This is a genomic window from Corynebacterium canis, assembly GCF_030408595.1.
Taxonomy (GTDB): domain Bacteria; phylum Actinomycetota; class Actinomycetes; order Mycobacteriales; family Mycobacteriaceae; genus Corynebacterium; species Corynebacterium canis.
Genome location: NZ_CP047080.1, coordinates 2,819,349 through 2,877,019, shown reverse-complemented (window position 1 = coordinate 2,877,019; position 57,671 = coordinate 2,819,349). Strand labels below are relative to the sequence as shown.

The 57,671-nt window shown below is 59.6% G+C and carries 48 protein-coding genes and 1 tRNA gene (2 of these 49 cut by a window edge); 32 read left to right on the top strand and 17 right to left on the bottom strand.

Annotated elements, in window-relative coordinates; translation table 11 throughout:
- Positions 1 to 306 carry the end of a glycosyltransferase family 4 protein gene (locus CCANI_RS12765; RefSeq protein ID WP_146324070.1) on the top strand. It extends 747 nt beyond the left edge of the window, so the window shows 306 of its 1,053 coding nt (coding positions 748-1,053); its start codon lies beyond the left edge, outside the window; it ends in the stop codon at positions 304 to 306.
- Here the strand turns inward: CCANI_RS12765 and CCANI_RS12760 are convergent.
- Positions 203 to 1,606 carry an MmpA family trehalose lipid delivery protein gene (locus CCANI_RS12760; protein ID WP_186750192.1) on the bottom strand — a complete coding sequence of 468 codons (1,404 nt, stop codon included), beginning with the start codon at positions 1,604 to 1,606 and terminating at the stop codon, positions 203 to 205. The two genes, CCANI_RS12765 and CCANI_RS12760, sit on opposite strands and share 104 nt — an antisense overlap.
- Positions 1,603 to 2,199, bottom strand: a complete 597-nt coding sequence (locus CCANI_RS12755) for a porin PorA family protein (protein ID WP_146324069.1) — start codon at positions 2,197 to 2,199, stop codon at positions 1,603 to 1,605. The genes CCANI_RS12760 and CCANI_RS12755 overlap by 4 nt, the downstream gene beginning before the upstream one ends.
- A gap of 23 nt (positions 2,200 to 2,222) precedes the next feature.
- Between CCANI_RS12755 and CCANI_RS12750 the strand changes: the two genes are divergently transcribed.
- The 4 genes from CCANI_RS12750 (at position 2,223) to CCANI_RS12735 (ending at position 5,880) form a co-directional block, all read left to right on the top strand.
- On the top strand, positions 2,223 to 3,266 hold the full coding sequence (locus tag CCANI_RS12750) for an acyltransferase family protein (protein WP_146324068.1): 1,044 nt from the start codon (positions 2,223 to 2,225) through the stop codon (positions 3,264 to 3,266).
- Positions 3,267 to 3,283: 17 nt separating this feature from the next.
- The gene (locus CCANI_RS12745; protein ID WP_146324067.1) at positions 3,284 to 3,874 is read left to right on the top strand and encodes an ABC transporter ATP-binding protein; all 591 of its coding nucleotides are present in this window, start codon (positions 3,284 to 3,286) and stop codon (positions 3,872 to 3,874) included.
- A complete protein-coding gene (locus CCANI_RS12740; protein ID WP_146324066.1) occupies positions 3,871 to 4,896 on the top strand; it encodes a hypothetical protein in 1,026 nt (341 codons plus the stop codon). The genes CCANI_RS12745 and CCANI_RS12740 overlap by 4 nt, the downstream gene beginning before the upstream one ends.
- Before the next feature lie 138 nt (positions 4,897 to 5,034).
- Positions 5,035 to 5,880: a hypothetical protein gene (locus CCANI_RS12735; RefSeq protein ID WP_146324065.1), complete on the top strand. Its 846-nt coding sequence runs from the start codon at positions 5,035 to 5,037 to the stop codon at positions 5,878 to 5,880.
- On the opposite strand, the gene CCANI_RS12730 is transcribed toward CCANI_RS12735, so the two are convergent.
- Together CCANI_RS12730 and CCANI_RS12725 are read right to left on the bottom strand one after the other, a co-directional pair.
- Positions 5,877 to 8,750: an alpha-(1->3)-arabinofuranosyltransferase domain-containing protein gene (locus CCANI_RS12730; protein WP_146324064.1), complete on the bottom strand. Its 2,874-nt coding sequence runs from the start codon at positions 8,748 to 8,750 to the stop codon at positions 5,877 to 5,879. The genes CCANI_RS12735 and CCANI_RS12730 overlap by 4 nt on opposite strands.
- A 5-nt stretch (positions 8,751 to 8,755) precedes the next feature.
- The gene (locus tag CCANI_RS12725) at positions 8,756 to 8,953 is read right to left on the bottom strand and encodes a DUF2613 domain-containing protein (RefSeq protein ID WP_146324063.1); all 198 of its coding nucleotides are present in this window, start codon (positions 8,951 to 8,953) and stop codon (positions 8,756 to 8,758) included.
- A gap of 300 nt (positions 8,954 to 9,253) precedes the next feature.
- Between CCANI_RS12725 and CCANI_RS12720 the strand changes: the two genes are divergently transcribed.
- Positions 9,254 to 10,879 carry a VanW family protein gene (locus CCANI_RS12720; RefSeq protein WP_246118193.1) on the top strand — a complete coding sequence of 542 codons (1,626 nt, stop codon included), beginning with the start codon at positions 9,254 to 9,256 and terminating at the stop codon, positions 10,877 to 10,879.
- 467 nt (positions 10,880 to 11,346) lie between these two features.
- Here the strand turns inward: CCANI_RS12720 and CCANI_RS12715 are convergent, their stop codons facing one another.
- Complete coding sequence (locus CCANI_RS12715) at positions 11,347 to 12,786, bottom strand: HAD hydrolase family protein (RefSeq protein WP_246118192.1); 1,440 nt, start codon at positions 12,784 to 12,786, stop codon at positions 11,347 to 11,349.
- 205 nt (positions 12,787 to 12,991) lie between these two features.
- Between CCANI_RS12715 and CCANI_RS12710 the strand changes: the two genes are divergently transcribed.
- The 5 genes from CCANI_RS12710 (at position 12,992) to CCANI_RS12690 (ending at position 21,951) form a co-directional block, all read left to right on the top strand.
- Positions 12,992 to 14,722: a glycerol-3-phosphate dehydrogenase/oxidase gene (locus CCANI_RS12710; protein WP_246118191.1), complete on the top strand. Its 1,731-nt coding sequence runs from the start codon at positions 12,992 to 12,994 to the stop codon at positions 14,720 to 14,722.
- Positions 14,722 to 15,459 (top strand): MIP/aquaporin family protein, encoded by a 738-nt coding sequence (locus tag CCANI_RS12705; RefSeq protein ID WP_146324093.1) that lies wholly within the window; start codon positions 14,722 to 14,724, stop codon positions 15,457 to 15,459. The genes CCANI_RS12710 and CCANI_RS12705 overlap by 1 nt, the downstream gene beginning before the upstream one ends.
- 24 nt (positions 15,460 to 15,483) lie before the next feature.
- The gene (glpK, locus tag CCANI_RS12700; protein ID WP_146324060.1) at positions 15,484 to 17,019 is read left to right on the top strand and encodes a glycerol kinase GlpK; all 1,536 of its coding nucleotides are present in this window, start codon (positions 15,484 to 15,486) and stop codon (positions 17,017 to 17,019) included.
- A gap of 705 nt (positions 17,020 to 17,724) precedes the next feature.
- Entirely contained in the window at positions 17,725 to 19,512 is a 1,788-nt protein-coding gene (locus CCANI_RS12695) for a VaFE repeat-containing surface-anchored protein (RefSeq protein ID WP_146324059.1), read from the top strand.
- A gap of 828 nt (positions 19,513 to 20,340) precedes the next feature.
- Positions 20,341 to 21,951 carry a VaFE repeat-containing surface-anchored protein gene (locus CCANI_RS12690; protein ID WP_146324058.1) on the top strand — a complete coding sequence of 537 codons (1,611 nt, stop codon included), beginning with the start codon at positions 20,341 to 20,343 and terminating at the stop codon, positions 21,949 to 21,951.
- Between the two features lie 57 nt (positions 21,952 to 22,008).
- Here CCANI_RS12690 and CCANI_RS12685 read toward each other — a convergent pair.
- The 3 genes from CCANI_RS12685 to CCANI_RS12675 form a co-directional block, all read right to left on the bottom strand.
- Positions 22,009 to 22,082: transfer RNA gene (locus CCANI_RS12685), tRNA-Gly, on the bottom strand.
- 41 nt (positions 22,083 to 22,123) lie between these two features.
- Positions 22,124 to 24,127 (bottom strand): YhgE/Pip domain-containing protein, encoded by a 2,004-nt coding sequence (locus CCANI_RS12680; RefSeq protein WP_146324057.1) that lies wholly within the window; start codon positions 24,125 to 24,127, stop codon positions 22,124 to 22,126.
- A complete protein-coding gene (locus CCANI_RS12675; RefSeq protein ID WP_146324056.1) occupies positions 24,124 to 24,810 on the bottom strand; it encodes an ATP-binding cassette domain-containing protein in 687 nt (228 codons plus the stop codon). The genes CCANI_RS12680 and CCANI_RS12675 overlap by 4 nt, the downstream gene beginning before the upstream one ends.
- A gap of 211 nt (positions 24,811 to 25,021) precedes the next feature.
- On the opposite strand from CCANI_RS12675, the gene dcd reads away from it, so the two are divergent.
- Genes dcd through CCANI_RS12650 form a run of 5 tightly spaced genes read left to right on the top strand, consistent with a single transcriptional unit; the run spans position 25,022 to position 28,536 of the window.
- A complete protein-coding gene (dcd, locus tag CCANI_RS12670; RefSeq protein ID WP_146324055.1) occupies positions 25,022 to 25,585 on the top strand; it encodes a dCTP deaminase in 564 nt (187 codons plus the stop codon).
- 6 nt (positions 25,586 to 25,591) lie between these two features.
- Entirely contained in the window at positions 25,592 to 26,389 is a 798-nt protein-coding gene (locus tag CCANI_RS12665; RefSeq protein ID WP_146324054.1) for an ABC transporter ATP-binding protein, read from the top strand.
- Complete coding sequence (locus tag CCANI_RS12660; protein WP_146324053.1) at positions 26,386 to 27,033, top strand: ABC transporter permease; 648 nt, start codon at positions 26,386 to 26,388, stop codon at positions 27,031 to 27,033. Before CCANI_RS12665 ends, CCANI_RS12660 begins: the two co-directional genes overlap by 4 nt.
- Positions 27,026 to 27,616: an ABC transporter permease gene (locus tag CCANI_RS12655; RefSeq protein WP_146324052.1), complete on the top strand. Its 591-nt coding sequence runs from the start codon at positions 27,026 to 27,028 to the stop codon at positions 27,614 to 27,616. The genes CCANI_RS12660 and CCANI_RS12655 overlap by 8 nt, the downstream gene beginning before the upstream one ends.
- Complete coding sequence (locus CCANI_RS12650) at positions 27,613 to 28,536, top strand: ABC transporter substrate-binding protein (protein WP_146324051.1); 924 nt, start codon at positions 27,613 to 27,615, stop codon at positions 28,534 to 28,536. Before CCANI_RS12655 ends, CCANI_RS12650 begins: the two co-directional genes overlap by 4 nt.
- A 43-nt stretch (positions 28,537 to 28,579) precedes the next feature.
- Here the strand turns inward: CCANI_RS12650 and CCANI_RS12645 are convergent, their stop codons facing one another.
- The gene (locus tag CCANI_RS12645) at positions 28,580 to 28,888 is read right to left on the bottom strand and encodes a transposase (protein WP_186750190.1); all 309 of its coding nucleotides are present in this window, start codon (positions 28,886 to 28,888) and stop codon (positions 28,580 to 28,582) included.
- 93 nt (positions 28,889 to 28,981) lie between these two features.
- Here CCANI_RS12645 and CCANI_RS12640 point away from each other — a divergent pair, with 93 nt between their 5' ends.
- Complete coding sequence (locus CCANI_RS12640; protein ID WP_186750188.1) at positions 28,982 to 29,590, top strand: metallophosphoesterase; 609 nt, start codon at positions 28,982 to 28,984, stop codon at positions 29,588 to 29,590.
- On the opposite strand, the gene CCANI_RS12635 is transcribed toward CCANI_RS12640, so the two are convergent.
- From CCANI_RS12635 to CCANI_RS12625, 3 genes are all read right to left on the bottom strand, one after another.
- Positions 29,556 to 30,842 carry a YibE/F family protein gene (locus CCANI_RS12635; protein ID WP_146324048.1) on the bottom strand — a complete coding sequence of 429 codons (1,287 nt, stop codon included), beginning with the start codon at positions 30,840 to 30,842 and terminating at the stop codon, positions 29,556 to 29,558. The genes CCANI_RS12640 and CCANI_RS12635 overlap by 35 nt on opposite strands.
- A 3-nt stretch (positions 30,843 to 30,845) precedes the next feature.
- Positions 30,846 to 32,090 (bottom strand): pyridoxal phosphate-dependent aminotransferase, encoded by a 1,245-nt coding sequence (locus CCANI_RS12630; RefSeq protein WP_146324047.1) that lies wholly within the window; start codon positions 32,088 to 32,090, stop codon positions 30,846 to 30,848.
- 64 nt (positions 32,091 to 32,154) lie between these two features.
- Positions 32,155 to 32,712 carry a DUF1707 SHOCT-like domain-containing protein gene (locus tag CCANI_RS12625; protein ID WP_146324046.1) on the bottom strand — a complete coding sequence of 186 codons (558 nt, stop codon included), beginning with the start codon at positions 32,710 to 32,712 and terminating at the stop codon, positions 32,155 to 32,157.
- A 67-nt stretch (positions 32,713 to 32,779) separates the two neighbouring features.
- Between CCANI_RS12625 and CCANI_RS12620 the strand changes: the two genes are divergently transcribed.
- Together CCANI_RS12620 and CCANI_RS12615 are read left to right on the top strand one after the other, a co-directional pair.
- The gene (locus CCANI_RS12620) at positions 32,780 to 33,400 is read left to right on the top strand and encodes a hypothetical protein (protein WP_146324045.1); all 621 of its coding nucleotides are present in this window, start codon (positions 32,780 to 32,782) and stop codon (positions 33,398 to 33,400) included.
- Positions 33,397 to 34,335 carry a permease gene (locus CCANI_RS12615; RefSeq protein WP_146324044.1) on the top strand — a complete coding sequence of 313 codons (939 nt, stop codon included), beginning with the start codon at positions 33,397 to 33,399 and terminating at the stop codon, positions 34,333 to 34,335. The genes CCANI_RS12620 and CCANI_RS12615 overlap by 4 nt, the downstream gene beginning before the upstream one ends.
- A 19-nt stretch (positions 34,336 to 34,354) precedes the next feature.
- Here the strand turns inward: CCANI_RS12615 and CCANI_RS12610 are convergent, their stop codons facing one another.
- The 3 genes from CCANI_RS12610 to CCANI_RS12600 form a co-directional block, all read right to left on the bottom strand.
- Entirely contained in the window at positions 34,355 to 35,932 is a 1,578-nt protein-coding gene (locus tag CCANI_RS12610) for an HNH endonuclease signature motif containing protein (protein WP_146324043.1), read from the bottom strand.
- A gap of 454 nt (positions 35,933 to 36,386) precedes the next feature.
- Positions 36,387 to 39,689, bottom strand: coding sequence for a (Fe-S)-binding protein (locus CCANI_RS12605; RefSeq protein ID WP_290211554.1), 3,303 nt, complete (start codon positions 39,687 to 39,689; stop codon positions 36,387 to 36,389).
- 80 nt (positions 39,690 to 39,769) lie between these two features.
- Positions 39,770 to 41,422 carry an alkaline phosphatase D family protein gene (locus tag CCANI_RS12600; protein WP_246118190.1) on the bottom strand — a complete coding sequence of 551 codons (1,653 nt, stop codon included), beginning with the start codon at positions 41,420 to 41,422 and terminating at the stop codon, positions 39,770 to 39,772.
- Positions 41,423 to 42,454: 1,032 nt separating this feature from the next.
- On the opposite strand from CCANI_RS12600, the gene CCANI_RS12595 reads away from it, so the two are divergent.
- Positions 42,455 to 43,303 carry a glycerophosphodiester phosphodiesterase family protein gene (locus tag CCANI_RS12595; RefSeq protein ID WP_146324041.1) on the top strand — a complete coding sequence of 283 codons (849 nt, stop codon included), beginning with the start codon at positions 42,455 to 42,457 and terminating at the stop codon, positions 43,301 to 43,303.
- Here CCANI_RS12595 and CCANI_RS12590 read toward each other — a convergent pair.
- Positions 43,271 to 44,407 (bottom strand): ABC transporter ATP-binding protein, encoded by a 1,137-nt coding sequence (locus CCANI_RS12590; protein WP_146324040.1) that lies wholly within the window; start codon positions 44,405 to 44,407, stop codon positions 43,271 to 43,273. The two genes, CCANI_RS12595 and CCANI_RS12590, sit on opposite strands and share 33 nt — an antisense overlap.
- A gap of 268 nt (positions 44,408 to 44,675) precedes the next feature.
- Here CCANI_RS12590 and CCANI_RS12585 point away from each other — a divergent pair, with 268 nt between their 5' ends.
- From CCANI_RS12585 to CCANI_RS12535, 11 genes are all read left to right on the top strand, one after another.
- Positions 44,676 to 46,007 carry an ABC transporter substrate-binding protein gene (locus CCANI_RS12585; protein ID WP_146324039.1) on the top strand — a complete coding sequence of 444 codons (1,332 nt, stop codon included), beginning with the start codon at positions 44,676 to 44,678 and terminating at the stop codon, positions 46,005 to 46,007.
- 60 nt (positions 46,008 to 46,067) lie between these two features.
- A complete protein-coding gene (locus tag CCANI_RS12580; RefSeq protein WP_146324038.1) occupies positions 46,068 to 46,913 on the top strand; it encodes a carbohydrate ABC transporter permease in 846 nt (281 codons plus the stop codon).
- On the top strand, positions 46,913 to 47,758 hold the full coding sequence (locus tag CCANI_RS12575) for a carbohydrate ABC transporter permease (RefSeq protein WP_146324037.1): 846 nt from the start codon (positions 46,913 to 46,915) through the stop codon (positions 47,756 to 47,758). The genes CCANI_RS12580 and CCANI_RS12575 overlap by 1 nt, the downstream gene beginning before the upstream one ends.
- Position 47,759: 1 nt before the next feature.
- On the top strand, positions 47,760 to 48,335 hold the full coding sequence (locus tag CCANI_RS12570; protein ID WP_146324036.1) for a hypothetical protein: 576 nt from the start codon (positions 47,760 to 47,762) through the stop codon (positions 48,333 to 48,335).
- A 605-nt stretch (positions 48,336 to 48,940) separates the two neighbouring features.
- Entirely contained in the window at positions 48,941 to 49,630 is a 690-nt protein-coding gene (locus CCANI_RS12565; RefSeq protein ID WP_146324035.1) for a glycosyltransferase family 2 protein, read from the top strand.
- Positions 49,617 to 51,221, top strand: coding sequence for a glycosyltransferase (locus CCANI_RS12560; protein ID WP_186750184.1), 1,605 nt, complete (start codon positions 49,617 to 49,619; stop codon positions 51,219 to 51,221). Before CCANI_RS12565 ends, CCANI_RS12560 begins: the two co-directional genes overlap by 14 nt.
- Positions 51,222 to 51,259: 38 nt before the next feature.
- A complete protein-coding gene (locus CCANI_RS12555; RefSeq protein WP_186750182.1) occupies positions 51,260 to 53,083 on the top strand; it encodes a hypothetical protein in 1,824 nt (607 codons plus the stop codon).
- A complete protein-coding gene (locus CCANI_RS12550; protein WP_186750180.1) occupies positions 53,080 to 53,247 on the top strand; it encodes a hypothetical protein in 168 nt (55 codons plus the stop codon). The genes CCANI_RS12555 and CCANI_RS12550 overlap by 4 nt, the downstream gene beginning before the upstream one ends.
- Positions 53,244 to 54,062 (top strand): serine hydrolase, encoded by an 819-nt coding sequence (locus CCANI_RS12545; protein ID WP_186750178.1) that lies wholly within the window; start codon positions 53,244 to 53,246, stop codon positions 54,060 to 54,062. Before CCANI_RS12550 ends, CCANI_RS12545 begins: the two co-directional genes overlap by 4 nt.
- The gene (locus CCANI_RS12540; protein ID WP_146324032.1) at positions 54,055 to 54,999 is read left to right on the top strand and encodes a glycosyltransferase family 2 protein; all 945 of its coding nucleotides are present in this window, start codon (positions 54,055 to 54,057) and stop codon (positions 54,997 to 54,999) included. The genes CCANI_RS12545 and CCANI_RS12540 overlap by 8 nt, the downstream gene beginning before the upstream one ends.
- The gene (locus tag CCANI_RS12535) at positions 54,993 to 55,655 is read left to right on the top strand and encodes a glycoside hydrolase family 16 protein (protein ID WP_186750176.1); all 663 of its coding nucleotides are present in this window, start codon (positions 54,993 to 54,995) and stop codon (positions 55,653 to 55,655) included. The genes CCANI_RS12540 and CCANI_RS12535 overlap by 7 nt, the downstream gene beginning before the upstream one ends.
- Before the next feature lie 38 nt (positions 55,656 to 55,693).
- Here the strand turns inward: CCANI_RS12535 and CCANI_RS12530 are convergent, their stop codons facing one another.
- Positions 55,694 to 56,749, bottom strand: a complete 1,056-nt coding sequence (locus CCANI_RS12530) for a lipopolysaccharide biosynthesis protein (protein WP_146324030.1) — start codon at positions 56,747 to 56,749, stop codon at positions 55,694 to 55,696.
- Positions 56,750 to 57,222: 473 nt separating this feature from the next.
- Between CCANI_RS12530 and CCANI_RS12525 the strand changes: the two genes are divergently transcribed.
- Positions 57,223 to 57,671: the 5' portion of an AMP-binding protein gene (locus tag CCANI_RS12525; RefSeq protein WP_186750174.1), read on the top strand. It continues 112 nt past the right edge of the window; the window shows 449 of its 561 coding nt (coding positions 1-449); its start codon is at positions 57,223 to 57,225; its stop codon lies off the right edge, out of view.

The following is a 57,671-nucleotide window of genomic DNA, read 5'->3' as shown; positions in this document are numbered from 1 at the left end:
CACAAGCACGCGCTGCTCGACCGCGCCAAAGTACACCTTATGCCCTCCCGCAAAGAGGGCTGGGGCCTAGCGGTGACCGAAGCCGCGCTTCACGGCGTGCCCACCATAGGTTATCGCAGCTCAGGCGGGTTGCAGGACAGCGTGCAGCTGGGGGCGTTGGCCAATAATAAGGCCGAACTCATCCGGCTGACCGCGGCGTATCTCAACGCTCCGCCGGGGCTTCCGATCGACGCCAGCGACTTCTCGTGGACCGCCACAGGGCGGGCAGTAGCGGAATTGCTGGAAGGAGTAACCAGCCCACGCTAAGGCCCAGGCCGGTCCACCAGGGCCAACCGCGGCGCGGCGCGACATTGGGGATTTCCGTCACCTTATCTTGGTCTACTACCAGGCCCACTTTTAGGTTTTGCAAGGTGGCCACGTCGCGGCGCTGCCACGCTTGGAGGGCTGCGGTGTAACGGGAGGAGGGGGCGTCGATACGCTGGCCATCGACAATCAGTTCGCCCGACTCGACGCTGGGGGAGGCCTTGGTGCGGGGGTCTAGGGTGCCCGGCAAATCCGTGAATAGCACGTCCTCGCCGTGGCCGTAACTGGCCACCTGTGCGGTGGTGGGACGCAGCGCCCACAATGCGGAAGGCGCGTCCGGGACCTGCAGTAATGTGAGCGAAACCAGCAACCATGCTGGTCGAACATGTTTAGCAAGGGCTAGGTAAGCCGGGAGGGCGAGGAGGATCCATTTTTGGCCATCGCGAAGTAGCCCGCCGCCCGGCAATTGCATCAGGTGTTCGAGAAACGCCGGCGCCAGCCAACCCAGCGTGGCCAGCACAAACCCCGCCGCGGCCAAGGCGAGCAAGCGTTTTTGCACCTTCGCGTAGGCGGTGAGCAAGAACGCAAACAGGGCGATCCCGGCGAGCGCAAATCCCGCGTGGCGGGACGGGGGGACCGCATGAGTGTTCCAGATTCCGCCGAGCCCGGCGAGCGCGCCTAGCGTACCTACCAGGCCCTCCGCCCGCGCCGCGAACACCTGTGCGCCCGCGACCGGGGTTTGCGAATGGGTGAGCGAAGGAACAATCCACGGTAATGCGCACAAAACGCCGAATAGCAACCGGCGCAGCCGGTGCATGCCCGCCACAACGCCGGTGACCAGCCCAATCACCGCACCCGTGGGGGTGAGCGAGCACGCCCACAACGCTAGGTAGCGCTGCGCGCCCGCCTTCGGGTTGGCCACAATCGGCAGCACCCACGCCGCAATCACCAGCGACCATTGCCCCTGCAGCAGGCGCTCCACCACAAACGGATTGATCAGCAATAACACCATCGCAGCCGGGTGTTTGCGCAGGTGAAAGCAGCCCCAGGCCGCCGCGCCAAGGATTGCCGCGCGCGCCACCCAGGAGGCCGGAAGCACTGCCCCCAGCACGGCCAGCGCGCCATCCTGCGGGGCGTTGCGGGCGGGCAGGTCGCCGAACCCAAACGCGCCCAATGAAAGCGCCGGGTAGTCCAGCACCACCATGTCGCGGTGGATCAATTGCCCCGGCAATAGCAGCGGGAACAACAGCAGGCAGGGGAGGAGGAATGCGAGGGCGGTAATCAGGCGCGGCGGGAGCCTCATGAGCGCATGTGGCGTACCACGCCGAGAAATACCAATAGCCCGCCGAGAATAAACCCGAAATACCTGGTCACGTCGAGTATTTTCAGCACGCGGATATGTGGCATGGCCACCGCCCATTGCTGGGCTTTCGTGTGCTCGTCCCAGCGCGCGCCGTGGGTGTGCAGGTCCACCAGCGTCCCCGATTTCGGCTCCACCCATACCGCGGTTTCCTGGTTGGCAAACTTGTACACCTTGACGCCGTTGATAAATTCCGCGTCCACGTAGTCCACTGGGTCCTCGTCCGCCCAGGGGTACGAACGCCGCTCGGTATTCGTGGGGAACATGTATTCTAATCCGCCGCCAGCAACCGGGTATGCGTTCGCTTTTTGCAATTCCACGGTTTTGGAGGTGCCGTCCGAGCGCGTCACCTCAAGCTTCATCCGCCCCCGTTTGCTGGGTTCGCCCAGGGTGATGCTGGTTTCCAGCTCGCCTTGCGGCCCCACAAGTACCGAATGCATGACCGGTTCGGAGCTATACACCTGGTGCACAACCGCTGGCGCGAATGCGAGGGTGCCCAGGATCAGCGCGCCAACGGCGATCGTGCGATAGGACATGCGGTTCCTCTAAACTTCGGGGAATGCGGGCTCCTCAATCCTACAACCCTCAGCTTCAGGCATTGCGCGCCGTGGCGGCCATGGGCATTGTGTTTACCCACGCCGCCTTTCAAACCGGCACCTCCATGCCCGTCGTGGAACGGTTCGATTTCTTTGTGCCCGTGTTTTTTGCGCTCTCCGCGTTCCTGCTGTGGCGCCCGCAACCTCCCGGCTATTATCGACGCCGCGCCTCCCGCATCCTCCCCGCATACCTCGCCGTTGTGTTCGTTGTGTTTTTGGTGTTGCCGGAGGCGTACGGGGCTTCGTTGATTACCATCCTGGCGAACTTCACTTTCACTCAAATATATGTTCCCCACACCCTGCATCCGGGCCTTACGCACCTATGGTCTTTGTGCGTCGAAGTTGTGTTCTATTTGGCGTTGCCTGCGTTATACCGCCTCGGCTGGAAGAAGGTGCTCGGCCTATCCGTATTGAGCCTCGGCTGGGCGTGGTTACCGCCGGTGCAATCCGTGGAAATCGTGAACATGCAAATCTGGCCGCCGGCGTTCCTGCCCTGGTTTTGCGTGGGTATTCTCGGCGCCGAATTTCTCCGGCATCGCGAGCCTTCACCGCGGGTGAAAAGAATTTTGCAGATCCGATCGTTATGGGCGGGGCTGGCAATCCTTATCCTTTGGGTGGCGGCCCAACCCTGGTACGGCCCGCCGGGGCTTATCCATCCCACGCCCTTGCAATTCCAGCTGCGGGTTATCGCCGGAACCGCCTTCGCCGCCTGCGTGGTGCTGCCCTATGCGCTTGCCCCCGGCTGGTGGGTGCCCAAAAGCCTGGAAACCCTCGGGCTATGGTCCTATTCCTTTTTCCTTTGGCACCTCGCGGTGTTGTCTTTTTCGTTCCCAATTCTGGGGATCCGGCATTTCGATGGCAGCTTCTGGCCGGTCGTGTTGCTCACCATCGCATTGACCATCCCGGTTTCCGCCGCGAGCTACCTTTTGGTGGAACAACCTGGTAGAAAGCTGCGGTTGCCCACGACCCTGTGGGCGAGGCTGCGCCCGGAGGCGGTGCGCCAATAGCACGTAAACTCGACGCCATGGAAGGTGATATTCAGGTTGATTGCACGTTTGGACATAGGGGTGTCGCACTCGGGGAAATGCGGCGCCCCTTTCACCGCGGGAAGGTGTATGTGATCGCGGGGCCAAACGGCGCCGGGAAGTCTACCTTGCTCCAAACGATCGCCGGAGAATTGGAGCCGGTCACGGGCACAGTGCGCATCGGGGATACTGACCCCGCAAGCCGGGCTGGCGCCGGCAGCGTTGCGCGGGTGGCAGATCCGGTGTTTCTCCCCGACCTTACGGTTGGCGAACACCTGAAACTCTTGGCCTCGCATGGGACGTTTGATTACGAAGACGTCGTGCAGCATTGGGGTCTGGAAGCATTGGTGGCCAGCATGCCAGCGTGGATAAGCAGCGGCCAGCGGCAACGCGTCTTCCTTGCCGCGCACCTGAACGGCACCGAGCCTGTCCTAGTGATGGACGAACCCGAACGTCATCTCGACACCGAATGGTGTGCCTTTTTGTGCGGCGAACTACGTGCCCGCGCGGACCGAGGGGCGGCCGTATTGGTGGCCACGCACTCCGATGAAGTGCGGGCAGCGGGCGATGAAGTGGTCACCCTCTCATGAGCACGATCATTGCAAAAACCCTGGATGCGCTGTACCTCCTAGTCGCCCTAGCGTTGGCGATTGGCATCGTATTTGGCGCGGCAAGCTGGCTGACCGCGCATCTACCAATGCCTTCCCAGGGGCTACCCACACTGGTGGCGGCCGGCGCCCTCGTGCTTGCGATGGGCTTGAGCGCGTGGCTAGCGGAAGGGATGTTGCCGCTGCTCGCGGAACCGGAACCCCGATGGGTGTATTACGATCGGCCATTACGAGTGTTGCATGTGGTGGATAGCGAAACGTGGATACAGGTCGCCGTATTCGCCATCGTGGGGTTGCTTCTCGGCGCGACCATCGGGCTGCCGCTGCTGGGGTCGGCGACCAGTTGCAGCTTTCGCGTACTGTGCGGGGTCCGTTGGAAGCTCAGGTTGCCGGGCCTGCTTCAAGCCGGCAAAACGAGGTTGGTCACCACAGGGTTGTGGACACTATATGATGCCGCCAACACTTCGGCTGGGCTGGCAGCCACCTGGCTGCGCCGAAATCCCAAAGCCAACTATGCGGCGCCAACCGCCAATACCTGGGTGCTTTTCTGCCGTCGAGTGGCACGACGCTCCTACCTATTGGTCTTGTTTGCCATTCAGCTGTTGCTGGTCGTGGCCACCGCACATCTCGACAGCAAGGTTGCGCTGTTGTTTGTTCTTGCGTGGGCAATCTTGGGGGCCGGTTTTTACCGAGCGGCGGATCTTTCACAATTGGGTGTCCGCAGTGTGGTGCCATCGGTGGTATTGCTGATCCATGGTTGTATCGCCGCGATTGCGGTGCACCTAGCGTGGGGTTACACGCATCCGGTGATGGGTGCGATAGCCACGATCGTTGCGGTGGTGTGGATCAGCCAACGGCGCGGCGCTGATCGAGCCGCAGTACAACCCGCCGCATCGGTGGATCCGGGGCTCGGCGTGGCGGTGCCGACCGATGCGCTGCAATACCACGGCCGCGGCTTGAGGTTCGGTTCAGCGGCTATCGGTCTGATCTGGTACGCGCTGTGAACTATCTTTCGCCGATAGCCCCGAAATGAGTTAAGCCAGGAAAGCGCTTTCATATAACCGCCCTCACCTGAGGCGATAGTGTGCTAGACAGCTAGGAAGAAGTGTCTATATCTATTTCCGTTAGGGGTGCACTGACCAGTGATGAAAGTGCGAAGGTTTCTCGTTGTTACATCGGCGGTTTTGCTTACCGCGTGTGGCGCTGAAGTTGAAACGGATAGCCAAGAAGCGCAGCCGGTTGGTACGGCAAGCTCGCAAAAGAAGTCTGGTTTCACCGAGGTAGATATCGAAAAATTCGATATTGATGGCAGTACAATGCTCAAATACTCCACCGGCGGCAGCGAGGGCACATGTATCCTTACCGAGCAGACCGCAATGTGTGGGGGTACCCCGCCTGCCGATGTTCCCGACATTACCGCCATGCCATTCAGCGGTCGGCCAACGTCGGTGACGGCGCAAGCCGATGGTGTTTCGTACTATTTTATGGAAGGCATACGCTCGGCAGAGGCGCAGCTCAACCCTGGTGAAAAAGTCACATTAGGTGACGTGACTTGCGTCGCTTCATCAGAGTCCGAGTTCGGATGTTCGGCTGCTGGCGGTTGGTTCGTGATTACAGGCCCGCAGCGGTTGATTAGCACAGACAGTCGTGTTGTGGAATGGGTGCCGCCGAGCTATCCCATTAGCCCCACCACCCAGGCCGAGGTACCCACTACCCAGATGAAGGCAAAGGCCATCAAGTGCGGCAAGTCTCGGCACGGAGAGGAAATTGAGATTTGGTCGGGAGATATCAGTTGTGAGGACGCAATCAAAGTCATGGATCACTATGTAGATATCTCTGCAGCACAAGGCACTGGTAACACGATGAGCCTAGAAACCGAAGACGGCTGGAGTTGTCTTTCCCCGACATATAAATCGGCCGAAGAAAAGGGAATTACGCGATCTTGCTGGAAAGACGATATTGATATCGCTGTTCCGCTTAAGCGTTAACGCCGCCGCGGCCAGCGGAACTTCCAAGCGGGAAGGTGAGCCGGGGTGAGCGCCCCTAAGGACACACAACATGCCCAAGCCAGGAAACCCCGGTCACCGGCGTAGCCCAGCTCGGGCCATGGAGCATGCGCCAACCAGAGTCCCGCCATACCAATACCTACGAGCGTGAAGTAGCGGTTGCGGGATAGTGAGCCTGCCACGGCGGACACCGCCCCGACGGGACCCGCGGCTACCCCGGACACCACTGCGGAAAACACCCATAACCAGCTACTATGTCGCCAAGGTATGGTTGGCAGTGCGAGTGGACGTCGCCGATACCTAAGCCCCGCAAGCACCGATAGGGCCGCGACGCCGCCGCCGATCAGGCCATAACGGTACGGTCTATCGCCCGCAAACTCGAAGCGCACGTCGCTCGCATCGCCGCGGGGGAGTTCGAACGCTTGGGTGGCGGCGTCGATACGCGTGGGGGTGAGTTCAGCGTCCCCGAGGTAGGCGCGCATGCCGGGGTTAAAGGCGCGGCCGGTGACCAATAGCCGCGGTCCTGGGCTGGGCGAAAAGCCGGGCGTGGTCAGGCTTACCCACTCGCTGTGCGTGGCTAAATCGTGTTTGCCGCGCTGCAAACGGATCGTGGATCCGCACTCGTGTTCGGCGCGGTCGAGGGTGATCGGGTATTCGCATTCCAGGCGCACCTCCATGTCGCGCGGGGCGGTAAAACGGCGCAGCAACATGCCGGTGGGGACAAAAATCCGCTGGAACACGAATTGCTGAACATCGGGGGAGGTGTCCGGCACCACCACGCGGTGGGTGGTTTCCTCGCCCGCGATGCTGAACTCCGCGATGCCGCCGTAGGCGACGTCTACACGCACCGTGGAGATATCGCCGAGCAGCTGGATATGCTCCGTTTCGCCGGCGCGCAAGATTTCCGCCTTGCCGTTGACGATCACTTCCATGCGCCGCGTACCACGCAATTTCACCACGGGGTCGCGGAATTCGCCGTGCAGCGCGATCCACCCTTTCCCCACCGGGAACCACGCCGTGCTCTCCTGCTTATCGACGGCCGCGCTCACCGACCGTGCCGGGTCTGCCCACCCCAGCTGGTGGATACTGTCGCCCGCGGATGATGCGGTGATCTTTGGCCCGGAGGTCTCTAGGACGGTGCGGGGCCCGGCGGATTCGTAGTCCCGGACCTGGGCTTCTTTGGGTAGCGGCGCGGATACGTTGCCGTCGACGCGGCCGAAATTGCGCTCCACGTGCATGGGGGTGTCCGTGACGATCTCCGCGTTTTCGGACACCAGTTCGCGGGGTTGGTAGCCGCCAATTTGATCGAGAAGGGCGAGGATCTCGCCGCCCCCGGCCACCTTTGTGGGGGCGGTATCGGTGACCATCATATCGGCGTCGCGGTCGAGCACCACGATGTCCACCTCGTCGAACTCGTGCACCTCGTGGTCCTGGTAATCCGGCAATTCGTGCTTGCCTAGCAAATCCTTTCGGATCACCACGATGCCCACGCCCAACCGGCGGGCGGCGGCAAAAGGATCCGAAACGCTATCGATGCCGTCTAACCCGCGGATGGCCTCGGGTGGAACGAGTGGGATGGCGTCGCGCACCACCCACGGGACGTCGAGAAGCGGCTGCAACGGTTCGTCGCGTGTATTGCCCCAGGTAAAGCGGGCAAATTGCGCGGACGGCAGAATCATGGTGCGCGTGTGCTGAGCATTCTGATTAAGCCACGCGGCGGCCTGCCGCCAATACTCCGGAACCCTGGGGTAAGAACCCTCCGGAAGCAGGCGAAACCCCGGGGCGAGGGACACGGCGATGCACAGCACGGACACGGAAAGCGCGGCGTCGCGACGCGTAGCCCAACGAACCGCCAACGGCAACGCCGCAATGCCTAGGCACAACGGCAACCGCAACACCACATCGAACTTATGAATATTCCGCAGCGCCACCAGCGGGCCATCCAACAATGTGGAGGCATGGACGCTGCCCGCCAGGATCAGCACCCCCAGCAAAAACATCGTGCGCCACACCGGGTGAATGCGACGCAAGCCGAACATGCCCAAACCCGCGACGGCGCACGTGATCAGCGCCCACTCCGCAGACACCACCAGCTGATGCCCGGCGATGCGCTCCGTGGATACATACGGCGTCCAGCTGGTGGTGCCGCGTAGCACCTCCGTAAGATTCAGCCAGCGAGTGGTCACGGCGGCGTTTTCTATGTAATCCGTAAACGGCGGGGCGTATTTCCCGAGCACAAATAGCGGAACCAGCCACCAGATGCTTACCAGGGCCCATGGGATCCACACCCAGAACCGGCGCTGCCACAGCGCAACCACCGCGGCCGGGACGCACGCCGCCACCGTCGCCGTCGCGTTCACCGCGCCCATGCACGCCACCGCCAGGGTGGACACCCACGGGTTGCGGCCCAAAACCCCGACCACAACCCACGGAGCCAGCATGGAAGGCCACGTTTCCGAAGAGATCGCGCCGAGCGTGGTCAGCGTGTGCGGGGAAAGCACAAACGCCGCGGCGCCGCACGCCCGAGCCAGCGGTGTGCCGGTATCCAGCGTTTCCGCCAGCTTCAGAAACCCCGACCAGCCGATGCACAGGGTGAGCGACCACCACAGGCGTTGCGCGACCCAATCCGGAAGTGGGTCTGTAAGCAGGAAAAACAAACCCTGCGGGAACAGGTAGCCGTACGCTTGGTTTTGCACCTGGCCGAGCGGAAACGTGTCCGACCACGCGGACAGTGCGCCGGCGAGAAACCGGGCCGGGTTCGCGGCGAGATCGTGCTTGGTATCAGCGGCGGTCAACCCCGGCGATTGCACAAAGCACAGGAGCGTGAGCAGCGCCCATCCGACGCGATGCATACCAATTATTTGCGGGAACCGTATTCCGCACCGCCCAATAACGGATCCTTGATGCTTTCACCCTGCTGCAGCGGGACGGCATGCGGCTGCGAAAGCTCAGCGATCCCGGCAATGGCGGCCACGCCGAGCACCACCCCGATGACCGCGCTGGCCAGTGCTGGGCCGAGGGAACGGCGCGTCAACGAGTCAGAATCGAACGCCATCTGCGCTCTCCTTTCTCGTGCGTTGGGCGATTCTTAAGGAACTACTTCTATGATGCAACACATTATCCGCTGTGCTTCCTGGGTACAATCTTTTCATTAATTTCTGCGTGGTGACGGGCTAATTTTTGGGCGGTGACGGGCCGAATCGCAGGCGCGGCGTGTCGAATATGTTCAGCGCCTAAGCCCGTAGTGAACATGCTGCACAGGACTGGGCCGTGGGTTCGAATAGGGTAAACTGGAGGGGTTCGAGCGTAGCACTGTTCTTTATCTCATCTCAGGTTACGCGGTACTGTAGGGTGCGTGCGTGCATCGAAGACCTCACTGATAGTGCTCGGCCTATTTATCGGGCTGTTTGCGCTGTCCCTCCTCGTCTACGGGGTGGATTTTTTCCTTTCTCGCGGGACCGTTCCGCGTGGCACTACCGTTGCGGGCGTAACTATCGGCGGCCTCACCCCAAGCGAAGCTGAGAAACGGCTACTCACCGCCAAAACGCCAACCAAGGTTGAAGTGACGGCGAATGATATGAAGGCGACCTTCGCCCCGGCTGAGGCTGGGCTGGCCCCCGACTGGAAAGCTACCGTGGCGGCCGCTGGCACCCGGGGGCTGAATCCCTTCCCGATCACCCAGGAAGTCCCCGTGGTAAGCAAGGTGGATGAGGCGAAGTTTAAGGTGACCGCCGACCGCCTCTCGCACGAGCTCTCCCGCGAACCTGTCGACGGCGCGGTGGCCCTCGAAGGCGGCAAAGTGAAGGTGACCGACCCCATCATCGGGCAAAAAACCACCCCTGAGCTGCTGAGCGTGATCAAGGAGGGGTGGGTGAATCCGGCCGGTGTGCAGGTGAAAACCCCCACCACGGATCCCGCGATCACCGCCGATATTGTAAAGAAAGTGGCCGGAGGGGATGCGGAAGTGGCCGTGTCTGGGCCCATTACGCTGCACGGGCGCGACGCCGAGGGTGTGATTCCCCCCGATCGTATGGGCGAAGTGGTGACCTTTGTTCCCGACGGCAAAAACCTTCGCGGCGAGGTCAACGGTGAGGTGGCCCGGAATATCCTTGCCGAGGGCATTGGGAAATCCGAAAAGCCCAAGAAAAACGCCAAGATCACGCCGAGTGGCGTGGAACCCCACGAAGACGGCGTGCGCGTGGACTGGGATCTCGCATTAAAGGATTTGGATAAGCGGATCCTGACCAAGGGCGAGCGGGAGTTCGACGCCGTGTATATCGACGAGCCCGCGACCTTCACCACCGAACAGGCCGAAAACGCCACCTTCGATGAGGTGGTGGGCGAATTCACCACGGGTGGGTTCTCCGCGGCGTCGGGAGTGAACATTCGGCGCACGGCGGAAATTGTCAACGGCGCGGTTGTGGCGCCCGGCGACGTGTTCTCGCTCAACGAATGGACCGGGCCGCGCGGCACGGCGCAAGGCTTCGTGGAATCTGGAATCATCCTGAACGGGCGCGCCGATACCGCCGTCGGTGGTGGCATCAGTCAGTTTGCCACCACGCTGTACAACGCCTCCTACTTCGCCGGGATGGAAGACGTGGCGCACACCCCGCACAGCTATTACATTTCCCGCTACCCGGCGGGGCGCGAAGCAACCGTATTCGAAGGGGCTATCGACCTGAAGTTCCGCAACACCTCGCCGCACCCAGTATTGATCAAGGCGAGCGCGGACTCCTCGAACGTGACAGTGCAGCTTTTGGGCGTGAAAACCGTGCAGGTTGAATCCGTGCCCGGTGGGCGCTGGGCGCAAACCTCCCCGCACACCGTGACCGTATCCGGGCCGAAATGCTCGCCTTCCGAAGGTGCGCCTGGGTTCACAACCTCCGACACGCGCATTATCCGCGATTTGGGCGGCGCCGAAATCTCCCGCCAAACCACTACGACTAAGTACGATCCCTCGCCGATTGTGAAATGCCAGTAGGGGTTTGCCGTTGGTAGGTTGCGGTGCGGGCCTAGTGGTGCGGGCCTAGGCTTTGGCGCGGGATGGTGCATGTTGGCCTGCCTGTAGGGCTATAGCAATATGTTGTGCACTTCACATGAAGTTTTTTACACACGAAACGCGGATTCTGTGTAATTTTCATCATTCGGGGCCGGCTGAGGCCGCTGGCGCGATATTTTTTACACAGATTTCTGGATTTTGATGTAAAAAATATCGGTAGACACCGTTCAACTCCGAGCGTGACAATGGCTCGCGCACAACCGACCACATCAAAATGACGCGATAAACGCAATTGGGCCATAGTCCACCATGGGTAGCCAATTTCAAGTGCTCAGCGGGGCTCCTGCGGCGCTTGCCGCTACAAGGTTTGTGTCACCAAATATATCGGCCCCGACGGGACCCGCCAAGGGTTTAACACATTGCGGCTAGCTCTAACCCTTGGGTCGCACCTATTCGGCGTCGGCAACGGGCGGGAGCACCGGGGTAATCACTTCGGCGATCCCATCTTCGTCGTTGGTGCCGGTCGCCCACTTCGCGGCACGAACCACCTCGGGGTGGGCATTGCCCATGGCGATGCCGGTGCCCACGAGCTGCAGCATCTCAATATCGTTGATCCCGTCGCCGAAAGCAACCGCATCCGCCGGGGAAATCCCCAAGGACTCCAGCACCCAAGCCACACCGTCCGCCTTCGTCGCGTCCTTGATGGTTTCTCTATCGCCGGAAACCAGGGTGCTTAGGGTGCCATCGCACGTGACGGTGTGTACGGGGAAGCCGAGACTGATGGGGACATGCACGAAGCCAGTTGCCAGAATAATCGCGGTGCCCGCATCGTGGGCGCGGGTGAGTGCCTGCAGCGTCGCGGGCGAGACCTCACCATTTGAGGTGATCAGGGTGCCTTCCAAATCGCACACGATGGCGCGCGGCAAGGTGCTTAGGCGTTTGCGGTGCGGCAGCCGGGATAGGATCAGGCGCGCCTGCGCTGCGATCGGCGCGAGATCCGGCGTATTCCGCTGTGCGGCGTTCGCTTTAAGCTGCTCGGCCATTGCGACAATCTTCTCTTTTCCGTCGCTCACTCCGTGCGTTACCTCCGTGGCTAGTTCCTCCAATGTGGACTTTACCCAGGCCATTATTTGCGGGTCGTCTTCCGAATTGCCGGGGCGCGGCAGGATCGATTTGAGCTGGGCGTTGAGGGCGGCGAGATCGTCGCGTAATTTGCGGATTCGATTGCGTTCCTCTTCCACGATGTAGTCTTCCGCCTGGGCCTCTGCGAGGGTGGGGGCACCCCCGCCGAAGCGGGCGGGAACCCAGAATTCGCCTGCGGGAAAGGGGCCGTGGGCGGCTTGGTACTCTTCCCACATATCCGCCACACCGTCTTTCATTTTGTCCCGCAGGCGTGCGGTTTCCGCGTCGGCGGATTCGAGCGGTAGCCATGGCTCCAGCACGCGGATGTGAACGGGTGTGCGCGTGCGGCCGAGGTGTTTGGGTTGGTTTTTGGTCCAGATTCGCTGAGAGCCGAATAGGATCACGGGGATAATTGGCACCCCGGCTTCCTTGGCCATGCGCACGGCGCCATTGCGAATGTCCTTGATTTCAAAGCTCCGAGAGATAGTCGATTCCGGGAAAATCCCCACGAGTTCGCCTTCGCGCAGCATCTTCACGGCCTGTTGGTAGGACTCTTGCCCGTCGATGCGGTCCACCGGGATATGGTGCATGGCGCGCATGACCGGCCCCACGAGCCGGTGCTCGAAGATATTAGATTTCGCCATAAACCTGACCAGTCGCTTATGTGTTCGAAACGGGACGCCCACAAAGGCGAAATCTAGATATCCCGTGTGATTGGCTACCACCACCGCGCCGCCGGTTTTAGGGACGTACTCTTCCCCAGTCACTGTGAGTTTTAGGCCTTGAACGGCGAAGACTGTGCGTGCAAGTCCAACGACTGATGTGTAAAAGAGATCCCTCGGCATACAGGCAATGGTACTCAATTTCGTGGTACAACTCACCATCGATCGTGTTAGGGTGGGTTGTCACACTTATTGGCGCCCTGCCAAAAACCAATCAATACAACTTTTGTATCCGAGGAGGGCATGCATCGTGGCAACAGTGACAAAAGCTGCATTCAATGCCGAGTATTTCGAACAAGCGTGGCAGCAATTCGAAACCGAACATTTCGATCTTGTAATCATCGGTGGGGGTTCCGTGGGGGCGGGTGCTGCGCTGGACGCGGCGACCCGAGGACTGAAAGTCGCCGTGATCGAGGCGCGAGATTTCGCCGCTGGCACATCCAGTAGATCGTCCAAAATGTTCCATGGTGGGTTGCGATATCTCGCAATGCTCGACTTCCGCCTCGTTGCTGAATCGTTAAGGGAACGCGAGTTGTCCATGGCGACGCTGGCCCCTCACCTAGTCAAGCCATTGCGGTTCATTTTCCCGCTTACGCACCGGGTTTGGGAGCGTCCGTACATGGCTTCGGGCTTTATGTTGTATGACTTGATGGGCGGCGCAAAGACCGTTCCCATGCAGAAACATCTCTCGCACCGCGGCACCAAGAAGATTGCCCCCGGGCTTAAGGATGACGTGTTAGTCGGCGGCGTGCGCTACTTCGACACGCTTGTCGACGACGCGCGCCACACCATGACCGTGCTCCGCACCGCCGCAGAATTCGGCGCCGTCGTTCGAACATCCACACAGGTCGTTGGGTTCGAAAAGCAAGGCGAACGCGTCGTCGGGGCCGGGATTATTGATAGCGATACTGGTCGCCGTACAACCGTGCGCGCTTCCGTATTTATTAATGCCACTGGCGTGTGGAATGACGAAATTGAAAAGCTTGCCGGTGTGACGGGCAAATTCACCGTACATACGTCTAAAGGCGTGCACATCGTGGTGCCCAAGTCCTGCCTTGAGGCCCACGCCGCGCTCACCTTTGTAACCGAAAAATCCGTGCTCTTTGTTATTCCGTGGGGCAATTACTGGATCATCGGAACCACCGACACCGACTGGACTTTGAACCTGGCGGAGCCCGCCGCGACACGCGCAGATATCGACTACATCCTGGAGCACATCAACGCCAAGGTGCGCCGCCCGATCGGGTACGACGATATCGTGGGCGTTTTCTCTGGCCTCCGTCCCCTGGTCGAGGGTTCTTCCGATTCCACCACGAATCTTTCCCGCAACCATGCCGTTGCCCGCGTGGCTCCCGGTTTCGTATCCGTTGCTGGCGGCAAGTACACCACCTACCGTGTGATTGGTAAAGACGTGGTCGATAAGGCGGCGGAAGATATCCCGACGCCGGTCCCGGAATCCGTCACCGAATCTACGCCGCTGCTTGGTGCGGACGGCTACCATGCCCTGGCAAACCAAGTCCCCGCCCTAGCCAAGCGCCTCGGATTGCGTGAGGATCAGGTGGAGCATCTGCTGGGACGTTACGGCTCCTTGATCTTCGAGGTGCTGGAGCCTGCACAAGACAATCCGGAACTGCTGCAGCCCCTGCCGCATGCGGAAGGCTACCTGCAGGCGGAGGTCGTTTACGCCGTGACCCACGAGGGTGCGGTTCACCTCGAGGACATCCTGCATCGTCGCCTCCGCGTAGCCATGGAGTATGCGCACCGTGGTGTGGATTGCGCAGAGACTGTCGCGGAGCTCGTCGCCCCGCTGTTGGGTTGGGACGATGCCCAAACGGCCAAGGAGATCAAGGTGTTTAAGGATCGCACCGAGGCGGCACTTGCGGCAGAAAAGCAGCTGACCGACCAAAAGGCCAATGAGATCGCCACCGCAGTCGGTGATTCCCGGCCAGATATTGATACCTCCCAGGACCGATACCCGTGATTAGTGCGGTGCAAGCATTCGGCTGGGAGTTTTTTGGTACCGCGCTGCTGCTGCTTTTTGGTAATGGGGTGTGCGCGGCAAACGGCCTGCGCACCTCCGCAGCGCGGGGCTCTGGTTGGTTGGTGATCGCCATGGGCTGGGGCCTCGCCGTGTTTATCGGCGCCTCGGTCGCGGACGTCTCGGGTGGCCACCTGAATCCAGCGGTAACCATTATGCTCGCCGTGCGTGGCGATGTCCCCTGGGACCTGGTTGCCTTTTACGTTGTCGGCCAGGTTTGCGGAGCGATGTTCGGTGCGTTCCTGGCCTGGGTGGTGTTTAAGCAGATGTTCGATGCGAACAATGTTGACAGCACCGGCAAAGTCACCCGCGCAAACCATGCCACGGGCAGTATATTTTTTACCCAACCCGCGCATAGCCACAGCGGGTGGAACCTCACCAACGAGTTCATAGGCACCTTCGCGCTCCTTGCGTTTATTGCCTTTGCCCCCGGTGGCGCGGATATCGGATCGCTTAAGTATTTTGCGGTTTCGTTCATTGTTGTTGCCATCGGCCTGTCGCTCGGCACACCCACCGGGTATGCCATTAATCCGGCCCGCGACTTCGGCCCCCGTTTGATGTACGCCCTCTTTCTTCCCATCAAAGACAAGGGAAATCCGAACTGGTCTTACGCCTGGATTCCCATCGTCGGACCCATCCTCGCAGCATTTGCCGTTGGCCTGTTGTCGCTGGCCGTCTAAGCACCCAAAGGAATACACACCACCATGGCTGAGTTTGAAAATAAGTATGTGGCCGCCATCGACCAAGGCACCACGTCGACACGATGCATCATCTTTGACCACGACGGCGCCATCGTCGCGGTCGGACAATACGAACACGAGCAGATCTTCCCCCAAAAGGGTTGGGTAGAGCATGACCCGATCGAGATTTGGGACAACACCCGCCGCGCCGTCGGGGCAGCGCTTGCCGATAGCGACGTCGCGCGCGAGGACATCCTCGCAGTAGGCATCACCAACCAGCGCGAAACCACCGTCGTATGGGATAAAAACACGGGCGAACCGGTGTATAACGCCATTGTTTGGCAGGACACCCGCACCACCAAGATCTGCGACGAACTGGCTGGCGAACACGGGCCCGAACGCTGGCGCGACACCACCGGGCTATTGCTGAACTCCTACCCATCCGGCCCGAAGGTCAAGTGGATCCTGGACAATGTCGAAGGCGCGCGCGAACGCGCCGAAGCCGGCGACCTGCTCTTTGGCACCATCGACACCTGGTTGATCTGGAACCTCACCGGCGGCGCGGAGGGCGATCAAGGCGAACCCGCGTTGCACGTCACCGATGTGACCAATGCGTCCCGCACGCTGCTTATGGACCTGCGCACGCTCAAGTGGGACGAATCCATTTGCGAGGCGATGGGTATCCCGCCGTCCATGCTTCCGGAGATCCGCCCCTCGGTGGGTGACTTCCGCGCGGTGCGCCAGCGTGGCACCCTTGCTGGAGTGCCGATCAGCGGCGTGCTCGGCGACCAGCAGGCCGCGATGTTTGGCCAGGCCTGCTTCCGCCCCGGCGATGCGAAAAATACCTATGGCACGGGCCTGTTCCTGTTGCTCAATACCGGCACCACCCCGAAGTGGAGCGACCACGGCTTGATTACCACCGTGTGTTACCAGGTCGAGGGGCAAAAGCCGGTGTACGCGCTGGAGGGCTCCATTTCCATGGGTGGTTCGCTGGTGCAATGGCTGCGCGATAACCTGCAGCTCATCCCCAACGCCGCCGCCATCGAGAACATGGCCCGGTCCGTTCCCGATAATGGCGGTGTGTATATCGTTCCGGCGTTTTCCGGGCTCTTCGCCCCACGTTGGCGTTCCGACGCCCGGGGGGTCATCGTTGGCCTGACCCGCTTCGCCAACCGCAACCACCTCGCCCGCGCGGTGTTGGAGGCGACCGCATACCAGACCCGTGAGGTCGCGGACGCGATGGTGGCCGATTCCGGCGTGCCGATCACCAACCTCAAGGTCGATGGCGGCATGGTGATGAACGAGCTGCTCATGCAGTTCCAGGCGGACATCCTGGGCACCAATGTCGTGCGCCCCAAGATCATCGAGACGACGGCGCTGGGGACGGCGTACGCGGCCGGCCTCGCCGTAGGGTTCTGGGATTCCCTGGAACAGCTCAAAGAGCAAGGCGGCATCGGGCAGGTTTGGAAGCCAAAAATGGATCAGGAGGAAGTAGACCGCTTGTTCGCCGAATGGAACAAGGCGGTCGAGCGCACCTACAACTGGGAGGACGGCGAATAAGACTCGATCTACCTAAGTAAAGCGCCGCTCCCCACTTCATTGTTGCGGGGGCGGCGCTGCGCTATCCGTGTAAGAACAGTAGTGCCAATTTAAATGAATAAAATAGGGTGGGAATAACGCCGTGTATGGCAAATAGCGGAAATGCGTTTTCCCAACCAATGATGTAGATGTAGCACGGGTGCGATGCGCCTAATAAAACGGTGCGATCTCAATATGTATGGTGTGTGAAAAATAATGATTGCGGCGGCGTTTATTATTGCGCTTTGGGGTGAAATCAAAGGGCGATGGGCGGGGCGTCGATAAGCAATATCGGTGTGTGGGCCGAGGTTTGGCGCAATCGGGTTGCGTATCGGGTGGGGTGCAACTGGCCTTGTCTTCCCAGCGTACGGCGCTGACTGGGTAGCCCCGTATTGGGGAAGCGCACTACTGGACATATGTAGCAAAATAGCGACTTTTGCCAAGCTAGACGGGTAGTAAGGGCATCGTTTGGAAAAAATTAAAACTGTGACGCACACCTTAAGGGTTGCTGTTGGTGATAGTGCCCGTGCTACCGTCGGCGATTGAGGCGGGCTTGAAATGTGGTGCTGTTGATTTTCTTAACGCAGTTGTTGGTTTTTCAGCTTCCAATGAAGTGCCCGTTTTCAATTTAAAAACCATCCGCTGTGATGTGGTGTGTCACATTACTAATCGAGAATGATGGGCATAATGCTTTTACATCAACAGAGAAGTCGCTATTTACTCGCATTCCTTTCGGCGCTGACGCTGCTGCTCGGTGTGGTCACCGTCATGCCGGCGGCGCACGCGCAGGAACTGGGTGCGCAGGTCAAGGTTTCCGCGGGGCCTGAGGGCCTCAAGGTCAACTGGGGCGAAGGTCGCAGAATCATGACCCGCCTATTCAACATCGAGTCCGGCGGTGCGACGCGTGAGGCGTACTGCATCGAGTACAACGTCAACGCGGTGTACTCCGAAAACGCAAAAACAGTCAAGTGGGACGAGTTCCCCGGCAATAACAAGTTTAAAACCGACGAAGGCATCCGGCACAAGGTGAACTGGATCGCCGCAAACAGCTACCCGGCGGTCGCTATCGACGAACTGCGCACCAAGGCCGGCGTGACCGCAGAGGAGCTGCCCGCGGAGGCCGCCATCGCGCAAACCCAAGCCGCGATCTGGAGCCTGCTTGCTGATGAGTTCGTGTACAAGGGCCTGGACACGGGCGACGCCGCCGTCAAGGGCGCGGAGTTCAAGCTGTTCGAGTACCTGACCGGCGAGGCAAACGTGGGCCGCGCCGAAACCTCAACCTTGGACCTTGAGGTGGAGATCGACGATTCCAAGGCACGCCGCGAAGACAATGGCGTGATGGGGCCGCTCAGCTTTAAAACCAACGCCGCGGGCCTGAAGATCACCACCAATAACGGCACCATCGTGGATGCGCAGGGCAATCCCATGGCGGCCGAGGATATCCGTCCCGGCACCGAGTTTTACCTCAAGGTGAACGAGGATGCAGGTGAGGCCACCATTACCGCGTCTTCTGAGGGCGACGCTATCTCCGGCGCGCTGGTTGTTACCCCGAAGGAAGACGGCAGCCACGGCCAAACCTTGATCGTGACCCACAACGATGTGGTGCGCAAGATCGAGGAGTTTGTGATCCGCTGGGAAGGCACGGAGGTGCACATTGCAACCTCCGCCACCGACCAATGCGATGCGGACCGGATGCTCTCCGCGAACGGCGGCACGATTGTCGACGTCGTGAAATACTCCGGCTTGATCGTCGGCCGCAAGTACGTGGTCAAGGGCGAGCTTATGGATAAGGAAACCGGCGAAGGCACCGGCATTAAGGCCGAACAGGAATTCGTGCCCGAAGCTCCCGACGGCGAAGTCAAGGTTGAATTCGTGGTGCCCGAAGGATACGCCGGCAAGTACCTCGTGGTCTTCGAATGGGCCTACGATGAAAACGGCAGGCTGATCGCTGAACACACCGATATCAACGATCGCGCCCAAACCGTGCGCGTCACCCTGGTCGACCACGATCCTTGCGGCAATGGCGGCGGCGGTGGCGGTGGCGTCGGTGGCTACATCGGCTCCCTCGATTTCGGTGGTGACACGGGTAGCTCCGGTGGCGGCGCGGCCGCACTGGTGACCCTGATCGCTGGCGGCCTAGTACTCGGTGCCCTCGCCTCCTCCGGCTCCGCGGACGCTGGCTCTTCCGGTTCCTCCGATCCGGTTGAAGAAAAGAAGAGCGATGCCCCCGCCGCGAACCAAGGCCAGGGCGGCGGTGCCCCGCAGGGCCAAGGCGGCGATACTAAGGGTGCGGATCCGGCCAAGACCGAGCCCGGCGGCAAGGGCGGTGGCGCACCCACCGCTCCCGCCGCGAAGGCAACACCCACGCTGGCCAATACCGGTGCAAGCGTGCTCTGGGTAGTCGCCATCGGTTTGGTGGTTACCGCGATCGGCGCAGCGTTTATCATTGTGAAGCGTCGCCGCTCCAATAAGTAATACCCACCCATGATTGATCCCCTGCCGGTTAGGTGGGGGATTTTTCGTTGGGGAGGGCGCATCAATAGGGGGAGAATCAATAGCACGGCTGGGTACCTGTGCCGAACATCTGCTCGCAATTCGAATGTATGGCTGAGTTCTATGTTTCATTGACGTCTGCATAACGCTGGCAGGTTGCTCAGAATGGGAACAAGCTTTCTTATGGTAGATAAGTGCCATTATTCGGTAATTTGTAGGTCATAGATTCGAAATATAAGAATGCAATAACGGTGAATAATTTGGTCTATTTTATGGCCGGTCGTCGGTATTTATGGCGATAATATGTAGCACAATAGGGTAGCTATCGCATGTCCTGAGAAGTGCAATCTAAACCTTTGCGCAATACTGGTGGGCAACTTTGTAGGTTGCGCGAAATGCGTTTGGGGCCATCGGTAGAAAGCATGGGTTTCGTGTACCTGACCTGCGCCGTTGGTGCCACATGCGGGCGGCCGGGATCATGGAAATATCCCTCTTTCCAAGGCGTCCTAGGGGCATGTACCTAGCCCCGAAATAGGGAATCTTTATCCCGCGGAAATATAGCTACATACCTGTTTTTCGAGCTCGCGCGGGACCGTTCAGGAAAAATACTTTGCGATAGATCACTAACTGTTGCGCACGAGAGTATGGCTCGTGCTACCGTCGGCTGGTGAAACGGGTATGAGATCTGCTTCTAGCCTGCTCTTGGGTTAGTTGTGGGTTTCTTAGTATCACGCAATGCTCGTTTTCAAGATCAAGAACCTGCCAATTCGGCGCGGAATGTTGCATTACTGATAGGGAATGATGAGCTAAATGCTTTTACTGTTACAGAAAAATCGCTACGCATTAGCGCTCTTTTCTGTGTTTGCCTTAGCGCTCGGTGTTATAACCTTGACGCCAAGCGCGCAAGCTCAGGAATTGGGTGCCCAAGTGAAGGTCTCGGCGGGGGCTAGCGGTCTCGCCGTCTATCAAGGTTCCAAGACCCGTGGAACGCGGCTGTTTAAGATCGAGTCCGGCGGAACCACCCGGGAGGCATATTGCATCGAGTTCGGTGTGCCCGCCGTGTACACCGACAAAGCTAAGACCGTGAAGTGGGATGAATTCCCCGGTAACAATAAGTTCAAGACCGACGAAGACGCACGCCACAAGGTCAATTGGATCGCCGCCAATAGCTACCCGGCCGTTTCCATCGACGAGCTCCGCGCGAAGATCGGCGTGAGTGCGGAAGAACTCCCGGTAGAGGCAGCGATCGCCCAGACCCAAGGCGCGATCTGGAGCATTCTTTCCGCAGAGTTTGAATACAAAGGCGTGGAAACCAAAGACAGCAAGATTAAGGGCGCCGAGTACAAGCTTTACGAATACCTGACGGGCAGCTCCAATGTTGGTCGCGCCGAGACGTCGACGCTGGACCTTTCCGTGGATATCGATGATTCGCGCGCTCGTCGAGAAGCAAACGGCGTCATGGGCCCGCTGCGTGTGAAGACCAACGCTGCGGCGCTGAAGATCACCACCGACAATGGCACCATCGTGGACAAGGACGGCAAGGAGATCGACGCCTCGGAAATCCGCTCCGACATGGACTTCTACGTCAAGATCGACGAAAGCGCAGGCGAGGCAAAGATCACCGCCTCCGCTGAGGGCGACGCAATTTCCGGTGCGCTTGTGATTACCCCGAAAGACGATGGCTCCCATGGGCAGACCCTGATCGTGACCCACAACGACGTGGTGCGCAAGATCGAGGAATTCACCATCCGCTGGGAAGGCACCAACGTATCCATTAAGACGTTCGCGTCAGACCGCTGCGACTCCGACAAGGTGCTTGCGGCGAGCGGCGGAACGATTATCGACGTCGTGAAATACAGCGGCTTGATCGTGGGCAAGAAGTACGTGATCAAGGGCGAACTCATGGATAAGGAAACCGGCGAAAGCACCGGAATCAAGGCTGAAAAAGAGTTCACGCCTGACTCCCCCGACGGCAAGGTTGAGCTTAGCTTTGAGGTGCCCTCGGGCTACGCCGGAAAGACGCTCGTGGTCTTTGAACGCGCCTACGATGAAAACGGCAAGCTCATCGCAGAGCACGCCGACATCAACGATCGCGCACAAATGATCCGCATCGCCAGCGAAGGCGGAGATATCAGCGGCAGCTCCGGTGACTTCGGTTCGCTTGGCGGATTGGGCTTCGGCAGCAGCGGCGGTGGTGACTGCGGCGGCGGCAACTGCGGCGGTGATTGCGGCGGCGGAAACTGTGGGGGCGGCTGCGATGCTGGTAGCAGCGGATGTGGCGGTTGCGGAAGCGATTGCAAGGACGATAGCGGCGATTGCGGCGGCGGATGCAGCGAAAGCGGCACCGGCGGCTGCAGGGGCGTAGCCCGCGTCACGCTCGAGTCCCGCGATTTCCGGGTCCGTTTGGCCGAACGGCACTAACGGCACGATAAAACCCCTGCCAGATTGCAAAACGCCTGGCAGGGGTACCTTTTTAAGTGGAGCCGATGACGGGAATCGAACCCGCGTATTCAGCTTGGGAAGCTGATGTTCTGCCATTGAACTACATCGGCCGACCGCTCAATGATAACACCGCGTTGCCGTTCCTGCGAATTTACAGTTGAATCGCAGGATGTAGGCGTTTCATGGTCCACATTCGGTCCCGTCTGGCGGCCATTGCGGTGAGTGCTAGCGCGAGTCCGGTGATGATAAAGATCGCCACGATTGCCTGCACGAGCCGGTGGTCTACATTGCCGTACATGAGTTGCCGGAAGCCGTTTACCGAATATGTCATCGGATTGATCGGGTGCAGGAGCTGGAAGAACCGAGGTTCGGTTTCCACGGGGTAGAGCCCGCCCGAGGCGAGGATTTGCAGCATCAATAGCGCCATGGCCGTCACCTTGCCGGGCCCGGGGCCGAGCAGTACGTTGAGCATTTGGTTGACCGCCGCAAACATTATAGAAACCGCTATCGAGAACACCCAGAGCCCGATGGGGTAGCGCGGATCCAAACCGACTGCGAATACAGTGACGGATACAATGACCGTCGCCTGCAGGCTGCCGATAATGATGGCGGGCCACAATCCGTCCAGCGCGGCGCGTAGCGGTGCCACGCCTGAGGCCACCGCGCGGTTCTGCATTGGGCGTAGCAGCAGGAAGATAATGATGCCGCCGATAAACATGGCGAGCGAGAAAAAGAATGGTGCAAGGCCGCCGCCAAAGGTGTTCTGACCTGCTTCGTTGGTGGTTTTCAAGGCTACGGGGCCGCCGAGGACGCTGGCGGTGCCGCGGCGTTGGTCGTCGCTCCATTTGGGCGCGGCGTCGGCACCCTCGGTGAGTTTTGTGGCGAGCGTGCCGGAGCCTTCGTGCAGCTCAGTCAGCCCATCGCCAAGCTTTTCGACGCCCGCGACCAGCGGCGTGGTCCCCTCTGTGTGCAGGCGGTGCGCCCCCTTGTTGAGCGCTTGCATGCCGTCATTGAGTTGATTCACGCCGGTTTGCAGCTCGGACAGCTTGCCGGAACTCACCTGGTTAAGGCCGCTACGCACGGCTGAATTCGGGTCGTTGAGCTGGGAGTTTAGCGTATTTGTGGTGTTTTGGAGGTTGTGGAGTTGCGCGGTTGCGGGGGCGTTGGGGCCGAGCCCGCCGGTGTCTAGATTGGTGGCCAATTGGTCGAGTTGGGCGACGGCTTGTTGCACGTTTGGTTCCTGGATTCCACGCAGCTGATTGGCAAGGTTCCGAACGTTTGTACTGGATTGGCTTTGGAATGCCGTGACGTTCGCAAGCTCGGCATTGATCGCCGTTACGTTCGTATCAATATCGCGTGCGGTGGCGGCCAGTTCCGGCATTGCGGCATTGAGCTGTTGGGCGCCTTGTTCGAGGCGTTGCAATTGCGGCCCGGCCGCATTGACGCTATCGGCAAGTTGCTGCGTTCCGGCGGCGAGCTGGTCGGAGCCGGTGGCGAGCGTAAGCACCGATTCGTCGAGCTTGGTCGCCCCTTCGTGCAATTTGTCGCTTCCTTCGACGGCGGAGCCTATGCCATCGTGCAGCTTCGTCGCACCTTCGGAGGCTTGTTCGAGCCCGGTGCCGGCGGATTGGATGCCCACCAGCACCTTATCCACCGCCTCTTCGCCGATTTGCTGGGAGATGACCGGCAGCATCGTGCGCATCACGTTTTCGCCGATCATGGTGGAAAGATAGCCGTTGGTGTCGTTATAGGTGGTCTGGATTACGGCTTTGCGTGCGGTGCCGGTGGCGGGGGAGGCCACGGCGTCGGAAAAGTCGTCGGTGAGTTCGACTACAAAGTAGTAGCTGCCGTCGGCGACTCCATCGAGCGCGTCTTGTTTGCTCACATAGTCGAAATTGATTTGCTCAACGTCTTTGAGCCCTTCGACCACCTTTTCGCCGGCGTTCAGGGGTTTGCCGTCAACCACGGTGCCGCGGTCGGAGTTTACAAAGGCCACGGGAAGCTGGTTCACCTTGGCAAATGGGTTCCAAAATGCCCATAGGTAGAGCGCGGAATACAGCAAGGGCATGAGGATTATGGCGATAATCGCGATGCGGCCGAGCCGGGCACGCCCAAAACGACGGAGTTCGGTGCCTACGGTAAATCCGGAAATCACTGGTGCTCCTTGGGGTGGTGAATATACGCGTCGTCGGTAATGAGTTCGATGCTGGGGAAGTGGGGCAGGGGATTGACGGAGTTTACGGCGACTGGCATGGCGTCGGAAAGCTTCGCAAGCGTGTCCAGTAATAGTGCGCGGTCCTCGTCCTCGCGTACTTGTTCGAGATCGTCCATGACTAGCATTTCTATTTTGGAGCCGCGGGCGGGGTTTACCGCGAGTGCGATGCGGATAAGCAGGCGATCCAGCGCGGTGATTTCCCCGACGTAGGCGTGCAATGGCGGCAATTCGCGCACCCCAAAAATCGGCTGGCAGATCTCTTCGTAATACTGCTGGTCGGCGCGGCGGGCCCACATGAGCCACGGGGTGGACCAGGCGCGGTGCTCGGAAAATACGACGCTGAGCCGCACGTTCCGGTCAAGCTGGTCGATGCTGGCCACACCGGCGAGGGCAACTTTCGGCCGTATTTTTGAAGGCTTGGTTTCGCCTAGGACGGTCAGTTCGCCGGCGCTGGGTTTCATGCGGCCGGCGATGGTCAGGGCCAACGCGGTGCGCCCGGAGCCGCTCCGCCCGGCCAGTACGGTGAGCCCGGTGGTTGGGATTTCGAAGTGTAGGGGGCCGTATACGGGGCCCTCTTCGCCGCGGACGGTAATGCCGCGGGCGATTACTGCCGGAGAATCCATGGCTTTCCTCTTGGAATTCTGTAAGGAGTTTTCCCTAGTAATGCGAGGTTTTTGTAAGTCTCGCAGCGGGATGCTGCTTCTTTCCCTGCCACTTTAGCGTAAGTGGAGGGTAGACTTCCACTTATCGGCGGGGGGCAATATTTAATTTTTTGCCTGTGCTGCAGGTGTTGTGAAAGAGCAGCTATCGGGGGTGAGTAGTTATGATGAAGGCGTGCTTCTTTCAGACCGAGACATTCGCGCTGCCATCGATGCGGGCCACCTAGGCATCGATCCTTTCGACGCTGACCTCATTCAGCCCTCTAGTATCGATGTTCGAATGGACCGGTTTTTCCGAGTGTTCAATAACTCGCGGTACACGCACATCGACCCGAAGCAACAACAAGACGACCTCACGAGCCTCGTGGAGGTGGTGGAGGGCGACGCCTTCGTGCTGCACCCCGGCGAGTTCGTGCTCGGCGCAACGCTGGAAACCTTTAAACTCCCAGCGCATTACGCCGGCCGCCTTGAAGGGAAGTCTTCCCTTGGCCGATTGGGGCTGCTTACGCACTCCACCGCGGGCTTTATCGACCCCGGCTTTGAAGGGCACATCACGCTAGAACTTTCCAATGTTGCGAACCTTCCCATTACCTTGTGGCCGGGGATGAAGGTGGGGCAGCTCGCAATATTTTCTATGTCCTCGCCCGCTGAAATCCCTTACGGTTCGGGAGCGCTCGGCTCGAAATACCAAGGCCAGCGGGGCCCTACGCCTTCGAAGGCGTACCTCAATTTCCGCTAGGAATCTATGATCACCTTTGACCAGGTAACCAAAACATTCGATGCATCAACCCCCGCGGTGGAAGGGTTTTCGTACAACTTCAAGCAGGGCCGCACGACCTGCCTGGTCGGATCCTCCGGCAGCGGTAAAACCACGCTGCTGCGGATGGTAAACCGCATGGTTGAACCGACCAGCGGTACCATCACCGTTCGGGGGGAAGACATTGCCAAGGTTGACCCGGTAAAGCTGCGACGCTCTATCGGATATGTCATGCAAAACGCCGGGCTCTTGCCGCACCGCACCGTGGCGCAAAACATTGCCACGGTAGCCCGCTTAAACAAATTGCCGGATTATATGTCGCGCGTGCCGCGGCTCATGGAGATGCTGGACCTCGCCCCGGAGCTGGCCAACCGGTATCCCGGCGAGCTTTCCGGCGGGCAGGCGCAGCGGGTCGGGGTGGCGCGGGCGCTGGCCGCCGACCCAGACATTTTGCTGATGGACGAGCCGTTCGGCGCGGTAGACCCCGTGGTCCGCCGCGAGCTGCAGACCATGGTAATGGGCCTGCAAAGCCAGCTGAATAAGACGATTCTTCTGGTCACCCACGATATCGATGAAGCTTTCCGCGTCGGCGATGAGATCGTGTTGCTATCCACCAGCGCGCACATCGAACAGGCGGGCGTGGCCGCGGATTTTGTTACCAGCCCCGCAAACGATTTCGTTTCCAGTTTCGTCGGCGTGGAGGATCGGGCCGTGCACATCGAGGAACGCGGCGGCCGCACCGTAGTTGTTGACCGCAATGGCCGTGTGAGCGGGGTGGTTACATGACCTGGGTTACCTCGAATAGCGAGTATTTGCGAACCCTCACATGGGCCCATGTTCACCTTTCCTGGCCGCCGATTTTGATGTCGTTTTTGCTTGCGGTTCCGCTCGGCTGGTGGGCCCACCGAAGCAAACGTGTGCGCGAAGTGCTGGTGGTTGGCACGGGGCTCATGTATGCGATCCCCTCGCTGGCCCTGTTTGTGGTGCTCCCGCAATTCCTAGGCACGTCCATACTGTCGCCGTGGAACGTTATTGTGGCCATGGCCATTTACGGCCTCGCCCTGCAGGTGCGTTCCACCGCCGACGCCTTTGACGCCATTGATTCGGACGTTTCCGATGCCGCGACCGCCATGGGCTATTCCACCTGGCGGAAGCTGTTTGCCGTGGAGATTCCGCTGGCCCTTCCCGTGATGATTTCTGGGCTGCGCGTGGTGAGCGCCTCCACGATTAGCCTGGTGTCCGTCGGCGCGCTGATCGGCGTGAATTCCCTCGGCACCCTGTTTACCGATGGCTTTAATCGCTACTTTCCAACCGAAATTTTGGTCGGCATCCTCGGCACCCTGGCGTTAGCTATTATTTTCGATCTAGCGTTGGTGCTTATCCAGCGCGTGTCCACGCCGTGGGCTCGAGGGGTGAAGCGCCGTGCCTGAACTCCTCCTCCGCACCGTCGAACACCTTGCCTATTCCGGGGTGGCCGTGTTGATCGCCGTCGTCGTCGGCATCCCCCTCGGCCTCGTCATCGCCCGCACCTCGCTTGCCGACGCCGTGCTCGCCAGCGCCGGCGCATTGCGCGCGTTGCCTTCGCTCGCCGTGTTGACCCTACTTACCCTCTATTTTGGTATCCGCACCCCGCTGCTGCCCACCACGATTGTGCTGTTGCTCTTGGCAATCCCACCGTTATTGGCGGCCACCGTCGCCGGCGTTCGTAATATTCCGCCGGATGTGACGGATGCCGCCCAGGCCATGGGCTTTACGGAGGGCCAATTGTTATTGCAGGTCTCCGCCCCGTTGGCGTTGCCCACCATTATCGGCGGCTTGCGTTCCTGCGTGCTGCAGGTGCTGTCTACCGCGACCATCGCGGCGTTTATCGGCCTGGGTGGTTTAGGCCGTTATGTTATCGACGGCTTGGCTGTGTACGACTATTTCGAGGTCCTCACCGGAGCGCTGACTGTAACGGCACTGGCCCTTGTTGCGGATACTTTATTAGCGATACTGCAACGGAGACTCCGATGAAAAAGACCATTTTTTGTGCGCTCGCAGCGTTGTTCCTCGCTGCGTGTGTGCATGATCCGCTGAATACACCGACTAGTTCCGATTCCACGAATACCACCGTCCAAAACGGCAAACACATCACTATAGGCACCGCTAATTTCCCCGAATCCGAAATCATAGGCCAGATTTGGGCGGTCGCCCTAGAACAAGAAGGCTTTGATGTTGAAGTCCGCTCCGGCATCGGCTCGCGCGAGGCTTATTTGCGCGCCTTGCAGGAGGGCACCATCGATCTAGTGCCGGAGTATTCCGGCAACCTTGCCCAGTACTACATCAAAGAATCCGGCCAGCCGGAGCTGCCGCTGGGGGCGTCCAATAAGGAAGTGTTGGATGCGCTTAATCGGGTGCTTCCGGCGGGGCTGTCCACCGGCAAGATAGCGCCGGGTGAGTCGAAGGATGCGTTCCGCGTGACCCGCGAGTTCGCCGAGCAGCATCACCTTGTCACCTTGGAGGACCTCAAGGATATGGAGGGTTTGCGGCTTGCGGGCAACCCCGAATTAAAGGACCGCCCGTATGGTCCGAAGGGGCTGGAAGAGGTGTACAACATTCCTGCGGTGGAGCTCGTGCCCATTTCTGACGGTGGCGGCCCACTCACCATTGCCGCGCTTAACGACGGCGCGGCGGAACTCGCCGATATCTACACCACGTCCCCGACATTCGACGCCGACCTTGTCACCCTTGAAGACAATAAGAACCTAGTCTTGCCACAGCATATCCTGCCCCTGATGCGCGGTAAAGCCATCAATAGCGAGGCCCGTGACATCTTGAATTCCGTCACGGAGCGGTTGACCACCGAGGCCTTGAAGGAGATGAACGCCCGCAATGTTGGCGATGAAAAGAAGGAACCCCGAGCCCTAGCCACCGAGTTCGTGCAGCAGAACTAATTCACGCCCCGCATATATTGCGGGGCGTTTCACTGTTTGGCAGCTAAGCGTCTCGGCTTTGGCGCTCTTTGAAGAACGCGGCAAGGGAATCGACGAATTCGCGGTCTTTGCGTAACTCTTCGACCTCGGCGCGGAGCTTTTCCACCTCTTCGCGGAGGCCGATCAGCTCGGCTTGTTCCTTCTGCACACTGGCGAGCCGTTCGCGTTCCTGCACGGCGGTCACCCAGGTGCGGAGCGTATCCGAACTGATGCCGAACTCGCGTGCGATTTCGGGCATGCCGCGCTTGGCTTTCAAAACTTCCTTAACTGCTTTTTGTTGGAATTCGGGGGAGTATTGGCGGCCCATAGGCATGGCAATCATCCTTTCAAATCGCTGTTAGCAATGAGGTGTTTTACAGTTAGTGTAATGGGAAAAACTCAAGCAAAACGAAGGAATTGGACAAAGATGTCTGGCTTTGCTACGAAAGATTTCTGGATCACCTCTGACCTGCACCTAGGCCACCCGCTGATCTCCGGCAAGCGGGGTTTTAGCACTACGGATGCACACGACTCCACCATTTTGGGGGCCCTTTACGAGCTTCCGCGCGGCGCCACCTTTATCTGCCTGGGTGATATTTCGGTTGGCAAGGACAAGTACGCCCTCGATATGCTGCTCACGCTCAAGTACGCCCTCGATCTCACCATGGTTCTTACCCCGGGTAACCACGATAAATGCCACCCGAAGTTCGGCGTGAAGTCCATGTTTAAATGGACGCCCCGGTACCAGCAGGTATTTGACTTGGTGGTCCCGGAATTTGTATTAGAGCGCCAAGGCCGGTCCTTGCTGTTTACCCATCTGCCGCGTCTGGAGGATGCGCATCGTTCCGAGCGACTTACCCGCTGGATCGCCCGCGATGGTTTCGATTGCATCATTCACGGGCACACGCATTCCGATGTGCCCATCGACGGCAAACACGTAAACCTCTGCCTCGAGGCCACGAACCTGAGGCCGATCCATTCCGAAGAGCTGTGGGATAGGGTCAATCAAGCTCTTCAGGCTGCGGATTCACGGTAAACGCCGCGATCAGCGTGGTAATCGGCACCGCCATGGTCAGCGCTAGCGCACCGATTGCGGAGCGCAGCAATTCGGTGGCCATCACGTCGCTGGCCAATACTTGCATGATGGGCCGGTTTGCCACGCTTAGCAGCAATAACAACGGCAGGGCGGCACCGGTGTAGGAGAGCACCAGCGTGTACATCATGGATGCGATATGGTCCCGGCCCACCTTCATCGCACCGGCGAACAAGCGCCACGGGGAGGCGTCGGGTTCGATCTCCGCGAGCTCGTTGATGGTGGAGGCCTGGGCGATGGTGACATCGTTGAGCACGCCCAGCGCACCGACGATAAAGCCGCAGAGCATCAGGCCCGTGACCGTTACGTCGGGCAGATAAAGCTGGATCAGCAGGTTGTCTTCGTCGCCAAGGCCGCGCAGTTGATTGCTCGCAATGGCAAAATGCGCCAACCCAGCAGCCAACCCCAGCGACAGCAATGTGCCGGCCAGCGCGGACGAGGTTTTCCAGCTGATGCCGTGGACTATATAGAGCACCGGGAAGAGCACGGCCGAACCGCACACCACGGCCAGCAATAATGGCGGACCACCGTGCAACAAGGCGGGCAGCAGGAAAAGGGCCACCGCGGCGAAGGTGAGCCCTAGGCCCAGCAAGGAACGAATCCCCGGACCTAAACCGATCAACACGATGCACAGCGCCGTCAACCCCAGCCAAATCGCCAGGGACCAATTGCGTTGGAAATCCGTAAACGTATAGGCGTGGCTACCATCCGCGGCGGTGGTTTCGCTCATGCGGATCGTTTCGCCCTCGTAAAGATCCGGGTCGCCGGGCTTTTCGCTGACCATCAGCAAGGTGCGTTTGCCCTTGTTATCGCCCTCCAGGATCTCCACGATGGCGTGCTGGCATTCCTCGTCGCGCTGCTCAAGCGAGGTCACCGGCGAGGTATCAAAGACCCGGCCCACCGATGGGGAATTGCAGTCCCCGGTGTCGCGGATAATGATCCGCCCGTCCACCTGGGTCTGCGGCAACGGTGAAGTTTGATTGAATTCGGGGGCGACACGTGGTGGGTCGCTGGAGGGCCACAGCAACACGAGCCCGATGGACGTCGCTAAGAAGCTGCCTACGAGGAGGAACGTGAGCAGCCATTGCCACACGGTAAAACTTCCGCGTTGTGGCGCTGGTGGCTCGTCCTCATACTCGTACTCGTATGAGGGAGGCGGGAACGTTGGTCGTGGTTGCGATGAGTGTCGGCCCATAATTCACTGTTTGTAGCTTGCTAGGAAATTACCTAGACGCTCGATCGCGCGCGCTAGGTCGCGGGTATGTGGCAGCGTGACCACGCGGAAATGATCGGGGGTCGGCCAGTTAAAGCCGGTGCCTTGCACCATCAGGATTTTCTCCTGGCGGAGCAGATCGAGCATCATCTTCGCGTCGTCGTGGATGTCGTGCACATTCGGGTCCATTTTGGGGAATGCATACAACGCGCCCATGGGTTTCGTGCAGCTAATGCCTGGGATCTCGTTGAGCTTCTCCCAAGCGACGTTGCGCTGTTCCAATAGGCGGCCGCCATTCTTGGTTAAGTCGAAAATGGATTGTTTCCCACCTAATGCTACTTGGATTGCGTGCTGCGCAGGCACATTGGGACACAACCGCGTGCCCGCAAGCAATTCCAACCCCTCCAAAAAGCCAAGCGCGTGGTGCTTCGGGCCGGTAATAACCATCCAGCCGGCGCGGTAGCCGGCGACGCGATACGCCTTGGACAGGCCGTTATACGTAATACACAGCAAATCCGGGCAGAGCGTGGCAATGGAAATATGGTGCGCATCGTCGTACAGAATGCGGTCATAGATCTCATCGGCGAGGATCAGCAATTCGTGCTCACGTGCGATATCAACGATGGCCTTCAGGGTTTCCTTAGAGTACACCGCGCCCGTCGGATTGTTCGGGTTGATCACCACGATGGCCTTGGTCTTTTCCGTGACCTTCGACCGGATATCCTCAAGGTCCGGAGCCCAATCGTTTTCCTCATCGCACATGTAATGCACGGGTTTGCCGCCCGCAAGCGACGTCGCGGCGGTCCACAACGGGTAATCCGGGGCGGGGATCAGCACCTCGTCCCCGTCGTTCAATAACGCCTGCGTGGTCATGGAAATAAGTTCGGACACACCGTTGCCCAAAAACACATCGTCCACATCAAAAGGCGGGAACCCGGGGATCACCTCATAGCGCGTCACAATCGCGCGCCGCGCCGGAATAATGCCCTTTGAGCTGGAATAACCCTGGCTGGTCGGCAGGGCGGCGATCATGTCGCGCATGATCACGTCCGGGGCGTCGAAACCAAAAACGGCGGGGTTGCCGGTATTCAGCTTCAGGATCCGATGCCCATCTAGTTCGAGGCGTTCAGCCTCCGCTGCGACCGGCCCTCGGATTTCATAAAGGACATCCTTCATTTTCTCGGACTGGTCGAAGACGCGGGGATTACGGCGAGGCGGCAGATTAGTCATTCCACTATCGTGCCACTTCCACCCCGCAAAGGGCGATTATTCGGCAAGGATTTTTTAAGCGACGCTACTTCCGCTTCAGAAAACCTTGTGCAAGGTCGAGCGCCTGGTTAGCCAATTCGTGCTGCCGAGCTCGGCTTTCCTGCCGCATTTCCAGCTCCCGCATCTTCGCACGCGTTTGCAATTCGCGCAGCCGCTGGCGCTCCAATTGTCGCGGATTGGGCAGGTACCATTCCTTCGGCCCCACCTTCATCACGTACAGCAGCAAATACACCGTGGGAATCAAAAACAGGAGCACGCCCGAAAGCTCCCACATTGGCTGCAGCGCGGCTGCCGCGGCCGCCGACCCAACGGCGGTAAGCCCCAAGATCGCGGCCTTGGGTTTTGCGTTCCGCCGCCGCAGCTCGTCGATCTCCGAGACGGTGTAGGACCCGCTGCGGTCGGGCACGGCAGGCAGGTCCTGAAAAACCACCCGCAATTCCCCGATTGTCAGCGCGTGCACGATCTGGTCGCAGCGCTCCTCGTATTCGGGCAGGGTGATACGCCCGGCTGCGAAATGCGCGCCGAGCTGGGTCATGGCATTATTGCGTTCCGCATCGCTGATTCGGACGTGTTCGTTGGTCATAACCCCAAGAATAGTGAAGCGGCCGGTGAAATGTTAGACCTGTTACTTATGGAGCAAAGGAACCACGATGCATAACGCCACCCCCAGCGACGTGGGCCGCGGCACATTGATCTTCGCGGTGGGCCTCGTCCTGGTGTTGTTGTGCTGGTCCGGGCTGGTATACCGCTATGTGCAGCCGGGATTCGTGCTGGTTGTCCTGCTGGCGGGCCTCGCCTTGGTGACCCTTGGCGGAGCCGTGCTGTGGCGGGCGGTGCAGGATATTGGCATGGGCCACGGTTCGAGGGCCGCCGTGCTGTTATTGGTGCCGGTGGTATTGCTGGCGGTTGCGGCGCCGGGGCCGTTGTTGCCTGCCGCCCGCCGCGTCACGGTCGTGGGTTCCAGCGCCGCTGAGCTGCCGAAACTCCACGATGGCATCAATGATATGACCGTTGTGGATTTCCCCCACTACCAAGACATCGATGGCAAACGTGTTCGTATGATAGGACAGGTGACCGAAGTTGACGGAGGCTGGCTGCTCACTCGCTACCGAGTGTTGTGCTGCGCCGCCGACGCGACTTTGCACGGCGTGCGGATGCGCGGCGCGAAGCCTTCCGCGGATTGGGTGGTGGTCACGGGCGTGGTAAAGCAAGGTGCGGTGAACGTGGAAAACGCCGCACCCATAGCCGCCCCCGAAAGGCCCTACCTATGACCTCGCGTATCGACGTCCCGACTGCCGCATGGGCCCTACCATTGTTCACCGCCGTCGCGCTGACCGGCGCTTTTGTGGTGATCGTGGCCGAAGGCAGGCCGGTGACATTGCCCGGAACCCTGGATACCTGGGCCACCGTATTCCTGGCAATCATGGTGCAGGCCATTCCGTTCCTTGTGCTTGGCACCATGCTCTCGGGGGCGATTTCCGCCTGGGTGCCGGCGTCCGTGTTCCGCAAACTCCCCGCAAACATGCCGGTAGCGGCCCTTTCCGGCATGGTGCTTCCGGCTTGCGAATGCGCCTCCGTGCCCGTCGCCCACTCCCTGATGCGCCGCGGCGTATCCCAAGCGCAGGCGTTGGTGTTCTTGGTGGCCTCGCCCGCCGTAAACCCGGTGGTTATTGTGGCTACGGCGGTTGCGTTTCCGGATAATCCGCGCATGGTGTGGGCCCGCTTTGTGGCGAGCCTGGCTGCCGCGATGTTTATTGGGTGGATCTGGAAACGTATCGGACATGCGATCGAAATGCCGGACACGCATTCGCATCACCACGGGTTTATCGACGTCGCCGCGCGCGACTTCCTGCAAGCCGCAGGCTTTCTGGTTCCCGGCGCAATGGCCGCCGCCGCATTCAAGCTGTGGGTGCCCAATAGCTTCGGTTCGAATGTGGTGGTTGCGGTGCTTTTTCTGGTTGCGGCCGCCATTATTTTGAGCCTGTGCTCGGAGGCGGACGCGTTTGTGGCCGCCAGTTTCACCACCGCCCCTGCCGTGGCCCAATTGGCGTTTATGGTGGTAGGCCCGATGATCGACGTAAAGCTGATCATGCTGCACGCAGGCACCTTCGGACCCCGCTTCGCGCTCCGGTTCCTCCCGCTTGTCCTCGCTTGCGCGGTGATCGCGTCCGTTGCGATAGGCCTGGCGTTCTTCGGCCTGGGTTAGGCCGTTTCCGCTCGCCGAGCTACCACCTTGAACGCGTGCGTTTCGTGGTGGTTCGCCGGTTGCGTTTGGCTTGGCGGGCGCGTTTCTGCAGTTTCGCCAGTTGGCAGGGTGGTTTCGCCCACCGCGGCACAGGCGGCACATAGTCTGTGGGTGGTTCTTGGGGCCATTGATCGTCCGGTGGGGGTTCGGGGTGTGGTGCTTCGGGCAGGGGCGGCAGTTCGGTGGGGATATTGGCAACCAGCCGGTGGCGGGCGAGGTAGCGGGCGCGTTGCCGGTTGCGGTAGTTGATCAAGGTGGTGCCCCACCGGCCGAAATCCTCCCGCATCGGCGGCTGCTGATACTCCTCCTCGGTTTTCGTCGGCTGGCCATGGCGGGTGGTAATCCCTGCGGGGCAGCCCACCACATGCCCGGCAAGCACCCCCTGCGGAATCGTGGTAATCGTCGCACCCGTGGCAAACCGCCACGTGACATTGCCATAAGCATCGGTGGAAGCGGTGGCGTGCCGGTCGGTTTTGAAATTATGGTGATGCCGACACAAACACTGCAGATTCGACGCGGTGGTCCACCCACCGACCTCATGGTTGATCACATGATCAATCTCACAAAAGGTAGCGTCCATGGTGCAGTCCGGGAACCGGCAGGTGCCATCCCGGCCCATGATCAACAAGCGTTGCTCCTCGGTGGGATCATGCGCAGCCCGCAACACCTTAGCCACATCGCCAATATTGGTGTAGGCAAGATCCCGTCCACTAATCCGCTTGCGTTGCTCCCCGGTGAGCAGCCCTACCCCATGCAGCCGCTCTGGGACCACCTTCGTGGCCTCGGTGAGGGTACCAAGGCCAAACAGGTGGACAGTACACCCAGCATCCCGCTGCTCCCCACTACCGCAAATACGATTCGTGATGATTTCATCTTCCCGCAGGTTTAATTTTTTCGCCCCCGCAGCCAGGCGTTGTTTAATCTCATGGGCTTCATCACTAGGTAAGGTCACATTGAGCACACTGACCCCAGCATGCGGGCTTTCCCACAATTCCACCCCACACATCGCCGTCATCCGGGCCGCCATCGCCTCCTCGGTTAACGCCTCCTCCGGCGGGGTTTCCTCCACAATATGTAACCGGATCAGGGTATCGCGCAGCACCTGCCGGATCCGCCGCGTACTCGGCAGCGGTTGATTCGCCCTGGTTGGGGTAAACAACCCCACCAACACGGTATCAAGATCACGCCACACATAGCCCGGGGCATCCAAGGACACCGTCACCAAGGCGAACCAAATCGTCCGCAACCGCTCATAATTCAAATAATTATGCTCCAGCGCGTGCGCCTTCAACCCCGGCAGGCGCTCATGCAGCAGGAAACACCCACCCACAATGTTATACATCCGCGCCTCAGAATACGTGCCACTATGCACCGCGAATTCCTTCACCAACGCGCGGATATTCAACCGGTGCACATCCAACCCAAAGGTCGCCAACAACCAATTATGTAAAAACACCCGATTAGCCTCCAACTCGGCAGCACCAATGAAATTCTGCGGATCATCCACCACAAACCCCACCACCGACTCCACCTGCTGTGCCGACTGTTGCGTCGTCATTGCCGCGTCACCTCCCGAAACCCTTCCCGAACATGTATTACTGTATAGCCCTAATTCTACCCGGCACGCACACCCGCTACCAGGGCCGCAACCAGGCACAACACCTTGAACACAACCGGAACACCACCCCCGCCGAACCCCTTTTGACCAGGCAAAACAACACCCGAACCCGTGGTGGGCAACACAACACTTGCCCACACCCAGACCATGGTGTAACACACCCACCACACCCACCAGCACCCGCCACACGCCCCCACACCCACAAACAGCACACTAGGCACCAAAAACCATCAAACAACACACTCAAGCCCGCAACAGAAAACACTATGAGCTTGCCCACAAACCAGAATACACCAGCAGGGGTAAATGAAACCACCCCCACCAGCAGAAATCGGTGAAGCTACTGCAACGCTGTGATTCAGGTTGACGGCTTTGCGCAACTTATTGGGGCAGGTTAATCCTCCTTTTTACTTTGTGTCGGATCGTAGCTTTCTGGAGAATCCGGTGGCGCGGGAACTTTCGGCGGAGCGCTTGGCGCAGCAGGAACAGTTACTCCCGGCGGGGCCGGGATTGAAGGCGCAGCAGGAACTGAAACCCCAGGTGGGCCTGGAATTTTAGGAGCCGCCGGAACAGCGGACGGAGCCACCGGCACTGTTGCTTTCGGCGGTGCCGGAACTGACGGTGCAGCAGCAACCGAAGCCCCCGGCGGACTAGGAACACTCGGTGGGGCCGGAATCGAAGCACGCGGCGGAACGCTTGGCGCAGCAGGAACACTTACCCCCGGCACAGTCGGGACCGAAGGCGCTGCCGGAACCGAAGGCGGAGTCGGAACAGCCGGTGGTGTGGGAACCGAAGCGCTCGGCGGAGCGCTTGGCGCAGCAGGAACACTCACGCCCGGCGGGGTCGGAACCGATGGCGCTGCCGGAACTGAAACCCCAGGTGGGCCGGGAATTTTAGGAGCCGCCGGAACAGCCGGTGGTGCCGGAACCGAAGCACTTGGCGGAGTACTTGGCGCGGCAGGAACACTCACGCCCGGCGGGGTCGGAACCGATGGCGCTGCCGGAACTGAAACCCCAGGTGGGCCGGGAATTTTAGGAGCCGCCGGAACAGCCGGTGGTGCCGGAACCGAAGCACTTGGCGGAGTACTTGGCGCGGCAGGAACACTCACCCCAGGTGGGGCCGGAACCGAAGGTGCCGCTGGAACTGAAACCCCCGGCGGAGTCGGAACACCCAGCGGTGTGGGAACCGAAGCACTCGGCGGAGCGCTTGGCGCGGCTGGAACCGAAGGCGCAGCGGGGACCGAGGCCCCCGGTGGAGTTGGAACACCCGGTGGGGCCGGAACCGATGGCGCAGCTGGGACTGAAGCCCCTAGCGGAGCGCTCGGTGCAGCAGGAACACTCACGCCCGGCGGGGCCGGGACCGAAGGCGCTGCCGGAACTGAAACCCCAGGTGGCCCGGGAATTTTAGGAGCAGCCGGAACAGCGGACGGAACCCCCGGCGGTGCAGCAGGAACACTCACCCCAGGTGGGGTCGGAACACTCGGAACGTTTGGTGCCGCCATGCCGGGAGCAGCAGGAATCCCAGGCGCGGCAGGAACACCAACCGAAGGAACCCGCGGCGCCTCACCCGCAGTATCGCGACTGCCTGCCCCGGCACCCGCACCAGTGCCGATTCCGGGCATGGGGAGTGGCCGAGGTTTGCGCTTCGGGGTTTCTAGGAATTCGGGGGTGCGGGGCTCGGGCAGTTTGCCGTCGATAAGTATGGAATCCCGCAGGAGCTGGGCAACGTCTTGCACCTTCGCGGCACCGGATTGCGCTTTCACGCCGCCGACCAGCATGGATGTGCAGAAGGGGCAGGCGGTGGCGATGGTTTCGGCACCGGTGTCTAGGGCTTCGGCGGCGCGGGCGTCGGATATGCGGGTGCCTAGGTTTTCTTCCATGAACATGCGGGCGCCACCGGCTCCGCAGCAGAAGCCTTCGTTCTTGGCGCGTTTCATGTCGCGGAGTTCGGCCCCCGTGGCGTCGATAAGCGCGCGGGGTGGGTCGAAGACTTTGTTGTGCCGGCCGAGGAAGCAGGGGTCGTGGAAGGTAATAGGTTTGCGTGCCGACGCCGGGCGGGGCACCGGTGTGAGCCGACCTTCGCGCACCAGGCGGTTGAGCAGCTGCGTTTGGTGGAGGACATCGTAGTGCCCGCCGAAGTCCGGGTATTCGTTGCGCAGGGTGTTAAAGCAGTGGGCGCAGCCGGTGATGATTTTGCGTTGACCTGCGGGTACGCCCTCGAAGACATCATTGAGCGTTTCGACGTTCGCGGTGGCCAAGGTTTGGAACAAAAACTCATTGCCCGCGCGGCGGGCGGGGTCGCCCGTGCAGGTTTCGGCGGTGGACAGGACGGCGTATTTCACGCCTGCGGTCTCCAGCAATTCGACGACGGCGCGGGTGGTCTTCTTGGCGTCGTCGTCAAAGGCACCGGCGCAGCCCACCCAGAAGAGGTATTCGGTGTCTTCAAAGGAGCCATTGAACTCGGGGACATTGAGGCCGTCGCGGCGGGCTTCCTCGATCCAGGTTGCGCGTTCGGAATTGTTGCGGCCCCACGGGTTGCCCTTGGTTTCCAGGTTTTTGAACAGGCCGGTGAGTTCGCTGGGGAACTCGGATTCGGCGAGGACTTGGAAGCGGCGCAGGTTGGCCACGTGGTCGATGTGCTCGATATCCACGGGGCATTGCTCCACGCAGGCACCGCAGTTGGTGCAGCTCCAAAGCTCGTCCTCCAGGATGGTGTTGCCCACCAGCTGGAGGACATCCGTGCCTTCGAGGGCGGAATCGCGGATATCGGTGATGAGCTTCTTGGGGCTTAGGGGCTTATTGGTGTTCCATGCGGGGCAGAGCTCCTGGCAGCGGCCGCATTCGGTGCAGGTCGCGGCGTCGAGAAGCATCTTCCAGGAGGCGTCGGCGATGGTGCCCACGCCCTGCGTCTCCTCGAGGTCAATGGTGGGGATTTTGCCTAGGGCGGGTGCGCCATCGGGGTTGCGTTGGAAGAAAATATTGAAGAACGCCAGGAAGCGGTGCCACGCCACGCCCCAATGCAATTGCTGGCCGACCACAAAGAGCCACACCATGCCCGTGAGCAATTTGATAAGCGCAAACCCGCTGACCAGCTCGGGGCTGGCGGGGAGCAGGCGGGCGAGGTGGATGGTAAGGAAATCGGCGATCAAGCTGCCGTGGCCATAGGTGGCGATCTTGCCGGCTTTGACAAGGACCATGCCGACGCCTTCGAGAAGCACCACGCCTTCCACGAAATGCGCGGCGCGGGCGTTGGAGCCGTAGAAGCGGTCGATACGGTTATTGCTGCCGATGGCGATGCGAATGCCAATCAGCACGAGGATGCCCACCACGGTGGCGAGGCCGAGGACCTCATCAACAAAATGGTAGATGGTGAGTTCGTGGAAAAACGGCCAGCCGCCGGCGGGGTTAAAGGTTTGGATATACGCCTCGAACCACACGAAGGAGCCCAGCAGGAAACCCACCATGACAAACCAGTGCGCGATAGCAACAACGGGTTTTCGGATGAGTTCCGTGTGAAAGATGACTTCTTTGCACAGCGTTCGCAGACGGATTAGCGGATGCGCCACACGGCCGGGGGAGGGCTGTCCCGCGGCAATGAAACGATACAACCGAATCGCGCCTCGCAAGAAAAAGAACCACGCTGGCAGCGATAGTACGATTCCTGCGATCCCGAACACCGTGGTGGTGGTCAGCGGCATGAGGGTCACGGTCCTTAAAAGATGTAGTGAGTCAGTTGCTCTACAGCTTAAAAGGAAAGGCGGACAAACACGATATGAGTTTAGGCAGCTGGGAGGGGGTGATCATGAAGTTGCACGCCTTCGCTGTAATATGCGCGGGCGGCGTGTGACCAAAACACGGGGGAATCGGGGCGTTCCTTTTCCTCAACGTAGATCCAGTCGGTGTGTACGTAGTCGTGCGTTATCTCAACGACGCAATACCCATGGTTATCTAAATTTACCGATTTTATGTGGGGGTTGAGGTCCGTAATGGCTTGCTCAACCCCTGTAGACACGGAGTTTTTCTCCGGCAACCGCAAAATATCGTCTCCATTTTTTGCGGTTACCGAAGGCCCTGCAAACTCCACGCCTACAATTCCGGAACGCGGGTAATCAGCTGGCTCAATTGGCACGTCAGAAGCCCAAGAAGAGTGCAAATCACCTGCCAACCACACCACATTCCGGAAGTCTTTTTCTGCAAGAAGTCTGAATAGTCGCCGACGTTCGGAGGCGTAACCATCCCATTGATCCGGGTTGACCGGGATCCCCGCATCGGGGAGATCCAATAGCTCTGCAAACATGGCACCCGCATCACCTTCCAGGGGCGGGATATGTAGAGGCGTGATCAGGGTGGAGGTACCAACGAGGTTCCACCGGACGTTGGACGAAGTTAATTTGTGGCTGAGCCACTGGAATTGTTCCGAACCGAGAAGGGTGCGCGATTCATCATCGACGTCTTCAAGGTGGTTCCATTCCACCGGTTTGGATCGGTATGTGCGCAGATCCAACATCGAAAGCTCAGCGAGAGGCCCGAAAGAGAGATTTCGGTAAAGCTTTCCGCTTTGGGATTGCTCCGTGGTGCGCACAGGCAACCATTCAAGGTACGCCTGCAGCGCAGCATCCCGCCGCGTATAGAAATCGCCTTCATCGGGATCGTGGTTCACTGCGCCACCATCCCAAGCGTTATCTGCGATTTCATGGTCATCCCAAGTAACAATCCAAGGACACGCCGCATGGGCAGCCTGAAGATCAGGGTCCGTACGTTGAAGCCCGTATCGAGTCCGATAATCCGCAAGGGAAATCAACTCGTGGGGAGGTTGGTGTGGACGAATTACCTGATGTTTCCCAGCGTATTCGCCAGTTGGGTATTCATAAATGTAATCCCCAAGGCAAAGTGCATAGTCGATATCGACCCGCTCGGCCATATCGCGATATGCCGCATAGTATCCGGCTTCCCAATTGGCGCACGAAAAAAATGCAAACCGAAGATGAGAAACAGCCTGGTTGCTACCTGGCGCTGTCCTGGTCTTCCCTACAGGGGAGCGGTGCCCGCTATAGGGCCCGTCTACCACGGAAAAACGGTAGAAATACGAGGTATACGGTAGTAGTCCAGTGGCATCCACCTTTACTGTCATGTCTTGATCAGGAAGAGCAACCCCTTGACCGGTGGCCACAATATGGGAGAATTCTTCACTATCCGAAACCTCCCACTGAACGGTTGTTGGGGTTCCGAGCAGCGAGCCAGGCACATCTTCCGGGTGGGACGACACGCGAGTCCATAGCAGCACGCGGTCAGCCAGCGGGTCACCTGAGGCGACCCCGTGCTGGAAAACCGAATGCTCCTTCGCCGCAGCCGCCGGATGCGCTATTGCACCGGCGGCGGCAGCGAGAGCCGTCGAGGTTAGGAAAAACCTGCGACTAACTAAGCTGCTCATGGGCTTCAATGTAAAAGTGTTTTGTGAAATCAAGATGAACTCAGCATGAGAAAAAGAGGCCACAAGATAAATCTTGCATGGGGCTCTTATTGAACCTTTGTTTTCGTTGTTGACGTTTCTGCATGAAGTGTAACGCATAGAACGCGGTGGCGAGTAGCCGCGGGGGAGGGGCGGCGCGGCATTGGAACCGGTTGCCTAATTTAATGCCGTTATATTGTTTCGTGAGCGAGCTTTGGGTGGCGGAATAAGATATTGGAAAAGATGACCCGCGCGCGAATACAGGTTTACGTAAAGTTGCGGCTTCAGTGATGCGGCAGGCAGTGATTCGGTGTGTGAAATATTCCATCGTCCGCACGGATATATTGCGGGAATTTGGCGGCCTAGCGTCACGTGTTCTACGTCATCTGGCTGTGACGTCTTTAAAAACGGGTTGGGTGATAATTTCCGCCGGGAGCAGCGCCAACCCGAGCGTACGCGCCGCTTATTCTAGGGGTGTAACCGGCGAAAGCGCAGCATCTGAATGTTTTGGAAATGTTTGCGGCGCCGAATGCAAGAGCCGAAATCAGAAACTAGTTTAGACGCTATAGGTATTGAATGGAATGGTAGCGGAAGTGATAGTAGCCGGTGTGATTTTGCGATTTCTGGCGGCCGCTGCTGCGATCTATTGAAAAAGTGGTTGTGTGGCCACTTTTGTGAAACTCCCGCATCGCTGGTGCAATATCGATGCCTAAGTAACCGAGTATCGGTGCTTGCAATACATTCAATGGTGTGCGAAGTGTCTGGATGAATTGACGCCGATGGGTCGCGGGGGTGATTTTACGCGAGCGCGAAGCTAACTATCCCTTGGCTAACTTGGTAGCGCTTGCGCGGGCCGGGTAAAACGATTTTCTGATCTAAAATGATCAATTTGGCGCGCCCGCAGTTTTGCTGCTTTTCTGCCGCTCGATTGAGCGAATCGTTGGATTAACCCACTTTCATATTCCCAAGTCGGTTTTTCCGCAGGTTGACCAAATTTGGGGGTATAACTGGGGCATGGGATCCATAAACAGGGCGGAAAAGTACCCACTTCCGACGGGTTTTGACGTGCAAGCGCACCGCGGTGGGCGCGGCCACTGGACGGAGGAATCGGCGCTAGCCTTTGCAAACGCGCTGGAAATAGGGGTAAGCACCCTTGAGCTTGACGTGGTGTTGACCAAGGATGGCGTGCCCGCGGTGTGGCACGACCCGATCTTGCTGGCCGAAAAGTGTTCCTCCCGCGTCGGTGAAGTGGTGCACGAACTCACCTGGGCGGAGCTGCGCGAGGTGGAATGCGCGAAGCTGCTGCCGGACTTTCCGCACGCCGAGGTCGCCGCGGGCAATCGCATCCTGCACCTGGCGGAGGTCTTTGAGATCGCACAGGGATACGACGTGCATTTCAATATTGAAACCAAGATCGAGGCGGATAAACCGTGGCTCAGCGCCGAGCCGAAGGCATTTGTGGACGCGATACTGCGGGAAGTGTATGCGGCCAATGTGGCGGAGCGGGTGATGGTGCAATCCTTTGACTGGCGCACGTTTGCGCTGGTACGCGGCGTCGATAAGCGAATTCCGCTGGTTGCGCTGTGGGATGAAACCACGTGGTTTGAGGGAACGCCCTGGGGCCCGGGCGGGGATATTGTGCAGGCGGCGCTCGCGCACGACATCAGCGTACTGTCCCCCGACTTCCAGCTTGTCGACGCCGCGCTCATCGAACGTGCGCACGAACACGCGCTGTCCGTAGTGCCGTGGACGGTAAACGCCGAGGCCGATATGCAAGCGCTCATCGACCTCGGCGTGGATGGGTTGATTACCGACTACCCAAAGGTATTGCTAGCCCGGCAACCGTTCACCCGTGGAAGGTGAGAAATTGTGCTGGCCGCCCTCCTTAATGCGGACGTGGATCACGGAACCCGCAGGTGGGGCGGTGTGCGGCGCGGCACGCACGATGATCTGATCGGTGGACTCGCCGTCCGGGTTGGCGTCCGTACCGGAGCCGAGATCGCCGCCACCGACGAGGCGACCGTAAAGGTAGGAGTCTGAACCGAGTTCCTCCACCATGTCGATCTTGATGGGGATGGAATTTTCCTGCTCGGCGACAATCTCGAGTGCTTCGGGCCGGAAGCCGATGGTGATATTGCCTTGATCGGCGTCGACAAGCGCGTTGCGGGTGGCCAGGGAAAGTGGAATGCGGGCGCTGCCTAGGGTGGCAATGCCGTCCGCGCCCACCTTAAAGGTGCCAATGTTCATGGCGGGGGAGCCAATGAAACCGGCGACGAACTCGTTGGCTGGCTGATCGTACATCTCGCGCGGGGTGCCCACTTGCTGCAGCACGCCATCCTTTAATACGGCGATGCGATCGCCCATGGTCAGCGCCTCAGTCTGGTCGTGGGTAACGTACAGCGTGGTCACCCCGAGTGAACGCTGCAGGGCGGCGATTTGGGTGCGGGTTTGCACGCGGAGCTTCGCATCCAAGTTCGAGAGGGGCTCGTCCATCAGGAACACCTGCGGGCGGCGAACAATTGCGCGGCCCATGGCGACGCGCTGCCGCTGGCCGCCGGACAGGGCCTTCGGTTTGCGGTCCAGGTAGGGGGTGAGGTCGAGCGTCTTGGCGATCTTTTCAACGCGCTCGTTGATTTCCTGCTTGCTTACGCCGGCGATTTTTAGGGCGAAGCCCATGTTATCGCGCACCGTCATGTGCGGATACAGGGCGTAATTTTGGAACACCATTGCGATGTCGCGGTTCTTGGGTTCAACGTGAGAAACGTCGCGGTCCCCGATAAGAATACGCCCAGAAGTGACATCCTCTAGGCCTGCGAGCATGCGCAGGGTGGTGGACTTGCCGCAGCCGGAAGGGCCGACGAGCACAAGGAACTCGCCGTCTGCAATGTCCAGGTTGACGCGGTCTACGCTGGGGGTGCTGTTGCCAGGGTAGATGCAAGTGGCGTTTTCAAACGTCACGGTTGCCATGATTTCCTCCATCGGCGGTACGTGCCGAACGATCCGTGGTGAGAGGGCGGGGCGGTTGCCACGCTCAACGCTGGATATTACCACTCGGCCGTGTATCTGCATTATGTAACCGGGAGGGTTGGTTATTTCTTTCAACGAAGGATATATCGTGTGGGTGTGATCTGACACGATAAAGGGGTGATATTTCCTTACTGGTCACAACCTCTTGTAGGCTGAGAGCATACTCACCTCCTGTTCAGGAGGACCCCTTTATTGGAAGGACACTTTCATGGTGTACAAGCGTGTTCTCGCGGCCCTGTTTGCCGGCGCGGTGGCAATCAGCGGGCTTGCAGCGTGTTCAGGATCTGGAGATGACGGAAAGCCCAGCGTATATTTCCTCAACTTCAAGCCTGAACAAGAAAATGCCTACAAGAAGATTGCAGAAGCGTACACCAAGGAAACCGGTGTTCCCGTCAAGGTGGTTACGGCAGCTTCAGGAACCTATGAGCAAACGCTGAAAGCCGAAGTTGGAAAGTCTGATGCCCCGACGCTGTTCCAGCTGAATGGTCCTGTTGGTTTGAACAACTGGGAAAAGTACGTCACCGACTTGTCTGATACCGATACCGCCAAGGCGCTCAAGGAAGACGTACCACCACTCAAGGGCGAAGACGGCAAAATCTACGGCATTCCTTTCGCCGTGGAAGGCTACGGCATTATCTACAACGAAGCGATCTTTGATAAGTACTTCGCGCTGCCCGGTGCCAAGGTTTCCAGCACCGATGACATCAAGGACTTTGCCACGCTAAAGGCCGTGGCCGAGGATATGCAGTCCAAGAAGGAGCAGCTCGGGATTCAAGGCGCATTCGCAGCAACCTCCCTGGCGTCCGGCGAGGATTGGCGTTGGTACACGCACCTGGCCAATATCCCGGTGCACTACGAGCTGAAGGACCTCGGCGTTCAGGACAGCGATGAACTTAAGTTCAAGTACAACAAGGAATACAAGAACATCTTTGACCTGTACCTGAACAACTCCACCGTGGAAAAGACCCTGGCGCCGTCCAAGTCCGTGACCGACTCGATGGCGGAGTTCGCGCAGGGCAAGGCGGCCATGGTGCAGAACGGCAACTGGGCTTGGGGCCAGATCAACGAGGTTTCCGGCAACGTTGTCAAGGAAGAAGACATCAAGTTCATGCCGATCTATACCGGCATGAAGGATGAGGAAAAGCAGGGCATTGTCGTTGGCACGGAAAACTACCTGGCCGTGAACAACAAGGCATCTGAAGAGGACCAGAAGGCGACCATCGACTTTATGAACTGGTTGTTCACCTCCGATGCTGGCAAGACCTATGTGGTTGAAGACCTCGGGTTTATCGCGCCGTTTAATAACTTCGGTGAGGAAGACACCCCGAACGATCCGTTGGCAAAGGAAGTCGCCGAGGCCATCAACGATAAGGAACTGACCACCATTCCGTGGGACTTCCAGTACTTCCCGTCGCAGCAATTCAAGGAAGACTTCGGCCAGGCATTGGGCCAGTATGCTTCCGGCAATGTGAGCTGGGATGAGGTTGTAAAGACGTTCGTCGATAACTGGGCAGCTGAAAAAGCCGCCGCCAAGAAGTAGTTCGATGAGTTTTGATGTGGGGTCCACCGGGCCCCACATCTTGTACAGAATGGCAATCTCATGCAAGCGTCATTAAAAAAGTACTTCCCAATATTTGTGCTTCCGACGCTGATCGCCTTCGCGATCGCGTTCCTTGTGCCGTTCGTTATTGGCTTCCTGCTCTCGTTCACCGAGTTCACTACGATCGCCGACGCCGAATTCAACGGCATTGACAACTATGTAGCGGCCTTTAGCGAGCGCGAGGGCTTTGTGCGTTCCTTCTGGTTCACCGCATTGGTTGTTGTGGTGTCCCTGGTAACGGTGAATATTTTCGCCTTTTCCATCGCTTGGGCGCTCACCCGGAAGCTTGCGGGCACGAACTTCTTCCGCACCGTGTTCTTTATGCCGAACCTGATCGGTGGCATCGTGCTCGGCTATACCTGGCAATCCATGATCAACGCCGTGTTGGCCAACTACAGCACAACGATCATTGCGGACTGGAAGTACGGTTACATCGGCTTGATCATTTTGATCAACTGGCAATTGGTCGGCTACATGATGATCATCTATATCGCCGGCCTGCAAAATGTGCCGCCGGAGCTTATCGAAGCCGCGCAGCTCGACGGGGCTTCCAAATGGGGCGTGCTGCGGCACGTGACCATCCCCATGGTGATGCCCTCGATCACGATCTGCATGTTCCTGACCTTTGCAAACACCTTCAAAATGTTCGACCAGAACCTTGCATTGACCAATGGTGCGCCGCAATCCCAAACCGAAATGGTCGCGCTCAATATCGTGAACACCATGTTTAACCGCATCGGCGTTGAAGGCGTTGGTCAGGCCAAGGCCGTGATCTTCGTTGTGGTGGTTGTTGTGTTCGCCCTATTCCAATTGAAGGTCACTCGGAGCCGAGAGGTGGAAGCATAATGACCAAGCAAAAGCTCGGCCCGGTACAGGTCTTGGTGTATATCATTCTGGCCTTCCTGACCATCGTGTTCGTCGGGCCGATCCTGTTTATCCTGATGAACTCGTTTAAGAGCAAGTTCGCGATCTCGGATCACGCATTCTCCCTCCCCGTGGGCGATATGTGGGTCGGGTTTGAAAACTACGCGGTCGGCCTGCTCCGCGAAGGGTTCTTCTGGGCGATCATCTGGTCCTTTGTTATCACCATTTTGTCGGTGATCACCATCGTGTTCTTCTCCGCAATGACCGCCTACTACATCACCCGTGTGAAAACCTGGTGGACCTCGGCGATCTACTTTATGTTCGTGTTTTCCATGGTCATCCCGTTCCAAATGGTGATGTTCCCGACCGTGAAAATTGCGGACATGCTGCACCTGAACAACCCCATCGGCATCACGGTGCTCTACCTTGGGTTCGGTTCGGCACTCTCGGTGTTTATGTTCTCCGGGTTTGTAAAGTCGATCCCGCTCGAGATCGAAGAAGCCGCGATGATCGATGGTTGCGGCCCCATGCAAACCTATTTCCGCGTGGTGCTGCCCATGTTGAAACCCACCGCGATCACGGTGGCGATCCTGAATGCGATGTGGGTGTGGAACGACTACCTGTTGCCCTACCTGGTGATCGGCCTTTCCACCGAATACAAGACCATCCCCGTGGTGGTGCAATCCTTTGTCGGTTCCAACGGTAACCGCGACCTTGGCGCCATGATGGCAATGCTGGTGCTGGCGATCATCCCGATCGTGGTGTTCTATGTCTCCGCCCAGAAGTACATCATCGAAGGCGTCGCCGCTGGTGCCGTGAAGGGCTGATATGGGTCCGGATTCTGTGCTCCACCGCGTATTGGACAAGTTCTCCGATGTTGTGGTGGTATCCGCAGTAACGGTGGCGTGTTGCGCGCTCATCTTTCCAGGTGGGCGCGCCGTGCGCGCTTCAACCCTGGTGTGGCTCACGGACCCGCCGCACCCAATTCGAACGTTCTTTCGCCACCTGCGTCAACCCGGGGGAGCGGTCACGTGGTGGTGGCTCATTACGGTGACAATCCACATCGTAGCGGTAGTGGAATGGTTATCCATTGATCATTTCGTGGTCCGGGCGGGCCTACTTTCGGGGTTACTCTTGGTCAGTGCATTGTCCGTGTGGCTGGTACCGGTAGCGGCGCTGAATGCGGAGCCAATCGGGGCGTCGTTAAGCGCCGCATTAGTGCTGTTTATATCGTATTTGGGGCGGACCTGCGGTGCGCTTGGCATCGTCGCGGTGACGTGGGGGATTTTGGTGGCGCTGCTGCCGCATTCGCTGTTCTTTGGCTTCCTTGCCGTGGGTGTTGCGCAGTACTGCATTGCGCTGATTACGGCACCCCCATTAGGGTGTAGCGAGGAATTTAAATAACTCGCGCTACGTGCACGATGCTTGTTGTAAAACCGCACGTATATGTGCTGAAGTATCGCCTAAAATACATCTCGGTATATTTTGTATAACCTTTGCTAATGGATGCGAAGGGTTGCACTTATCTTTCTGATGTCTATTATTTCCGGTTAGCGGAAGGACTATCAGATGTTTAGCACTCTATTTAAGGAACACGCCACGGGCGTTAGTTCAAATATGTTTGCGCCGTCCGTATTGCCTGCATACCCGGTTTATGTACAGCGTTCCATAGCGCACGAAAGAAACCGAGAGGGATGCTTCAAAGGCGGACAAAGCGGCGAGCCCGCCCGCGCTACCAGCAAAAACAAGGTCGCGCACCGCTGCTCCAACGGCCGATGCAACGGAATTACACAACGTTCCATTGGCGCACATGTGGTCAGCGCCATTTTATTCGAAAACGACGCATCAAGCCGTCTGCCAAAAGCTTTCTCAAACAAATGCTTAGCTAAATGTACGCCGCAAATTTCCGGGCGAGCAACGAGGCTGCATTGCGCCCAAGTGAAATATTACAAAACGCCACTATTTGCGGATTATTTGCATAGACAGACGCTGTGGAAGGGGACTGCACCATGAGCGTGAGCTTAATCCTGCCCTCGATGAATGAGACCGAAAACCTCGTTCGGCTTCTTCCCAGCATGCCCGCCGAATACGAACTCGTGGTGGTAGAAGGCGGCGATCTAGAACACACAAAACGCACCCTCAAGGATTACCCGGTCACCGTGATCGGCCAGACCCGCCGCGGCAAGGGAAACGCACTGGTGTGCGGTTGCGTGGCGTCGCAAGGCGAGCACCTGGTGATGGTGGACACGGACGGTTCCGCCGAGGTTTCGGAAATCCCACGGTTTATCGCGGCCCTGGAAACCGGCGCGGACTTTGTCAAGGGTTCCCGCTACCTCCTCGGCGGCGGTTCGGACGACCTGACCCGGTTGCGCTCTGCCGGCAATATCGGCTTTACGCGGCTGGCTAATGTGCTGTTCCGCACGCAATTCACCGACCTGTGCTACGGGTTTAACGCGTTCTCCCGAAGTATGTTCGAATCCTGGGGCTTGCCTTCCACCACCAAGCAATTGCCGCAATGGGGCGACGGCTTTGAGATCGAGACGTTATTCGCCTGCCGCGCCGCCAAGCTCGGGGCCCGCATCACCGAGGTGCCCAGCCACGAGTACAACCGCATACACGGGCAAAGCAACCTCGATGCGTGGCAGGACGGCAAGCGGGTATTGCGCACGATTTGGAAGGAATGGCGTGGAGAATATTGATGTTGTCGTGTGCACGGTGACCGGTCGCGAGCATTTCCTTAAGGATTGCGTCGCCGCGATCGAAAAGGAGCTGCTGCCTGCGGATACCCTCACCGTGATCCGCGACCTGCCGTTGGCGAACGCGCGGAATAAGGGCGTGGCCAGCGGCACCAACCCCGTCGTTGTGTTTATCGATGACGACGCCGTGGCACGCCCGGGTTGGCGCGCCGCAATGAGCATTTTCGACGACCCGACCATCACCGGCATCGGCGGCGCCATCCACCCGAACTTCGAAAGCGGCCATGGGGATGAGCGGCACGCTTGGGTGTACGGTTGCGATCACGCTGGGCTGCCCGCCGATGGGGAGGAAATCCGCAATCCCATCGGTGCGGCCATGGCGTTTCGCCGCCCCATCCCGGAATTCTCGCCGGCGTTGGGGCGCGTGGGCGGCAATACCGCCGGCGGTGAGGAAACCGAATTGTGCCAGCGCATCCACGGCCGCATTATCCGGCACACGGCCTTTGCCGTGGACCATTTCGTGCCGAAATCACGTACGAAGCTTAGCTACCATATTCGACGTTCCTTTAACGAGGGGCGCATGAAATCCTGGCTCAGCAACCTAGGCCCCGAGCGCGCTTACGCCAAGCGCCCCAGCGTGCATGTGCTTGCCGCGGCGGTGGGGTTCGCCCTTGGAAAGCGCGGCTTTATCCCGCCGAAGAAGCCGACGTGCGCGGCGTCGATAATCGTATGTACGGACGGAAAGCGGCCGCTGAAGCTCGGGCATATCGAACGCGCCATCGAGGGGCTCGATGCCGAGATCGTGGTGGTGGATAACTCCGCAGACGGCATTGGCATCGGCATTCGCGCCCCCGAACCCGGCCTTGCGCGCGCCCGTAATGTGGGCATTCGTGCAGCTAACGGACGTATTCTGGCCTTTACGGACGACGATGCGGAGCTGGACCCCCGCTGGCTCAAGGAATTGCTCGCCGGCTATGACAACGACGATTCCATTTGGGCGGTCACCGGACGTGTGTGCAGTAGGCCCACCACGCATGCCCAACACTTGTTCGAGGACTATGTGAGCTACGATTTCGGCGAGAAACCGCGGCGCTGGAACCTGGACACGGCGGAACGGCCGCCCCTGTACCCGTATCCCGGCGGGAGCTTTGGCGCGGGTGTGAATATGTCGTTCCGCGCGGACGTGTTCCAGAAAATCGGCGGCTTTTCGGAGGAGCTCGGGGCCGGTAGGTGTACGCGCGGCGGCGAGGATTTGGATATGTTGCGGCGCGTGATCCTGCACGGCGGCACCATTCAATATTGGCCGTACGCCGTGGTGTGGCACGATCACCGCGCCACCAAGCGCCAGCTATTTGAACAGATGTTTGCCTTTGGTGCCGGCTTTAGCGCGTCGTTGTCACGCTGCCTTGCTGATGGTAAGTTCGTGCCCACCTCGCTGCGTGGCACGGTTCCGCGCGGTGCGGTAAAGGGCCCCCAGGAGCCCGGCCCGTGGTGGATGCGGGCCGCCGAAGTAGCCGGACTTGTGTGCGGTCCGCCCCTGTTTGCGGCCGCGCGCCTCAGTGATGCGGTGGGTGTATGGAACAAGACCCAGTAATAGCTTGGACAGTGCGAATCGGGTGGGCATGGTGTTTAATGCTGCCCGCCTTTGTGGTGCACCCGATGTGGCCCGCGGCGCTTGCCCCCTTGGTGATCGGCGCGGGCATCGCGGCCCGCTTGACCCGGGAGCGGGCGTTCTTCCTCGCGCTCACTCCCGCGATTTCCCTGGCCATGTGCATTTTGGTCACGCTCGCGGTGCAACTTACGGTGCGCAGCACGCTGCTTACCGCGATCATCCTCGCGCTGCCCGCCCTGCTGGGCTACCCAAAACTCCCGGCGGTATCAACTTGGCTGCCTAACATCCGCTCGTACCTTCGAAATAATGCCTGGTCCCCGTCCGCGCGCCCCGGCTGGCTGATCCTACCGGCCACCGCGCTGTGGCTATGGTCCATCGCCGTGATAGACCTCGACGCCGCGGGCTCCGCCGGGCTGATCCAAGTCCTGCCGTGGCAATGGTTCGCTGCCTTCCTTATTGCCTTGTGCGTGTGGTGGCACCCGGCGGCATTGGCGCTGCTCTGCGGCATGATCGTGGCCACCGTGAACCTCGCCGATATGGGCGCGGTGATGAATACCGGCTATGTCCACGTCGGCTTCGCGGAAGCCATCGCGGACTGGGGCATCCTCGGCGGCATCGACGCCCGCTTTAGCTGGCCCGGCTTCCTTACCGCCGCGAGTTTTATACAGCAGATCAGCGGTACCACCCGATTGCTGGTGTTTTACCCGGCGGTGATCGCCATGATCTATATCCCGGCGGTATACGCACTGGCCCAGGTGCTGGGCAGCACGCGCCGGCAATCCTTGCTGGCGGGCATCCTGTTCGTTGCCATTAACTGGAGCGCGCAGGATTACTATTCCCCGCAATCGGCTGCACTATTGCTGTATCTGGTGGTGATCACCCTGGTGCTCCGCAACGAGCACGAGTTCGTGGCCCTGCTGCTGGCCACCGCCATGGTGGTGTCCCACCAGCTCACCCCGGTGACGCTGATCGTGCTGTTGGCGCTCTTGTCGCTGCTCAAGGCGACAAAGTTTCGCACGCTGTGGCTGGGGGTTGCGGTGGTGTTTGCCACCTGGTTCGTGTTTGGTGCCACGGACTGGTGGGCGGGCAACCTTCCCGTGTTATTGGACGGCCTCGGGAAAGCCAGCGAGGCGGTGTCCTCCGGGCTCACGGAACGCGTGCGCGGCGAGGCGATCTATACCCTGATGCAGAAGTTCCGCGTGCTGTTTACCCTGGCCCTCGGCCTGGTCGCCGTGCTGGTGTGGTGGCGCACCAAACACAAGGTGGTGGCCGCTGCGGTACTGGCCCCGGCAACGTTGATCTTTGGCCAGAGCTATGGCGGCGAGGTGATCCTGCGGGCGTTTTTGTATTCGGCACCGTTTTTGGCCATTATGATCGCCCGCCTGCGGGTGCGCCCGGTATTTGTGCTCGGCGTGTGCGCGCTGCTCGGGGTGACGGCTCGCGGCGTCAATATTGCATTCGAACGTACGCCTGCCGACGTCGTGCAGGCCGCCCGCTTCGTGCTCGACCGCGCGCCGTACGGCTCCACCGTCGGCCCATTGAGTTATGAGGGCACGCTGCGCATGGATCGGGTTGCGGAAATGATGGCCCCGCCCAGCCCCATCAACGATTTCATCGGCGTGCTCGCGCAACAACCGGACGTGGTCTTTATGACCACCACCCGCGAGCACTACGAACGCATGGTCAACGGCCACGACCAGGATTTCCGCCGCGTGGCCGAGGAATTGGAAACCTACGGAAATTACAAGATCACCTGGGTTTCCGAACATGCCGTGGTGCTGGAACGCACCGATCTCAGCGGCGTCCCGCTTGGGGATTCCCCCGGGGTTTGGGGGTTGGGATGACCGGAACGATCATTGTCGCCGTGGCAGCCGTCGCCGCGTTTTGGGTGTGCCTGTGGTCCGTGCTGGCGCGGGAGCGCGGCTGGTGGTTCAGTTGGTGGCTCGGCGTACCGATCCTCCTGATTGCGCTCGCATGTTCGGCTCTAAGGTTGGGCGGTTACCTATGAGGTACGTAGTCTTCGTTATCGCCATATTGCTGGTGCTTACCGCGCCGACCCCGCCGCTGATTCCGCCGCGTGGGGATTCCGAGCTTGCCGCGCAGGTCACCCCGCATATTCACCAGAACCGCATGATCGCCGTGCTCGCCGTGGACCGCGAGGTTTCCTTTGCCTTGATCGAGTCCACATTGACCACGCCGTACCGTGTGGACACTCTTACCGAAATGTTTACCGTTGAATTGTTCTATAACGCTGTGCGCCGTGGCGAGGTCACCGGCAGCACCAAACTCGGTTCGCTTATCGACGTCGCGGGTTCCCCAGCCGCCGACGTGACCCTGCGGGAACTCGCGGAGCACCGCGGCGGTCTCGCCCCAACCACGGACATTGCGGAACCGAACTATCAGGAACTGCTGCAGCGGGCAAAGGCGGATCCGCTTGCCAGCCGCGGGGAAGTCAACCCTTCCCAGCTGGGTATCGCCTTGCTGGGGCACGCCCTGGCGGTGGCCGCCGAGACCGACTATCCCACCCTGTTGCGCACCCGCCTGCTTGTGCCCATGGAATTGCAAAACACCCGGATTTCCAATGAGTTCGACGCCCTAGCGCCGGCGAATGGCGGGATCTCCACCGTCCAGGACGTGGGCCGCTTCCTGCGGTACGTCCTGCTGGCTCGGGAGTGGGAAGGCACGGAGTGGTCGCTTTCCGGCGGTCAGCCGGATTTCCAGAGCGCGGTGGCGGTGCAACCCAAACAACGAGCCGTGGTGGTGCTTTCCCGCGGCGACATACCAGTAGAGAAAGCAGCATTGGAGGCTTTACACCATGATTAGCGTAGTCGTGCCGTTTTACAACGCGGCCGAACATCTCCCCCGGGCGTTGGAATGCCTGGAAACCCTCGACGATGTGGAAATCCTCCTGATTAACGATGGCTCCACCGACGCCAGCCCCGAAATAGCCGAGAATTGGGGTAACGGGCGCGTGATCCACCAAGAGCATTCCGGCATCGCGGCGGCCCGCGACCGCGGCATCCGGGAAGCCACCGGGGAATGGATCTGGTTCGTGGATTCCGATGACACCTTCGACCCGTGCATCCTGGAGCGCCTCAGCGCCGCCAGCGATGGTGTTGACCTGGTGGTTTGCCGCGCCCACCACTACGATAGCCGGGGCCGCATCCGCGTCATGGAAGGCGTCGCCGATGAGATCGTGGTGGAAGACCTTAAGGAAGCGATCTTTGACGGCACCGTCCGCGGCTATGTGTGGAACAAGCTCTTCCGCGCGGAGGTGCTTAAGCGCGCCATCGACCGCGCTGACCGGCGGCAACGCCTTAGCTCCCTGGAAGACCTTATGCTGCTGCTGGACGCTCTTCCGGAGATCCGCAAGACCCGACTTATCCCCTTTATCGGCTACCACTATCGCGAGCGCTCCGGCAGCGCGATCCACTCGGACCCCCAGCGCCTAGAAAACACGTCGATATGTGCGGAAACCCTGGCCAAGCTCGGTGCCCCCAGCTCGTTCCGCGTGTGGTTCGAGGCTGTGCCGGGCATCGCCACTACCGCCCACGCCCGGGTTCCGGACGCTCGCAAACTCCAATTGCCCTTGCTAAAGTATCTGACACCGCCAGCGTTACTGCAAACCTGGAGCAGCGGGCACCGTCGAGAAGCGGTACATGGAGCGGTGATGGCGGTGACTGTTCCCATAGGCGTGTACTCGCCGCTTTACCGTGCGCGCCACGCCATGGAAAAACTACTCGTGAGGACCAAATGTTGAGCAGACGTGCATTTCTGCTAGCCCCACTAGCGTTAACTGCATGCAGTGCCTCCCTCCAAAACTTCGAACCGTACTCCGGACGACCCAAATCCGACCCGCACGTACGCTGGGACCCCTCCATGGTGCGCGGCAATATCCTCTACGGCGCCCCTGGGTACAACGGTTGGGTCACCGGGGGCGTCTCCTACTCCGGCGACCCCAAACTCTACGGGCGCTTTGACGTGCGGCTGAAGTCCTACCCACACTCCGTGCTTTCCTATCACGTGCTGCTCTGGCCCGCCGCGGACCACTGGCCGCCCGAGATCGATATCGCCGAAAACTTCCGATCGGACCGCCAGCAAACCAAGGCATTTATCCACGGCTCCGGCAAGCAAGAATTCAAGGTGGATTGCGACGCCACGCAACCCACCACGTTCTCCGTGGAATGGCGCAAAGACAGCATCAAGTTTTTCTGCGATGACAAAATGTTTGGCGAGACCACCGAGGACATCCCGCACGAGCCCATGTGCCTAGTGGTGCAGGTGGAATCCCACGCCACGAGCGAAGGCGCGGAGCTGGTGGCAAACAACGGCGTGACCAGGGAAAAAGGCCCGCCGAAAGACGAATACCGCGTGCCCGTGGTGGAAATCCTCGACGTAAAATATCGGAGGCTGTAAACCCGCGGGCGGGGTCGGGGGGCCGTGCGGGCGCCTTGTCAGTGGGAGGGGTCGGGGGTTATTGCCGGATCCGGTTCGGGGGCCGCTGTGGGTTGGGGTTCCCGTAGCGCTCGCTGCAATGCCCGCTTGAGCGGCAATGCGATCGCGAGGAATGCGGTGGAATCCACGATCAGGTAGGCGATGCCAACCGAGGTGATACCCCAAGACGGGAGTAATAGCCAGATCAGCGCAATGACCGCCGCGGAGCTTAGGGCCTGGACCAACATCGGGTAGCCGATGCGTCCGAAGATCCTAGCGAGGGTGGCGTAGAGGTAGAACGGGCCACCAATAAAGTGTGCGATTCCCATCAGGATCAGCAGTAGGTATCCGTGGTAGGCGTAGTCGGTGCCGTAGACGAAGAGCGCGAGCGGGCCGAGGGCGGAGACCCCGATGAGGCGCAGGGCGCTCACACCGGCGATGATTCGAATTAGTGTGCGCGTTGCTTCTGCCATATTGGCGTCGGCGTTTGCCACTTTTGCTACAAATGGGCCGCCAAGCATAGAAATCAACACAAATGAAGTGTTTACGATGACCCAGGCGATATTGAAGTAGGCGGCTTGGTCGAGGCCCGTTTCCTTGATCATCAATGGGGTGACTAGCCCCGGTATCATTTGTGCCAATAACCAGCCGACACTATGCGTAAAATACAATGACACATCAGCTAAATACAGTTTTCGTTTCGGTAACGTACCAAAACAATAAAAAATCAATAACGCCGCTGTGGGAATTCCCCACGCCCAATCAATCGGCAGTATGAAAACCAGGCCAAATTTGCTCAGCGCGTGGATAAGATTCTTCACCGCCACCAGCCGCGGGCGGCCGCAGCCGATCAGGTAAGAATCGCACAGCGCAAAGAGCGCGAGCACCAGGGTGAGCCACGGCAGGCTAAACAACCAGCCTAGGAACAGGGAAAACGCCCCCACGAATGCGATCGCGCCCAGCACTTGGCGGGTGGATGCGCGGGGGAGGAAGCGTTCCATGAGTTGCGCGAAGCCCAACATGCCCAGGGTGGATAAGGTCGTGGCGACCGCAATGGCGGTGCTCGCGGCTCCCACGATTTCCGGGTTATTCAAACGTGTTGCTGAAACCCAAAATGCAAGACCTACGACTGCATTTGTGGCGCTGGAAACCATCAACACTACAGAATCAATTGCCAGGTTTTTCTGCACGGAAACTACGATAGCGGAAGATTGAATTTTCGAGTGTGGGCAACGCGCATGAATGAATCAAACACAGTTTCGTGGCGCATGTAGTTACTTGGCTGTAATTAACGGGCGCCAAGCGAACCATTACCCAATCCGCGCGGGCCCGCAACCGCGAAAAATGAAAAATTACTCATTAAATTGCGCGGGAACTTTATACGTGTAATCCTGACTGTAGTAACTATCCACAACCCCGCAGGTTGCAGCAATCTCAGCGATCGCGGGGCGGATACAGAACAACTGCTGCATGGGTCGTGCGGCGGTGGCCTTAGCGGCTTGATGATCCCGCGCAACACGCCATGATGAAACGAAGGAGCTCGCCAGCAATGTACCGTCCAGAGTTTGCTACGTTCGCGGATGCCTTGGAATATTACGTGCAGCAATCGCCAGCTGAATCGGCGGCGCTCCCCGGGGGCGTGGATACGGATTACGCGACTCTCGACGACGCGTCCTCCCGCGTCGCTGCCGGGCTCGCCGCCATGGGGATCGGGCTGAGCGATCGCGTGGTATTCCTCGGCGGATACAGCGAGGAGTATTGGGAGGTATTTTTCGCCTGCGTCAAACTCGGTGCGGTCATGGTGCCCCTCGGCGAGGACTTCGCCGGCGAGGATATCGACGATATCCTCGAGGATTGCGACGCGCGCGCGGTGTTCCGGCAGCCGCACCACAAGTTTTATAACGTGCTCGGCGTCTCCGAAATTGTGGTGTCACACGCCTGGGACGAATGGAAATCCCAGTGCGCCCCCCTGATGGAATACTGCTTTGTGGCGCCCGA

Bases quoted from the DNA above. Each gene is read 5' to 3' on its own strand.
- CCANI_RS12760 (WP_186750192.1), bottom strand. From the start codon at position 1,606: ATGAGGCTCCCGCCGCGCCTGATTACCGCCCTCGCATTCCTCCTCCCC.
- CCANI_RS12755 (WP_146324069.1), bottom strand. From the start codon at position 2,199: ATGTCCTATCGCACGATCGCCGTTGGCGCGCTGATCCTGGGCACCCTC.
- CCANI_RS12750 (WP_146324068.1), top strand. From the start codon at position 2,223: ATGCGGGCTCCTCAATCCTACAACCCTCAGCTTCAGGCATTGCGCGCC.
- CCANI_RS12745 (WP_146324067.1), top strand. From the start codon at position 3,284: ATGGAAGGTGATATTCAGGTTGATTGCACGTTTGGACATAGGGGTGTC.
- CCANI_RS12740 (WP_146324066.1), top strand. From the start codon at position 3,871: ATGAGCACGATCATTGCAAAAACCCTGGATGCGCTGTACCTCCTAGTC.
- CCANI_RS12730 (WP_146324064.1), bottom strand. From the start codon at position 8,750: ATGCATCGCGTCGGATGGGCGCTGCTCACGCTCCTGTGCTTTGTGCAA.
- CCANI_RS12725 (WP_146324063.1), bottom strand. From the start codon at position 8,953: ATGGCGTTCGATTCTGACTCGTTGACGCGCCGTTCCCTCGGCCCAGCA.
- glpK (WP_146324060.1), top strand. From the start codon at position 15,484: ATGGCTGAGTTTGAAAATAAGTATGTGGCCGCCATCGACCAAGGCACC.
- CCANI_RS12695 (WP_146324059.1), top strand. From the start codon at position 17,725: ATGCTTTTACATCAACAGAGAAGTCGCTATTTACTCGCATTCCTTTCG.
- CCANI_RS12690 (WP_146324058.1), top strand. From the start codon at position 20,341: ATGCTTTTACTGTTACAGAAAAATCGCTACGCATTAGCGCTCTTTTCT.
- CCANI_RS12675 (WP_146324056.1), bottom strand. From the start codon at position 24,810: ATGGATTCTCCGGCAGTAATCGCCCGCGGCATTACCGTCCGCGGCGAA.
- CCANI_RS12665 (WP_146324054.1), top strand. From the start codon at position 25,592: ATGATCACCTTTGACCAGGTAACCAAAACATTCGATGCATCAACCCCC.
- CCANI_RS12660 (WP_146324053.1), top strand. From the start codon at position 26,386: ATGACCTGGGTTACCTCGAATAGCGAGTATTTGCGAACCCTCACATGG.
- CCANI_RS12650 (WP_146324051.1), top strand. From the start codon at position 27,613: ATGAAAAAGACCATTTTTTGTGCGCTCGCAGCGTTGTTCCTCGCTGCG.
- CCANI_RS12645 (WP_186750190.1), bottom strand. From the start codon at position 28,888: ATGCCTATGGGCCGCCAATACTCCCCCGAATTCCAACAAAAAGCAGTT.
- CCANI_RS12640 (WP_186750188.1), top strand. From the start codon at position 28,982: ATGTCTGGCTTTGCTACGAAAGATTTCTGGATCACCTCTGACCTGCAC.
- CCANI_RS12635 (WP_146324048.1), bottom strand. From the start codon at position 30,842: ATGGGCCGACACTCATCGCAACCACGACCAACGTTCCCGCCTCCCTCA.
- CCANI_RS12630 (WP_146324047.1), bottom strand. From the start codon at position 32,090: ATGACTAATCTGCCGCCTCGCCGTAATCCCCGCGTCTTCGACCAGTCC.
- CCANI_RS12625 (WP_146324046.1), bottom strand. From the start codon at position 32,712: ATGACCAACGAACACGTCCGAATCAGCGATGCGGAACGCAATAATGCC.
- CCANI_RS12620 (WP_146324045.1), top strand. From the start codon at position 32,780: ATGCATAACGCCACCCCCAGCGACGTGGGCCGCGGCACATTGATCTTC.
- CCANI_RS12615 (WP_146324044.1), top strand. From the start codon at position 33,397: ATGACCTCGCGTATCGACGTCCCGACTGCCGCATGGGCCCTACCATTG.
- CCANI_RS12610 (WP_146324043.1), bottom strand. From the start codon at position 35,932: ATGACGACGCAACAGTCGGCACAGCAGGTGGAGTCGGTGGTGGGGTTT.
- CCANI_RS12605 (WP_290211554.1), bottom strand. From the start codon at position 39,689: ATGCCGCTGACCACCACCACGGTGTTCGGGATCGCAGGAATCGTACTA.
- CCANI_RS12600 (WP_246118190.1), bottom strand. From the start codon at position 41,422: ATGAGCAGCTTAGTTAGTCGCAGGTTTTTCCTAACCTCGACGGCTCTC.
- CCANI_RS12595 (WP_146324041.1), top strand. From the start codon at position 42,455: ATGGGATCCATAAACAGGGCGGAAAAGTACCCACTTCCGACGGGTTTT.
- CCANI_RS12590 (WP_146324040.1), bottom strand. From the start codon at position 44,407: ATGGCAACCGTGACGTTTGAAAACGCCACTTGCATCTACCCTGGCAAC.
- CCANI_RS12585 (WP_146324039.1), top strand. From the start codon at position 44,676: ATGGTGTACAAGCGTGTTCTCGCGGCCCTGTTTGCCGGCGCGGTGGCA.
- CCANI_RS12580 (WP_146324038.1), top strand. From the start codon at position 46,068: ATGCAAGCGTCATTAAAAAAGTACTTCCCAATATTTGTGCTTCCGACG.
- CCANI_RS12575 (WP_146324037.1), top strand. From the start codon at position 46,913: ATGACCAAGCAAAAGCTCGGCCCGGTACAGGTCTTGGTGTATATCATT.
- CCANI_RS12570 (WP_146324036.1), top strand. From the start codon at position 47,760: ATGGGTCCGGATTCTGTGCTCCACCGCGTATTGGACAAGTTCTCCGAT.
- CCANI_RS12565 (WP_146324035.1), top strand. From the start codon at position 48,941: ATGAGCGTGAGCTTAATCCTGCCCTCGATGAATGAGACCGAAAACCTC.
- CCANI_RS12555 (WP_186750182.1), top strand. From the start codon at position 51,260: ATGCTGCCCGCCTTTGTGGTGCACCCGATGTGGCCCGCGGCGCTTGCC.
- CCANI_RS12550 (WP_186750180.1), top strand. From the start codon at position 53,080: ATGACCGGAACGATCATTGTCGCCGTGGCAGCCGTCGCCGCGTTTTGG.
- CCANI_RS12545 (WP_186750178.1), top strand. From the start codon at position 53,244: ATGAGGTACGTAGTCTTCGTTATCGCCATATTGCTGGTGCTTACCGCG.
- CCANI_RS12540 (WP_146324032.1), top strand. From the start codon at position 54,055: ATGATTAGCGTAGTCGTGCCGTTTTACAACGCGGCCGAACATCTCCCC.
- CCANI_RS12535 (WP_186750176.1), top strand. From the start codon at position 54,993: ATGTTGAGCAGACGTGCATTTCTGCTAGCCCCACTAGCGTTAACTGCA.